The 43680-nt window shown below is 38.4% G+C and carries 42 protein-coding genes and 1 pseudogene; 18 read left to right on the forward strand and 25 right to left on the reverse strand.

Translation table 11 applies throughout. The features are described from left to right. Positions 1–174: 174 nt before the first annotated feature. The 11 genes and pseudogenes from CBF27_RS12660 to CBF27_RS12710 all read right to left on the reverse strand — a co-directional run. Positions 175–366, reverse strand: a pseudogene (locus tag CBF27_RS12660) (phage portal protein); the annotation flags it as partial. Positions 367–518: 152 nt separating this feature from the next. Beyond that, positions 519–2213: a terminase large subunit gene (locus CBF27_RS12665; protein ID WP_126814874.1), complete on the reverse strand. Its 1695-nt coding sequence runs from the start codon at positions 2211–2213 to the stop codon at positions 519–521. Next, positions 2210–2689, reverse strand: a complete 480-nt coding sequence (locus tag CBF27_RS12670; RefSeq protein WP_126814876.1) for a phage terminase small subunit P27 family — start codon at positions 2687–2689, stop codon at positions 2210–2212. Before CBF27_RS12670 ends, CBF27_RS12665 begins: the two co-directional genes overlap by 4 nt. Before the next feature lie 91 nt (positions 2690–2780). Beyond that, positions 2781–2921, reverse strand: coding sequence for a DUF2292 domain-containing protein (locus CBF27_RS12675; protein ID WP_126814878.1), 141 nt, complete (start codon positions 2919–2921; stop codon positions 2781–2783). 200 nt (positions 2922–3121) lie between these two features. Next, positions 3122–3502: an HNH endonuclease gene (locus tag CBF27_RS12680; RefSeq protein WP_211334669.1), complete on the reverse strand. Its 381-nt coding sequence runs from the start codon at positions 3500–3502 to the stop codon at positions 3122–3124. Positions 3503–3504: 2 nt separating this feature from the next. Next, entirely contained in the window at positions 3505–3735 is a 231-nt protein-coding gene (locus CBF27_RS12685; RefSeq protein WP_126814882.1) for a hypothetical protein, read from the reverse strand. Between the two features lie 258 nt (positions 3736–3993). Next, on the reverse strand, positions 3994–5406 hold the full coding sequence (locus CBF27_RS12690) for a DNA primase family protein (protein WP_126814884.1): 1413 nt from the start codon (positions 5404–5406) through the stop codon (positions 3994–3996). Then, positions 5403–6311, reverse strand: a complete 909-nt coding sequence (locus tag CBF27_RS12695; protein WP_126814886.1) for a primase alpha helix C-terminal domain-containing protein — start codon at positions 6309–6311, stop codon at positions 5403–5405. Before CBF27_RS12695 ends, CBF27_RS12690 begins: the two co-directional genes overlap by 4 nt. Then, the gene (locus tag CBF27_RS12700) at positions 6308–6514 is read right to left on the reverse strand and encodes a hypothetical protein (protein ID WP_126814888.1); all 207 of its coding nucleotides are present in this window, start codon (positions 6512–6514) and stop codon (positions 6308–6310) included. The genes CBF27_RS12695 and CBF27_RS12700 overlap by 4 nt, the downstream gene beginning before the upstream one ends. After that, complete coding sequence (locus CBF27_RS12705) at positions 6507–6800, reverse strand: hypothetical protein (RefSeq protein ID WP_126814889.1); 294 nt, start codon at positions 6798–6800, stop codon at positions 6507–6509. Before CBF27_RS12705 ends, CBF27_RS12700 begins: the two co-directional genes overlap by 8 nt. Positions 6801–7099: 299 nt before the next feature. Next, complete coding sequence (locus CBF27_RS12710) at positions 7100–7366, reverse strand: helix-turn-helix domain-containing protein (RefSeq protein ID WP_126814891.1); 267 nt, start codon at positions 7364–7366, stop codon at positions 7100–7102. Between the two features lie 141 nt (positions 7367–7507). Between CBF27_RS12710 and CBF27_RS12715 the strand changes: the two genes are divergently transcribed. Next, the gene (locus tag CBF27_RS12715; RefSeq protein WP_170175116.1) at positions 7508–8362 is read left to right on the forward strand and encodes a helix-turn-helix domain-containing protein; all 855 of its coding nucleotides are present in this window, start codon (positions 7508–7510) and stop codon (positions 8360–8362) included. Positions 8363–8403: 41 nt separating this feature from the next. Then, the gene (locus tag CBF27_RS12720; RefSeq protein WP_126814895.1) at positions 8404–9579 is read left to right on the forward strand and encodes a tyrosine-type recombinase/integrase; all 1176 of its coding nucleotides are present in this window, start codon (positions 8404–8406) and stop codon (positions 9577–9579) included. A 78-nt stretch (positions 9580–9657) separates the two neighbouring features. On the opposite strand, the gene mnmG is transcribed toward CBF27_RS12720, so the two are convergent. The 6 genes from mnmG to rpmH form a co-directional block, all read right to left on the reverse strand. Continuing rightward, positions 9658–11550 carry a tRNA uridine-5-carboxymethylaminomethyl(34) synthesis enzyme MnmG gene (mnmG, locus tag CBF27_RS12725; RefSeq protein ID WP_126814896.1) on the reverse strand — a complete coding sequence of 631 codons (1893 nt, stop codon included), beginning with the start codon at positions 11548–11550 and terminating at the stop codon, positions 9658–9660. Positions 11551–11566: 16 nt separating this feature from the next. Further along, the gene (mnmE, locus tag CBF27_RS12730; protein ID WP_126814898.1) at positions 11567–12961 is read right to left on the reverse strand and encodes a tRNA uridine-5-carboxymethylaminomethyl(34) synthesis GTPase MnmE; all 1395 of its coding nucleotides are present in this window, start codon (positions 12959–12961) and stop codon (positions 11567–11569) included. A gap of 167 nt (positions 12962–13128) precedes the next feature. Then, on the reverse strand, positions 13129–13860 hold the full coding sequence (gene jag, locus CBF27_RS12735) for an RNA-binding cell elongation regulator Jag/EloR (protein WP_126814900.1): 732 nt from the start codon (positions 13858–13860) through the stop codon (positions 13129–13131). Between the two features lie 23 nt (positions 13861–13883). After that, a complete protein-coding gene (locus CBF27_RS12740) occupies positions 13884–14702 on the reverse strand; it encodes a YidC/Oxa1 family membrane protein insertase (protein ID WP_126814902.1) in 819 nt (272 codons plus the stop codon). A gap of 17 nt (positions 14703–14719) precedes the next feature. Further along, on the reverse strand, positions 14720–15058 hold the full coding sequence (rnpA, locus tag CBF27_RS12745; protein ID WP_126814904.1) for a ribonuclease P protein component: 339 nt from the start codon (positions 15056–15058) through the stop codon (positions 14720–14722). 119 nt (positions 15059–15177) lie between these two features. Continuing rightward, positions 15178–15312, reverse strand: a complete 135-nt coding sequence (gene rpmH, locus CBF27_RS12750; protein WP_071457793.1) for a 50S ribosomal protein L34 — start codon at positions 15310–15312, stop codon at positions 15178–15180. A 468-nt stretch (positions 15313–15780) separates the two neighbouring features. Here rpmH and dnaA point away from each other — a divergent pair, with 468 nt between their 5' ends. From dnaA to CBF27_RS12815, 13 genes are all read left to right on the forward strand, one after another. Then, entirely contained in the window at positions 15781–17118 is a 1338-nt protein-coding gene (dnaA, locus tag CBF27_RS12755; RefSeq protein ID WP_126814906.1) for a chromosomal replication initiator protein DnaA, read from the forward strand. A gap of 159 nt (positions 17119–17277) precedes the next feature. Continuing rightward, positions 17278–18408, forward strand: a complete 1131-nt coding sequence (dnaN, locus tag CBF27_RS12760; RefSeq protein WP_126814908.1) for a DNA polymerase III subunit beta — start codon at positions 17278–17280, stop codon at positions 18406–18408. Between the two features lie 211 nt (positions 18409–18619). Next, positions 18620–18868: a S4 domain-containing protein YaaA gene (yaaA, locus tag CBF27_RS12765; RefSeq protein ID WP_126814910.1), complete on the forward strand. Its 249-nt coding sequence runs from the start codon at positions 18620–18622 to the stop codon at positions 18866–18868. Next, positions 18865–19986, forward strand: a complete 1122-nt coding sequence (gene recF / locus CBF27_RS12770) for a DNA replication/repair protein RecF (RefSeq protein ID WP_126814912.1) — start codon at positions 18865–18867, stop codon at positions 19984–19986. Before yaaA ends, recF begins: the two co-directional genes overlap by 4 nt. A 1-nt stretch (position 19987) precedes the next feature. Continuing rightward, positions 19988–21934 carry a DNA topoisomerase (ATP-hydrolyzing) subunit B gene (gene gyrB / locus CBF27_RS12775; RefSeq protein WP_126814952.1) on the forward strand — a complete coding sequence of 649 codons (1947 nt, stop codon included), beginning with the start codon at positions 19988–19990 and terminating at the stop codon, positions 21932–21934. Positions 21935–21957: 23 nt separating this feature from the next. Beyond that, positions 21958–24414, forward strand: a complete 2457-nt coding sequence (gene gyrA / locus CBF27_RS12780) for a DNA gyrase subunit A (protein ID WP_126814914.1) — start codon at positions 21958–21960, stop codon at positions 24412–24414. 144 nt (positions 24415–24558) lie between these two features. Beyond that, positions 24559–24858, forward strand: coding sequence for a 30S ribosomal protein S6 (rpsF, locus tag CBF27_RS12785; RefSeq protein WP_126814916.1), 300 nt, complete (start codon positions 24559–24561; stop codon positions 24856–24858). Positions 24859–24897: 39 nt separating this feature from the next. Continuing rightward, on the forward strand, positions 24898–25416 hold the full coding sequence (ssb, locus tag CBF27_RS12790; RefSeq protein WP_126814918.1) for a single-stranded DNA-binding protein: 519 nt from the start codon (positions 24898–24900) through the stop codon (positions 25414–25416). A 20-nt stretch (positions 25417–25436) separates the two neighbouring features. Beyond that, positions 25437–25673, forward strand: coding sequence for a 30S ribosomal protein S18 (gene rpsR, locus CBF27_RS12795; RefSeq protein WP_126814920.1), 237 nt, complete (start codon positions 25437–25439; stop codon positions 25671–25673). 138 nt (positions 25674–25811) lie between these two features. Then, positions 25812–26261: a 50S ribosomal protein L9 gene (rplI, locus tag CBF27_RS12800; RefSeq protein ID WP_126814922.1), complete on the forward strand. Its 450-nt coding sequence runs from the start codon at positions 25812–25814 to the stop codon at positions 26259–26261. A 24-nt stretch (positions 26262–26285) separates the two neighbouring features. Next, entirely contained in the window at positions 26286–27653 is a 1368-nt protein-coding gene (dnaB, locus tag CBF27_RS12805) for a replicative DNA helicase (protein ID WP_126814924.1), read from the forward strand. 116 nt (positions 27654–27769) lie between these two features. Continuing rightward, positions 27770–29059, forward strand: a complete 1290-nt coding sequence (locus CBF27_RS12810; RefSeq protein WP_126814926.1) for an adenylosuccinate synthase — start codon at positions 27770–27772, stop codon at positions 29057–29059. Positions 29060–29142: 83 nt separating this feature from the next. Continuing rightward, positions 29143–30015, forward strand: coding sequence for a DegV family protein (locus tag CBF27_RS12815; protein ID WP_126814928.1), 873 nt, complete (start codon positions 29143–29145; stop codon positions 30013–30015). Positions 30016–30076: 61 nt separating this feature from the next. Here the strand turns inward: CBF27_RS12815 and CBF27_RS12820 are convergent, their stop codons facing one another. The 5 genes from CBF27_RS12820 to CBF27_RS12840 all read right to left on the reverse strand — a co-directional run bounded on the left by CBF27_RS12820 (position 30077) and on the right by CBF27_RS12840 (position 36864). Next, positions 30077–31699: an ABC-F family ATP-binding cassette domain-containing protein gene (locus tag CBF27_RS12820; protein ID WP_126814930.1), complete on the reverse strand. Its 1623-nt coding sequence runs from the start codon at positions 31697–31699 to the stop codon at positions 30077–30079. Positions 31700–31813: 114 nt separating this feature from the next. After that, positions 31814–33178 (reverse strand): citrate/2-methylcitrate synthase, encoded by a 1365-nt coding sequence (locus CBF27_RS12825; protein ID WP_126814932.1) that lies wholly within the window; start codon positions 33176–33178, stop codon positions 31814–31816. Positions 33179–33312: 134 nt separating this feature from the next. Next, positions 33313–34299 carry a polyprenyl synthetase family protein gene (locus CBF27_RS12830; RefSeq protein WP_126814934.1) on the reverse strand — a complete coding sequence of 329 codons (987 nt, stop codon included), beginning with the start codon at positions 34297–34299 and terminating at the stop codon, positions 33313–33315. An 11-nt stretch (positions 34300–34310) separates the two neighbouring features. Continuing rightward, complete coding sequence (locus CBF27_RS12835; protein WP_126814936.1) at positions 34311–34841, reverse strand: Gx transporter family protein; 531 nt, start codon at positions 34839–34841, stop codon at positions 34311–34313. Positions 34842–34935: 94 nt separating this feature from the next. Beyond that, a complete protein-coding gene (locus tag CBF27_RS12840) occupies positions 34936–36864 on the reverse strand; it encodes an NAD(P)/FAD-dependent oxidoreductase (protein WP_126814938.1) in 1929 nt (642 codons plus the stop codon). Between the two features lie 231 nt (positions 36865–37095). Between CBF27_RS12840 and pplA the strand changes: the two genes are divergently transcribed. The 3 genes from pplA (at position 37096) to menA (ending at position 40155) form a co-directional block, all read left to right on the forward strand. Continuing rightward, positions 37096–38007, forward strand: coding sequence for an extracellular electron transfer flavoprotein PplA (gene pplA, locus CBF27_RS12845; RefSeq protein WP_126814940.1), 912 nt, complete (start codon positions 37096–37098; stop codon positions 38005–38007). A 134-nt stretch (positions 38008–38141) separates the two neighbouring features. After that, positions 38142–39209: an FAD:protein FMN transferase gene (locus CBF27_RS12850; RefSeq protein ID WP_126814942.1), complete on the forward strand. Its 1068-nt coding sequence runs from the start codon at positions 38142–38144 to the stop codon at positions 39207–39209. A 7-nt stretch (positions 39210–39216) separates the two neighbouring features. Continuing rightward, positions 39217–40155, forward strand: coding sequence for a 1,4-dihydroxy-2-naphthoate polyprenyltransferase (gene menA / locus CBF27_RS12855; protein WP_126814944.1), 939 nt, complete (start codon positions 39217–39219; stop codon positions 40153–40155). A gap of 47 nt (positions 40156–40202) precedes the next feature. Here menA and CBF27_RS12860 read toward each other — a convergent pair whose 3' ends face one another. The 3 genes from CBF27_RS12860 to croR are packed head-to-tail and all read right to left on the reverse strand — an operon-like array spanning position 40203 to position 43352. Beyond that, on the reverse strand, positions 40203–41462 hold the full coding sequence (locus CBF27_RS12860) for a serine hydrolase (protein WP_126814946.1): 1260 nt from the start codon (positions 41460–41462) through the stop codon (positions 40203–40205). A 50-nt stretch (positions 41463–41512) separates the two neighbouring features. Then, positions 41513–42676: a sensor histidine kinase gene (locus CBF27_RS12865; protein WP_126814948.1), complete on the reverse strand. Its 1164-nt coding sequence runs from the start codon at positions 42674–42676 to the stop codon at positions 41513–41515. Further along, positions 42666–43352, reverse strand: coding sequence for a response regulator transcription factor CroR (gene croR, locus CBF27_RS12870; protein WP_126814950.1), 687 nt, complete (start codon positions 43350–43352; stop codon positions 42666–42668). The genes CBF27_RS12865 and croR overlap by 11 nt, the downstream gene beginning before the upstream one ends. Positions 43353–43680: the final 328 nt, after the last annotated feature.

A 43680-nucleotide genomic window follows, 5' to 3' on the forward strand; every position in this document is an offset into this window, starting at 1 on the left:
TTGATAGTGAGCCCGTCTGTGATACCGTCACGGAAACGATCCTGACTTTTTAAAGCTGGGAAGCTGATCGTGAAAACTCACAGACGGGGAGGCTCGCTGTCAAGGGCAATCGGATAACATGATAAAAGGAACGACACCTTATAAATTTTGTCAAAAAAGGGGTTGCCATACCACTTTCATCACTTGAATGGGGCTTGAAGCTATATCACTGGCAATGATTTTTACTGCAGTAAACACATCACTATTGCGTAATGCCCTAGCACTTGTAAAACTAGCCGTATAATCATCCGTTGTTAAACTCACAATATGATCGAGAAAAGGATCACCAGCCGTTTTTGTCACGTTTCTTGACTTGAATAATGCCATGTCTTACCTCCTTTCATTCTTTATTTATTAAATAAGCTATCAAGATAAGCACCACGCCCAGCGCTAACAATCCATAATAAAATGAAGTTAGACACCCGATAGCCACTACCACACAAACACAACCCAAAAGGAAAAGAATCGTATGAACGTGATTAAAAATCAAAGTCATCACTCGAATAAAAGTCATTGTCTGCTTTCTTCCCTTCTGTTTCTAAGTAATAATCCATTGCGAATACATAGGCATTGATTAAAGCTGCAATAGGATCAATCTTATTGCTATTTTTTGCCTTGTTTATCTGAATACCGCCGTTATCTTCTTTTGTGATTGCATTGTTCACTGCATGAGTGAGAATCTGATTTTTTTTATGAAGGATATTACCTTCAAATAATTGTTCCCGGAACGTCCTTGTAGGTACATTTAAGGTCAACGTCCCTTGCCTTACTTCCAACATGGGATAATTGGACTTTTCCGCTCTTGCAATCAGACTATTGGCGTTATATGGGTCATAACAAATGCCTAAACATTCTAGATCGTTAGTCTCAATCAGTTCTTGAATAAACTCAAACACTTGGTCATAGTCCACAATGCCACTTTCCAATTGCGTGATAGAACACTCACCAATTTTTTCTAATTCTCGATAAGGTAAACCGTCACGCTTTTCTTTATCTTGTAAACCGTACTTGGTGGCAACAAAGGAATGAGAATCACAATATAATTTTCCGTTGCCGATGGGAACAATCCATGACACGCTGGTCAAATCATCCGTTTTAGATAAATCTATCCCGATATAAACAGGCTTTCCCTTTATATCTTGCGGTTCAACTTCCCTTGCCAACCAATCTTCACTACTTAGAAAACTGTCTTCACTAGCTTGTCGCCATAGATTGAAATTTTTAACCAAAACTGAATTAAGATTGTTTTGCTTTAAAGCAAGGTTCACATCATCTTGAATCGTTGGCAGCATGACTTTTTTTATTTCTTCACTTTCAAAAATCGGGTTCGCTTTGATCCACATATCGGTATCGTTTACTTCTTCGGGATCATCCAACTCCCATATAGCAATGAAATACCTGTCTGCTTCTTCTTTCCCCTCTAGGACTCTGCTTAGCAATAAATATTCTTCATACATGGGAACATTTAATTCAAGACCAGCGGTGCTAATGACACAAAGCAATCCGTTTTTTTGTTGAGTTTGTCCCGAACGGATTACATCATAGGTTTTTCGCGTCTTGGCTTCGTGCCATTCATCGAGAATAGCAGTTGTTGGGCCGAAACCATCTAAGGTACTCGTTTCACTGGCCAAGGCCATCGCAAAGGAATTACTCGGCTTGTGAATGATTTTTGAGTTCATTATTTTAAGTTGTTGACGTAGAAATTTACTACTTTTAACAACCTTTTTTAAAGAATTGGCAAGCATATCATAGCCAAGTTTTGCTTGTTTCAAAGCATTAGATACAAATAACACTTGTCTACCTTCTGCCGGTTCTTTTTCCATGATTAAAGCATTAGCAGCCATTCCCGAAGCTAGGTAGGTCTTACCGTTCTTACGTGACTTCGAGACAAATGCCCGATTAAACCGCCTATAATTCCCTTCCTTAGTCCGCCAACCGTACAAGCTCCCAACAACAAACTTTTGAAACCCCAGCATTTTAATTGGTTTGCCATCTGTACCCGGTAGCAACTCAATAAATTTAATTGCTTTTTCTGCATGAGTATCATCAAATCTATAAGGAAAATCATCATTCTTGGCTCGGCTTAGATCATCAACGTGTCTCTGACACGCTAAAATCATTTTTTTAGACGTTATCAATTCACCCGAAAGTACCTGCTCAATATACTTATTCACCCATCCATCAACTCTTTGAACGGGTCTACCTTTTCACTTTGCTTAGCTTTATTTAACGCTAAACGCGAACGGGCTTCTAAGGTCATGCCTAGACCAGTTGCACTTGATTTCAAGTCTTTCATTGCTTGTGATTGAACTGTTATCGCTGGATTAGCACGTTTGACACCCGTTTTTTCATTGGTGATAAATGTCCCGTATTTTCTGATTTCGCCCTCCGCTGTCTTAATTCTAGAAAACGCCAAACAATAAGAGAGAAATAACCCATAATCTGTTTCCGATAAAGGAAAATCTTTTTTCATGACTGGTAACAATCTTTGCCACTCGCTTTTGGCACTGTCCGGAATCCAATCGGGGGGTGTAACTGTTGTAAGTTCTTGGTAGGTAAACAGTTCTTTTTTAGCGTCCTCACGCTGGGCCTTCTGCTCATTTGACAGGTGCATTTTCACATCTTCTAATAACTTTACTGGTGTTGCCACTTTGCAACCTCCTTTCTAACAAAAAAGAGGACATAACTAATAGTCAAAAATGACTAACAGTTACATCCTCGGCTTTACCGTTTAGGTGTAATTAACAAATTTTCTCTTTTAATTTTGTCTCGATATCGGCAACTTTTCCATTGCGAACAATCAAAGTAACTTCACCATACTTAGGCAATTTCACTTCTTTTTTTCGTCCATCCGGAAAGCTGATAATTACTTTATCACTCAAATATCTCCTACCTCCTTATTATACTATCTTTGTTTACGAATGTAAACGATGGGTTCTTTTCCTTCCGATAGCCTAGAATCTCCACAAAGGCCTTTCATAATACTTGGATGGGCGTACGTTTTACGAGTCCCCACTTTAGTAGCCCCTATAACTCAAAAGGGGTGTTTGTTCCCCACTTTTATGTTTTTTACCCCTAGTTATTACCACTTTTCTTTTTTGTCGTTAGCTGTTTTCGTATTGTGACAAGAGTGGCAAAGACTTTGCAAGTTATTCTCATCATATCTTTTTTTCCATCCTTCTTGACTTTTAATTGGAATTTTATGATCAACAACATCAACTTTTCTAATAATATTTCTTCTTTCACAATGAACACAAATTGGATTGTTTAACCTATATAGTTTAGATAACTTTTTCCATTTTCTGCCATGATAAAACTTAAAATATTTTCCACCAATCTTCTTCCGGTTCTCATACAAATCATTTTCAGTCTTAGCGTTTATAAAATGTTTCTCACAAAAACGTTCATTGTAAGGAACTAAGTTTCGACATCCAGCTTTGTTACACTGTTTTAGTGGCTTCATAATTAAAACCTAACTCTTTGAAATTGTTCTTCTTCATTATCATAATTGCTCAATAAATTATAATGAACTTCTATCACGCCATAGACTTCCAGGGATAGCTGTCCCTCTTCATTGAATACTTTAAACGAATGGCTTTTATTATCTTGAATGATTTGAGAAACACGGGCTTCTTTCACCGTTACTGCTTTTCTATCCCCACCAATTTGATAAACTATTTTTTTGATTTCACCCATTGTTTTTCCTCCTATTATGTTGACCCCTATAATAACTTGTAAATACCTGGACACTTTGGACGCCCACTGGATAATGTTGTCATATCAATGTTTTTGCGTGCGTACTGACTGTTATTTGCTTTTTATCGCTGGACACCTACTTGGACAGTTTCGAGAGGTGTCCAGCATGGTGTCCAAGCGTTTTATTCATTTATGTAAAAAACACTCTCACAAACACTATCGTATCAACGTTTTTCCTAACCTGTCCAACGTGTCCTATTAATCTTTACTTTCAACAGGGGTATACTTATTTTTTAATCGTAAATGCGTGTAGCGCCATAATCTATTACCTCTAATCATTAATTTCTTCTTAAATATCCCCATCTTTTCTAATTGCTTGGTAAATTTAGGTTGAGATAATCCATGCAAACTTTCACGGAAACAAAACTTCTCGTATTCTTCAAAAATTACTTTTGATGAGTCACCATCTTCAGATTCCATATCCACAACACACAACTCTTCAACAAATCGTAATACGTGATTGCACTCTTTAAACCATTTCTCTTTGGCTGCCTTCATCTTATCCGATACGGTCAATTCTCCACGTTCCAGCGCTTCCTTAAACATCGCTATACAATAAAAGGCAAACAATGGTATTTCATCTTCGATGCCCTTCAAGTCATGCCTATCTTTAAAGCTATCATCAATCACACAATCAAAAGGAACAACGTACAACCTACGTTCAAATCCTCGTGTGAAATCGCTGAACGCCGGTAATTCATTGGCTGAAAATATCAGCTTGGCAAAGTTTACAAACATGAAGTGATCCTTACCTTTAAACTCGGCTGATAGTCTATCACCACCAGTCAATGCCTTTAATAAACTTGTAGACTTCAAAAAATCAGAATCAATATCCGCAAATAAATTAGCTTCTTTCTGAAATAAATTTGCACTGGCAAACCGATTGTTTTTATTTCCTAAATCTTGAAGAGTCATATTACTTACATTTTCTACACCTAGTATTTTATTGAGTATATTCAAGAAAGTAGATTTCCCGTTAGCTCCCGTTCCTTGTAGAATCGTGATTGTTTGAAATGGTTCATAGCTTCTATAAAAACAATAGCCGATGATTTCCATTAAATGCTTAGAACTACCACTATCACCCGTCAACTCATGTAACCATTGAAGTGTTTTTATAGGAACTTTTCTTGTTGTGGGGTCGATGACATAATCATGGCTTTGCATAATATAGTCCTTGGTGTTATGTGCTTTCAATTCACCCGTTTTGATATTGTAAGTACCATTTTTAAAGTTGGTTAGGTATGGTTTGCTATGATTAAACGGATTATCCTTCATAGTACTATCAAAAATTTTAATAAATATAAATTTCTTGGTCTCATTTAATTTTTGTTGCGACCACTTCCCAACACTTTCTAGCTTAGTCGTTATATACCCGTCCAAGAAGTCGCTTAAACTATCCATGCGCCAAGCTCCTGTATTTTTATCAAATCTTGCTCCTTGTGATAATTCATTAGACCGAATCATTGGTATTTCCTTCATAATTTCATAGCCTAGTTTTGAAGCACTTACCTTCATATTACCGTTATCATCATAGAACACCCAAACCGGAAGGCTGTCATTTGATTTTTGTAATTGCTTTTGTCGCTTTTGTAAATCGATTAATTCGCTCAATTAGCCCCCAACTCCTTTTTTGCTATCGAATAAAAGGTGTCCTCCACTTCTTTATCTGATAACGGTTCATTAAAATATTGATTAGCCACCTTTACTAATTCTAAGACTGCCGTTACGTCCACTGCCCGGGCAAGTAGTCCACCTGTAAGCTGTGCAATACGGTTGTTACGATTCCCAACATCACAACCATTCACTAAATTTTCAAATAGTAGTGTCGTGGTGTTGCGGTAACGACTCCCGCCTTTTTTGAATTTCCCCTCATTTTTATAAAGACGATAAGACTTCACCACTCCCCCATCATCAATAGGATTGTCTATAAACCACCGTCTAGCACCTTCGAGAGTCACTTCAACAGGTAATTTTCTTTCAGCTTTATGTATGATGATCTGCTCTTTGTTTACGTGTTGGGTCAAAACTGGAAGCAGCATAATTTGTGACCAAGTTAGATTAGATTGGTCGGCTTTACGAATCACGCCTTCCAATACCTTATGAGAAAAAAAGTAAACTAATAACTTATAGTCCTGTTCCCTTACTACCTTATCCAAAGGAATTACTAAACGATAACGTACACCTTCAATAACATGACGTATGCTTGGATAAAGTACATATTCATATTTACTTAGCTTTTCGGCAATAGCCTTGACAAGACCATCTTCGGATTGAATGACATCATCCAAATCTAAAATCAAGCAATCCCGATTGATTAAATTTTCATTGTTTCGGACGAGGAAACTCATTTCACCTGCTATAAAACCATCGACCTTGGTCGTTTTAATAGTTACTTGTTCTTCCTCATTATCGGGAATCTCAAACTTAGGCGGCTGATACCGCTCAAAGAATGTAAGTAATTCTTCATCAAGCGGTTCCTCCATGATGGATGGTTTGACTTTTCCTATATAAATCATGCTTGCACCTCCTTCTTTGCTATCTGTAAATCTATTATTTTGACTATTTCATTAAAATAATTTTTGACTGGTTCTGAACTTTTCTCATGGATAAACTCTTGAAGCTCTGCTTTTAATTCTCGAAGTTCTTTAACAGTGGCTTTAACAATGTAATCCAACATTTTTCTTTGAATTTTTTTTAATCTTCTATCAATTTTAGTCATTGATAATCCCCTCCACATCACAAAGATAATTGGAGGTTTCAATAATACTTTCGCAAAGAGAATCGATCACTTCTATCATATTGTCTAAACCCTTTTCATTAAACAAAGAGTAAAGAATATAAACATGATTCTCTCTATCATTAGTATTTTGGGCATATTGCAAAGCCAAACATGATAAATAATTGTTTACCAAGCCCAATTCTCGTGAACAATCTGTTAATTTTGAACACCGTTCTTGTAAATCATCCGCACTAATTATTTTTCCATCTAATTTTATTGATTTCATAGATATTTCCTCCAATTTTTGGTATAATTAGAGAAAAGAAATATAGGTAAAAACCTATTGTCTAGCCATTTGCTGAACTCGCCAAAGTTTATTACAGCAAAGGCTTTTTTTCTTTTCTCTATTCATTTAACTACACTCCTACTTCAATGATCCTTATACTATCTCATTCCAAAATGCTACTTATACTTTACTTAATCTAGCCAATTTCGCAATTTCTACAGATGTGTTAACCTTTGTCTCTGTGGAGACAGAGGCCCTTTTTTTCTTGTAGAAATAATTTCTCTATGCGCCCCACGCACTTATTTTTGAAACTGTAAAATCCATTTTGAAACTTCTTCTTTTGAAAAAAACTTAACTCCGTCAATTACAATAGATGGTAATCCTTGTGCTTCCCATGACTTTAAAGTGTTAACGCTTATCCCAAGCCATTCAGCCATATATTTTTGTTTCAAAAAAGGTTTGCTTATATCAATCGTTTGACTTGCAGCGTATATCGAATCTTTAGTTATTTCAAAAATATACTTCTTTAAATGCTTACTTTGTTCACTAGACAGTAATACCTCCATGCTAATCCTCCTCTCATCTTTAAGTTTGTGTGATACATTTTAGTATCATACTATTTTGTATTACATACCAATCATATCACCTTTATGTATTGCATGTCAAACATAAATGTAGTACCATCTAAAAGTAGGAAGGTGATTATTTTGATAAAAATAAAATTGAGAGAAATTCTAGATAACAAAAGAATTACAATTACGCAATTACATGACTTAACTGGCATTTCCCGCAGTACCTTAACACTATTAGCAAACAATGAAAGCAAAGGTATTCAATTTGAAACCCTTGATAGTTTATGTATAGCCTTAGAAGTAACACCTGCTGAGTTGTTCTATTTCACGTTAGAACCTAATGAAGATGTCTTAGACTTCGTTGCACATAGTAGTTTTGGAGAGGAAAGTCATCAATTCTTAGTTGTAAACAAAGTAAAAGTAGGAAAAAAAGAATTTTGGTATGGTGTTGAAATTAAAATAACTTTCCCCAGAAAAAAAAGTAAAGAAAAAACCATTTATCTACACTATCGTTTAGAAAGTTATCGTGAAGTTTTCGACTTAGTCAGAGAAAAATACCCTAACAAAGAGATAACTGAAGATAATTTTCTTTCATACAGACGATTCAATAAACAAAATGCCTTGGAAAATTATATAAATTCAACTACTAACGCAGATGAAGAACAAGAATTCAAGTTAAATGAAAAATATCTTAGCTTAATCATTGAGCAAATAAATAATAAGAAAGTTGAGTTACTAAATTTATTTGAAGAAAAAAACTTGGTGGCTATTAGGAGACGATACAGCAACTTTTCAGAACTGTCGGACGATTCAAAAAAAAGTATACTGGAAGAAAATCCCGACATAGATGAAAAAGACAGCTTCTCTGTTCTTAATCTTTATGAAGTTGAAAAAGAAAAGAATAACTTGATAATACCTCCAAAATTTATTGGAAAAAGAGCTACGCTTTCTGGGCGATTGATTGAAAAATCAAAATATACCATTATCTAATCTCCATACTTGCGCCCCACGCAGATAAGGGGAGAAACACAATGGCAACATTTAAACAATATATAAAAAAAAATGGTTCTAAAGCATGGCAATTTCAGTCTTATCTTGGAATTAATCCAATGACTGGGAATCCTGTCAAGACTACTAGACGAGGATTTAAGACAAAAAAAGAAGCCCAACTAGAGCTTAATCGGCTGCTAGTGGACTTTGAAAAAGAAGACTTCAAAAGGAAAAACGAGAAACAAATCAAGACTTTTAAAGACTTGTACCAACTATGGTTTGAACAACACTCAAGAGATGTTAAACAAACAACTATTCAACGGATACAAAGTCACTTTGATAATCACATATTACCAAAACTTGGCAATAAAAATATAACTTCTATTACACCACTTTATTGTCAAAAATGTCTTAACGAATGGTCAGAAACTCTTATTAGTTACAAACAACTAAGAGTATATAGTTCCAAGGTGTTCAAATATGGCATTCTAATAGGTTTGATTGATGTTAACCCGATGGATAGAACTATTACACCTAAACAGAAGAAAAACTCTACTAAACAAGAATCTGATTCCTTTTATACTAGGGAAGAACTTAAACAATTCTTTGAATGTTTAGAACAGTTAGAAGATAAACGTGCCTATGCTTTTTTTAGAGTGTTAGCATTTCTCGGTCTTCGAAAAGGTGAAGCAATGGCGCTTACCTGGAAAGATATCGACTTCAAGAATAACAAAGTAACTATCAATAAAACACTGGTTGAACTCCATAGCGGGAAGATGATTGTCCAATCTACGAAAACAGAATCTTCCAGTAGAACAATTACCATGGATCAGCAAACAGCCAATATCTTACGAGAATGGAAAAACCACGTCATACAAGAAAAGTTTGCTCTTGGTATAAGAGACGAAAACACTCTTGATAACGTGGTATTCTGCAGCAATTGGTATTCTCATGATAATCAATATCTTTATAAAGCTTATGCCAACAATGTCATGAAGAAAGTACAAAGAAACTTTCCGGATATGAAAATTATAAGAGTTCATGATTTTAGAAAGACTAATGCATCACTTTTATTTGAAGCAGGCGCAAGTATTAAAGACGTAGCGCAAAGACTAGGACATAAGTCCACGAAAACGACCACAGATATATATGTTAAAGTGACACCGGCCAAGCAAAACGAAACCGCCGAGATGTTTGCAAAATATATGGCTTTTTAGTCAAATGGCATTCAATATGGCATTCAATCGAAAGAGAGGTCATCTCTGACCTCTCCTAAACGTTGATAAATCAACACTTTATTCACTTATCGTCTGATACTTCCCCTGTTCCAGATAAACCATCAAAATACTGATATCCGATGGATTCACACCACTGATACGGCTCGCTTGCGCAATTGTCTCCGGCCGGATTTTTTCAAGTTTTTGAACAGCTTCTGTCGCCAGACTGTTGATTGCTCGATAATCAATATTAGCTGGTATTTTCTTTGCTTCCATTCGCTTCAGCTTTTCAACTTTTTCTTCCGCTTTTTTGATATAGCCCTCATATTTGATTTGAATTTCCACTTGTTCCACGACGACGTGAGGAAGTTCCTTTTCTGGTTTTTCAATAAACGTTAATAGGTCCTGATAAGTTATCTCTGGCCGTTTCAGAAAATCACTGGCCAAAATACCGTCTTTTAACGGTGCAGCCTGTTTTGATGCTAAAAAGTCTTGTATTTCTTGGGTTGGTTTTAAACGGATTTTTCTGAGTCGGTTCAATTCCTCATCAACCAGCTGTTTTTTCTCCAAGTAAGCACTGTAAGCAACATCAGATACCAGCCCAATGCGGTGACCAATTTCCGTTAAACGCAAATCGGCATTATCATGCCTTAACAATAAACGGTATTCTGCTCGTGATGTTAGCAAACGATAAGGTTCGTTTGTGCCTTTCGTAACCAAATCATCAATTAACACTCCGATATAGCCGTCGCTTCTTTTTAAGATTAGCGGTTCTTTGTTTTGAATTTTTAATGCGGCATTAATCCCAGCCATTAAACCTTGGCAAGCCGCTTCTTCATAACCGGATGCCCCATTAGTTTGCCCGGCTGTATATAAATTTTCTATCACCATTGTTTCTAAAGTCGGCCGCAGCTGATGCGGCACCACCACATCATACTCAATGGCGTAACCGCTTCTCATGATTTCTGCTTGTTCCAATCCCGAAACTGTCCGCAACATGTCATGCTGAACATCTTCCGGCAATGAGGTCGACAGTCCTTGAACATAGACTTCTTCTGTATTTTCTCCTTCTGGTTCCAGAAAAATCTGATGACGGGGCTTGTCGCTGAAACGCACAATTTTATCTTCAATGGACGGACAATAACGCGCACCGACGCCTTCAACAATGCCGGTAAACATTGGTGCCCGATGTAGATTATTTTGAATGATATCATGTGTCTGCTGATTAGTGTACGTCAACCAGCATGACAGCTGATCTTGTTTGTAATTACTGTCGGGCGTCGCAAAACTGAAGTGATTCGGCTGCTTGTCGCCGGGCTGTTCCTCTGTTACGTCATAGTTAATTGTAGCGGCTTTGACCCTAGGCGGTGTTCCCGTTTTGAAGCGGGCAATTTCCAGACCCAGTTCTTTCAGATTATCTGCTAAGCCAATAGACGGCAAAGAATTATTCGGACCGGAAGAATATTTTAATTCGCCGATGATGATTTCTCCCCGCAACGCAGTACCTGCAGTGATGATGACAGATTTGCTGTAATATATTGTGCCTGTATTTGTCACAACACCTTTGCAAACATTGTCTTCTACGACCAGTTTTTCCACAATCGCTTGACGCAGCGTCAAGCGCTCTGTTTTTTCTAGAGTGTGTTTTAATTCATCTTGGTACTTATGTTTATCCGCTTGAGCCCTTAATGCTCTGACAGCCGGCCCCTTCCCGGTATTAAGCATTCGCATTTGAATGTATGTTTTATCAATATTGCGTCCCATTTCTCCGCCTAAAGCATCGATTTCTCTCACAACGACCCCTTTTGCAGGTCCGCCAATGGACGGATTACACGGCATGAAACCGACAATATCGAGATTTAATGTAAGTAGTAATGTCTCCATGCCCATTCTTGCTGCTGCCAGCGCAGCCTCGCTGCCTGCATGTCCGGCACCGACAACAATGACATCATAGTGGTTTACTTGATTCATCTAGTTATGTCCTTTCCTATTTTCCTAAACAAAACTGACTGAACAATTGCGTAATCAGTTCATCTTGTACACTTTCACCGATAATTTCACCTAACAAATCCCAGCAGCGTGTCATATCAATCTGCACTAAATCAACAGGAACGCCTGCCTCAATGCCGTCGATTACATCTTTCAATGCTTTTTCTGCTTGTTCCAAAAGAGCAATGTGACGCGAGTTGGAAATATAAGTGGCATCCCGTTCTTCTGCTTTACCGGCAAAAAACATTTGATTGATTGTTTCTTCCAACGTGTCGATTCCTTCGCTGGAATGGACTGAAATTTCCAAAATAGTAGCATTTTCCACATACTCGGTAAGCTCTTCTCGTGATAAATGCGGTTGAAGATCCATTTTATTTAATAAGATGATCCGGTTCATTTCCTTCGTTAATTGCAGCAGTTCCCGGTCAGATTGTGTTAAAGGCTCATTTTGATTTAACACAAGCAAAACCAAATCTGCTTCCTGCAATGCTTTCCGACTTCTTTCCACACCAATTTTTTCGACGATGTCTTCCGTTTCGCGTATACCGGCTGTGTCGATTAATTTTAACGGAACACCACGAACATTCACAAATTCTTCGATGACATCACGCGTAGTGCCGGCAATATCAGTTACAATCGCCTTGTCTTCCCTAATCAGATAATTCAGCAGACTGGATTTTCCGACGTTTGGTTTTCCGATAATCGCTGTAGATAATCCGTCGCGTAAAATTTTCCCCTGTTTAGCTGTCAGTAACAAATTCTGAATCGCTTCTTTTATTTCGACAGCCCTTTCTTTGAGTAATGCAGAGGTTAATTCTTCTACATCATCGTATTCCGGATAATCAATGTTTACTTCGACTTGCGCCAATGTTTCTAAAATAGTTTGTCTTAAGTGCTTAATCATACCGGACAGTTTGCCGTCCAGTTGATTCAGAGCCAATTTTTTTGATTTTTCAGTTTTTGCCTGGATTAAATCCATCACCGCTTCTGCTTGAGACAAATCCATTCTGCCATTTAAAAATGCCCGCTTAGTGAATTCTCCAGGTTCAGCCAGTCTTGCACCTTGCCGAAGCAACAACTGCAAAATTTGATTGACAACAACCATTCCCCCGTGACAATTGATTTCGACAATATTTTCTCGGGTAAATGTCCGCGGCTCTTTCATGACCGCAACCATCACTTCATCCAACACTTCATTGCTTTCCGGATCATAAATATGCCCGTAATTAAGTGTGTGGCTGGCTACTTCTGTTAGTTTTTTAGTTTCCGACTGATAAATAGCCTCAGCAATAACAATAGCCTGATCGCCGCTCATTCTGACAATGCTGATGGCGCCCTCGCCAGGCGGAGTAGAAATAGCTGCAATCGTATCAAATTCACTGGTAATGTTCACTTCTCACAAGCCCCTTTCTTGTTTTTCATATAAAAAAGTGCCTACTCCACCCTGTTGCTCTTGAAAAGAGGGCGGATAAGCACTTTGACTGCTTGCAATATTCATTTTTCAAAAGAAATGATAGCATATTAACAGCTGGATGACAATCATCTTGTTTAAATTTCTGATTAATCAGCCAGCTCTACAACAAGATACCGGTGCGGTTCATTTCCTTCTGAGTATGTTCTTAAATCTTTTTCTGAAGATAAAATTGAATGAATCTGTTTCCGTTCAAATGCCGGCATCGGCTCCAAAAATACCGGCTGACCAGTATCTCTCACTTTTCTCGCAGTATTTTTTGCCAGACGATGAATGATAGCTTCACGTCTTTCACGATAATCCCCCACATTCACAACAACGGACAATCGGCTTTTAATTAAACGGTGAATGTAAACTTGCGACAAATACTGCAATGCGTTGATGACTTTTCCGTGTTTGCCGATCAATAGTCCCTTTTTATCAGTTTCCAAATGATACACAATTTGTCCGCCGCTGCGCTCGATACGAATCATCGCAGGGGCATTAAGCGATTTAGTTATTTCTGTTAAATAGACTGCCAGTTCAGTCATCGCTTCTTCTTCCGTCAGCTCAACTGCTGCTGCAGATTTGACCGGTTGTTGGACTTCTGCAGTCTGTTCAAGCGTATCTTCTTTTTCTTCTTCGATTTCTTCACTCTCAACAGCCGGTTGAACTGGTTCCTTAACTTCAATGGAAACAACAGCTGATTTTTTGCCGATTCCCAAAAATCCTTTTTTACCTTCATCAATTACGTCAATCAACACTGCATCTTTTGAAACATTAAGTGATGAGAGCCCTGCTGCAATGGCTTCTTCCACCGTATCTCCTGTAAACTTAGGCATGTTGGTAACCTCCTTGACAATTTTTATTTTCTTTTTTTCTTAGGACGGTTGGCCTTTCTTAAGGCTTTTTGAAGTTCCCGTTTCCGCTGTTCTTCTTCTTCACGTTCTTTGCGTATTTTAAATGGATTATTAATCAACAATGTTTGCAACACTTGAAAAGCATTTGATACGACCCAGTATAAAGATAAACCGCTCGCGAGGTTGATCGCCATCACAAAAATCATGATCGGCATCCCATAGTTCATCACTTTCATGCTTCCTTGCACTTCAAGTTGTGCCATGCTAGTCAATTTACTACTTAAAAAGGTAAAAATAGCTGCCAAAACAGGTAAAACAAACAAGCGGTCAGGCTCGCTCAAATGCAGCCACAGAAACGTTCCTTCCTGCAAGGACGGTATACGGGAAATAGACTGATAAAGAGCCATCATAATCGGCAGCTGAACAAGCAGCGGCAGACATCCGCTGAACGGATTAACACCATGCTCACTATACAATTTTTGCTGTTCTTCTTGAAGCAGACGAACCGATTCAGAATCCTTTGAAGGATATTTTTCCTGTAGTTCTTTGAGTTTTGGCTGAAGTTCCTGAGTTTTCCGCATGCTCTTATTTTGAAAATGCATAAGAGGTAATAAAATGATTCTTACAACAATAGTAAACAGGATAATACCGATACCCGCATTGCCAAAAGAAAGAAATTTTATCGCCCTTCCAAAATTATAGACGATATATCTATCCCATATTCCCGTACTGCTTTGATCCACTTGTCCCGTACCGCATCCTGTCAGAACAATGATTAAAGCAGCCATTCCTAAAAATAATAATAGCTTTTTCTTTTTATTCACACTTTCAACCTCTTTCACTAGATTAATATATTCGCTAACCGGAGAACATGTATCAAATTTTTCTTCACTTCATCATAAGATAACGATACAATATTCGGTCTCGCGATTACGATAAAATAATAGTTTGGTGGAATATCTTTTTGGATGGACAGTAGTGCCTGGCGGATTAATCGTTTGTATCTGTTTCTGGTCACTGCATTGCCGATTTTTTTCCCAACAGACAAACCGACTTTAAAGTGCCGGCTATTGTCCTGTTTGCTGACATAAACAACAAAATTCCGATTAGCAAAGGAATTTTTTTCATTAATGATATTTTGAAAATCAGATTCTTTTTTTATACGATAGGATTTTTTCATGTAACATCCCTTTTTAATCTACAAAATTATCTATTGCGACATCTATTATAATAGCATAGTTTTGACAAATAAAAACTCATTCTTTAATAAAAAAAATCACTGAAACTTACATCAGTGATTTACGCTGCTAAAACTTTTCTGCCTTTACGGCGTCTGCTTGCCAGTACGCGACGACCATTTTTGGTACTCATACGTTTGCGGAATCCATGAACTTTTTGGCGTTTGCGCTTTTTAGGTTGATATGTTCTTTTCATGTCAATCCACCTCCTAAACTTTCCTACTTATTATCTACTTAGACAGACTACGATATTATACATAATAAAAATGTTATTTGTCAATGTTTTTGCTGAATGTTTCTTTAAAAAGATATGCACACAAGAGAGAAACTTATCCACAAAGATGTGTAAATGATTATTGCCATTTCTAGTTATTTTCAAGTTTCTTATAAGTTATTCACAAATAGACATCCTGTTTACAACTAATCCACTTTTCAAAAACAAATTGTTGAAAACTGTCCTGAATGCCTATACATAGCTTATCCGTTTATGTGGATAACTTGTGGATATTTTTATTTTAGCTTGAATTACCCACAATTTCAATCTGGATGTGGATAAGTATATGTCAATCGTGTTAATTTTTTTTCCACAGGTTGATAATCAGTGGAAAACTTTTTTTTTTAATGCTAGAATAGACAGGAAACAGTTTATTAAGGAGGATAGAAAATGCCCAATATTGATTTCATTTGGAAAGAGTTGGAAAATAGCTATCGTGCTATACTTACGGGGCCGAGCTTTAATGCCTGGATCGAACAGGCCAAGCCGCTCAGTTTGGAAAATAATATTCTGACGATCGAAGTTCCTTCCACACTTCATAAAGACTATTGGGAAAAAAATTTAGCAGGAAAAATCGTTGAAACCGGCTTTAAATTGACAGGAGAAGAAATTACCCCTGTTTTTATTATTCATAGTGACGACAATACTACTGAAAAAAAAGTTGAAAAAAATCATGTCACGCATATTTTACCGAAAAACAGCAAAAAAGCGCTCCTGAATGCTAAATACACATTTGATACCTTTGTCATCGGAAAAGGTAATCAGATGGCACATGCAGCTGCTTTAGTCGTTGCTGAAGACCCGGGAGCAACGTACAATCCACTGTTTTTCTACGGCGGTGTGGGATTAGGCAAAACACACTTGATGCACGCAATCGGTCATCAAATGTTGGCAAATCAACCGGATGCCAAAATAAAATATGTCACCAGCGAAACATTTGCAAATGATTTTATCAACTCAATTCAAAACAGGACATCTGAAGCATTCAGACAAGAATACCGCAATGTTGATCTGCTGCTCGTGGATGATATTCAATTTTTTGCTGACAAAGAAGGGACGCAAGAAGAATTTTTTCATACATTCAACACACTGTACAATGACGGCCGACAAATTGTGCTGACAAGCGACCGGCTGCCTAATGAAATTCCCAAACTTCAGGAACGGCTGATTTCCAGATTTGCATGGGGGTTATCTGTAGACATTACCCCGCCTGATTTGGAAACGAGAATTGCTATTTTGCGTAAAAAAGCAAATTCAGAAGGACTGGAGATACCTGACGACACACTCAGCTACATCGCGGGACAAATCGACTCCAACATCAGAGAATTAGAAGGGGCCTTAGTCAGGGTACAAGCCTATGCTACCATGAACAGTCATGATATCACGACAAGTTTGGCGGCGGATGCGTTAAAAAGTTTGAAGCCGGCTTCTCAAAAAAATCAAATGACCATTTTGCTTATCCAAGAAGAAGTATGCAAATTCTATCATCTGAATTTAAAAGATCTGAAAGGTAAAAAACGAGTTAAATCAATCGTCGTTCCCAGACAAATTGCGATGTATCTTTCTCGTGAACTGACTGACAATTCTTTGCCTAAAATTGGTGCTGAATTTGGCGGGAAAGATCACACGACGGTTATCCATGCCCATGAAAAAATCCAACAATTAATTGAAACAGATCCGATTATCCAAAAAGAAGTCAGTGACATCAAAAATACCTTATTATCTTGACCTGTGGATAACCAAAAGAAAAAAACTCTGGATTATCCACAAGCTATCCACAACCTTATTTTCATAAATTAGTGTGCTTGACAGAGGTTATCCACAGTATCAACACAGCCTACTACTATTACTATTATTTATTACTATAATTAAAAAGGAGACGCACGCATGAAAGTTACCTTAAACAGAGATGTTCTCATTGATGAACTAAGTACAGTACAACGGGCTATTTCAGGAAAAACGACCATTCCTATTTTGACTGGTGTTAAAATCGTCTTAACGGAAGCAGGTTTAACTTTAACAGGAAGTAATGCCAATATTTCTATTGAAGTATTTTTATCAGCAGCTGACGAAAAGGCAGGGTTATTAATTGAACAAACAGGAGCCATCGTCTTACAAGCAAGATTTTTAAGTGATATCATCAGAAAGTTGCCAGAAAAGATTTTGACTTTAGAATTGCAGGAAAACAATCAAGTAACGATTACTTCTGGTAAAGCAGTCTTTAATGTTAATGGACTCAGTGCAGATAATTACCCGCATTTACCAGTCATTGAACAGCAAAATCAATTTAAAATACCTGCTAGGCTGCTAAATAAACTAATTAATGAAACCAGTTTTGCCGTGTCCTTACATGAAAGCCGACCGATACTGACAGGTGTTCATTTTGTATTAGAACAGAATAAATTACTCGCAGTTGCGACGGACAGCCACCGCTTAAGTCAAAGAATTATTGACGTCGAGCCGACGGACCAACAATTTGATATTGTCATTCCTGGAAAAAGCTTGACTGAGCTTTCCCGTTCTTTTAAAGATGAAGAACAGATGGTTGAAATTAGTATTATGGAAAATCAAGTACTGTTTAAAACAGAGAACATGCAGTTTTATTCCAGATTACTGGAAGGCAACTATCCAGATACCAACCGTTTAATTCCTAATAATTTTAATACAGAAATTGAATTCAATGTGCCTAGTCTTCTGGCCGCCATCGACAGAGCCTCTTTACTGTCTCATGAAGGTCGCAGCAACATTATTAAATTAGCCATTGACTCCGAGCAAGTTGTTATTTACGGCAATTCTCCGGAAGTCGGTAATGTGGAAGAAGTTTTATCCTATAATTCTGTTAAAGGAGATCCTTTGGAAATCGCCTTTAATCCAGATTACATGAAAGATGCGTTGAAAGCTTTCGGCAATATTGATATTGTCATCAAATTTATTTCTCCGATCAGAGCCTTTACACTTCAACCAACTGATGACGCCTATCAATTTATTCAACTGATTACGCCTGTAAGAACAAGTTAATTTTCAGAAATCCATTATCATCGCGATAATGGATTTCTTTTTGCTAAAATCGTAATATAATCGTTTTTAAGCGATGAAACTATAAAAATGATAAAACTATCTATTTATCTTAAAATGCCTCAGAAGACAAATTAATAAAGAAAATTTGTTTTTCCCGCTAAAAAAAGGTATAATTATGTATACCAAGTGATAAAGAAGCGGGTGAAAATCATTGAAACAAAAATTCTTTTTAAAAAGTGACTATATAACATTGGGACAGTTCCTAAAGGAAGTAAACGTTATTTCCAGTGGGGGAATGGCTAAGTGGTATTTACAGGAAAATACCGTGCTGGTTGACGGAGAAATAGAACAGCGACGCGGCCGGAAACTCTACACTGGAATGATGATTGACATACCTGAATTAGGTACTTTTTTTATGGAAAAAATGCCCGAACCGTCAGAAGAGGATTTTCATAAATGAACTTAACAAGCATTACGCTGGAAAATTACCGAAATTACGAAAAACTTGCGCTCACGTTTTCCCCCAATCTGAATATTTTTTTAGGAGAAAACGCGCAGGGCAAAACCAATCTGCTTGAAAGTATCTATGTGCTTGCCATGGCCCGCAGCCACCGGACCGCTAATGAAAAAGAGCTGATTCGTTGGCACGAACCTTATGCCAAAATAAAAGGCGAAGTATCAAAAAAAAATGGCACACAATTACTAGAGATGGTCATTTCAAACAAAGGGAAAAAAACCAAACTCAATGATTTGGAACAATCAAAATTAAGTCATTACATAGGCGCTGTTAATGTTATCTTGTTTTCTCCTGAAGATCTTTCTTTGGTAAAAGGGGCTCCTCAAAACAGACGCAAGTTTTTGGACATGGAGATAGGTCAGATTAGCCCGCTTTATTTACACCATTTAAGTTCCTATCAAACAGTGCTCAAACAAAGAAATCATTATTTAAAAAAGATGCCATTAAAGCAAAAAAAAGATCAGACTTATTTGGACATTTTATCAGAACAGCTGTCCGAGTATGGCAGTCATGTGTTGTTTCACAGGCTGTCTTTTTTGAGAAAATTAGAAAGATGGGCAAATGAAATCCATCAGCGGATTTCTTACCGCAAAGAAATACTTACTATATCTTATAAATGTTCAGCCGATATAGAACAGAGCGCCTCTCTTGAAAAAATTCAAGAGAGTTTGTTGAAAAGTTTAAAAGAAAATGAGCAGCGCGACCTTATGAGGCAAACGACCTCTGTCGGTCCTCATAGGGACGACCTTATTTTTAATGTGAATGATTTGAATATCCAAACATACGGGTCTCAAGGACAACAACGGACAACCGCCTTAAGTATCAAGTTAGCCGAAATAGAGCTGATTAATGAAGAAATAGGCGAATATCCGATTTTATTGCTCGATGATGTCTTAAGCGAACTTGACGATGAACGCCAAGTTCATTTGTTGGAATTTATTGAGAGTAAACTGCAAACATTTTTGACCACAACTAATATTTTTCATTTGAAAGAAAAACTGACAATCGAACCTGAAGTTTTTTGGATAAATGACGGAAAAGTAGAAAGGAAACGTGACTAATTTGACGGATGAAAAATTAAATGAAGAAAATGTACATGAATATGATGCCAGTCAGATTCAGGTACTTGAAGGCCTTGAAGCAGTGCGCAAGCGGCCGGGGATGTATATCGGTTCTACTGGTCCGCAGGGACTGCATCATTTGGTCTGGGAAATAGTAGATAATTCAATTGATGAAGCGTTAGCTGGTTATTGCAATGAAATAAACGTCATCATTGAAAAAGATAACAGCATCACTGTGATTGACGACGGCCGGGGGATTCCGGTAGACATTCAAGAGAAAACCGGCAGACCGGCTGTTGAAACAGTACTGACAGTGCTCCATGCAGGCGGTAAATTCGGCGGCGGCGGCTACAAAGTTTCTGGTGGTCTTCATGGTGTCGGTTCATCAGTTGTTAATGCCCTTTCGGAGGAACTCGATGTTAAAATTTATAAAAACGGGTCAATTTATTATCAGGAATACACCCGCGGACAAATCGTCGATGATTTAAAAATCATCGGTGAGAGCGACCTTCACGGTACAACGATTCATTTTAAGCCGGATCGCGAAATATTTACTGAAACTATTGAATTTGATTACAATACGCTGGCGACACGTATTCGAGAATTGGCCTTTTTGAACAGAGGATTAAAAATCACTATTGAAGATAAGCGGGACGGAAAAGAGACTCGTGAGGAATTTTACTACGAAGGTGGAATAAAAAGCTACGTTGAATACTTAAACAGCAATAAAACCGTCCTTTTCGATTCGCCTATTTATACTGAAGGTGAACAAGATGACATTATGGTGGAGGTAGCTATTCAGTATACAGATGGGTTTCATTCCAACTTGTTGAGTTTTGCGAATAACATTCATACTTACGAAGGCGGAACGCATGAATTTGGATTTCGGACGTCATTGACACGGACAATTAACGATTATGCTAAGAGGCAGAAACTTCTTAAAGAAACGGACGATAATTTAAGTGGTGATGATGTGCGTGAAGGTATGACAGCAATCATCTCCATCAAACATCCTGAACCGCAATTTGAGGGCCAGACGAAAACCAAGCTAGGAAATTCAGAAGTTAGAACGGTTACTGACCGCTTGTTTTCTGAAGCATTTAATAAATTTTTATTGGAAAATCCAGATATTGCTAAAAAAATAGTCGACAAAGGTATTTTGGCATCGAAAGCAAGGTTAGCCGCCAAACGCGCAAGGGAAGTCACGCGCCGCAAGGGAGCTCTGGAAATCAGCAGTTTGCCTGGTAAATTAGCAGATTGTTCCAGTCGCATACCGGAAAAATGTGAACTTTTCATCGTTGAGGGAGACTCTGCCGGCGGTTCAGCTAAACAGGGACGAAACCGGGAATTTCAGGCGATTTTACCAATCCGGGGGAAAATTTTAAATGTTGAAAAAGCAAGTATGGAAAAAATTCTTGCTAATGAAGAAATCCGCTCACTATTTACCGCCATGGGCACAGGTTTTGGCGATGATTTTGATGTTTCAAAAGCCCGTTATCATAAATTGGTCATTATGACAGATGCCGATGTGGATGGCGCGCATATCAGAACATTGTTGTTAACATTATTCTACCGTTATATGAGACCAATTGTAGAAGCAGGTTATGTTTATATCGCCCAGCCGCCTCTCTATGGTGTAAAACAAGGGAAGAAAATCACTTACGTGCAGCCGGGGAAAGATGCGGATGCCAGATTGGCAGAAACACTTGCTTCTTTACCAGCTAATCCTAAACCGAGTGTTCAGCGATACAAAGGGCTGGGGGAAATGGATTTCCACCAATTATGGGAGACGACAATGGATCCTGAAAGACGGACGATGTTGCGAGTCAGCATTGATGATGCCATTAAAGCAGATCAAATATTTGAAATGCTTATGGGGGATAGAGTGGAGCCAAGGCGTGAATTTATTGAGGCAAATGCGCATTATGTTAAGAACTTAGATGTTTAATTAGATGTGAAGGAGACACTTTCATGACTGAAGAATATAGTAATAGAATTAAAGACGTAAACTTAACAAGTGAAATGGAAGAATCGTTTATCGATTATGCCATGAGCGTCATTGTTTCTCGTGCATTGCCGGATGTAAGAGACGGCTTGAAACCTGTTCATCGGCGGATCTTGTATGGGATGAATGAAATGGGTGTCACACCAGATAAACCGCACAAAAAATCAGCCCGTATAGTCGGTGATGTCATGGGGAAATACCACCCGCATGGTGACAGTGCGATTTACGAATCAATGGTAAGGATGGCACAACCCTTCAGTTACCGCAACATGTTGGTTGATGGACATGGGAACTTTGGTTCTGTGGACGGTGACGGAGCGGCGGCAATGCGTTATACAGAAGCAAGAATGAGTAAAATAGCTGTTGAAATGCTCCGCGACATTAATAAGAATACGGTCAATTTTCAAAATAACTATGATGAAACAGAGAAAGAGCCGGAAGTTTTGCCGTCAAGATTTCCCAATCTGTTGGTAAACGGCACAACAGGGATTGCAGTGGGGATGGCAACTAATATTCCGCCCCACAACTTAGGCGAAGTAATTGATGCCGTTCAATTGTTGATGACGAATAAAGATGTCACAACAACAGAATTAATGGAAGTTTTACCTGGTCCCGATTTTCCGACCGGCGGCCTGGTGATGGGAAAATCTGGGATTCGCAAAGCATATGAGACCGGCAAAGGCTCTATTATCGTTCGGGCAAAAGCGGATATAACAGAAATGCCTAATGGGAAAGAACGGATTATCGTTACTGAAATTCCATATATGGTGAATAAGGCTAAATTGATTGAACGGATTGCCAATCTTCACAGAGAGAAAAGAGTTGAAGGTATAACAGATTTGCGCGATGAATCATCGCGGGAAGGTATGCGGATTGTTATTGATGTACGGCGGGATGTCAGTGCATCAGTTGTACTAAATAATTTATACAAATTGACTTCACTTCAAACTTCTTTTGGGTTTAATATGCTGGCGATTGTCAATGGCGTACCTAAAATTTTGGGATTGAAGAGTATTCTTGAGTATTATCTTGCCCATCAAGAAGAAGTGATTACTCGAAGAACACAATTCGATAAAGATAAAGCGGAAGCACGTGCCCATATTTTAGAAGGCTTGCGTATCGCTTTAGACCATATTGATGAAATTATTAAAATCATTCGTTCTTCTCAATCCGATGACATTGCAAAAACTACTTTAATGACAGAGTTTGCATTGTCTGACCGCCAAGCCCAAGCTATATTGGACATGAGATTACGTCGTTTGACAGGTTTGGAAAGAGAAAAAATTGAAAAAGAATATCAAGAATTGCTGGTATTGATTGCCGATTTAGCGGATATTCTATCCAATCCTCAGCGGGTGCTGGACATCATCTCAACCGAATTGGACGAAATAAAACTCAAATTCAGCGATGAACGTCGAACCGAACTTTTAGTGGGAGAAGTATTAAGTTTGGAAGATGAAGACTTGATCGAAGAAGAAGACATAGTGATTACTTTGACTCATAACGGGTATATCAAACGTCTGCCAAGTACTGAATTCCGTGCACAAAGGCGGGGCGGACGCGGCGTTCAAGGAATGAGCATTCATGATGATGATTTCATAGAAAATATTATTTCCTGCTCGACCCATGATACGCTCCTGATTTTCACGAACACTGGGAAAGTTTATCGAGCCAAGGGCTATGAAATTCCTGAATACGGACGTACAGCTAAGGGAATTCCAATTATCAATCTGCTGGGCATTGATTCGTCTGAAAGAGTACAAGCAATCATTGGCGTTGAGGGAAAAGCAGAAGCCGGCAAGTATCTCTTTTTTACAACAAAAATGGGAACTGTCAAACGAACCTCAGTGATGGCATTTTCCAATATTAGAAGTAATGGTCTAAAAGCTATTACACTGAAAGATGACGATGAACTGATTAATGTCATACCAACTGACGGGCAGCAACATATTATTATCGGTACCCATCAGGGATACTCGATTACTTTTTCTGAAACAGCTGTGAGAGATATGGGAAGAAACGCGACAGGAGTCAGAGGCATTCGTTTAAGGGAAAATGATTATGTCATTGGCATGGATGTCATCACGCAAGAAAAAGAAGTTCTTGTTATCACAGAAAAAGGTTATGGCAAGCGCACGTTGGGATCTGAATATCCAGTGAAAGGCCGTGGCGGCAAAGGTGTAAAAACAGCAAACATTACCAGCAAAAACGGCGGACTCGCAGGACTGACAACAGTCAGTGGTGAAGAAGATATTTTAGTCATCACAGACAAAGGAGTTATCATCCGCTTTAATGTAGAGTCTGTTTCGCAAACTGGCCGTGCAACTCAGGGAGTGCGACTGATTAAACTTGAAAAAGATGCGACAGTTGCTACAATGGCAAAATTAGACGCAGATGAAGAGGAAATTGAAGAAGAAGAGTAATCTTCTTCTTTTTCTTGCCGCCGGACTTGATTTTATGTCAGGAAAAATGTATAATTAACAGCTGTTAGTAGACTGAAACAGTCTTACTTTCCTTGCTCTCAATTTCAATTGAGAGCCTTATAGTCCAGGAGGAGGTGAATATCAATGAGTCAGGCAGTTAATTACGAAATTCTGTATATTATCCGTCCTAACATTGATGAAGAAGCAAAAACAGCTCTAGTAGATCGTTTTGATGCAATTTTGAAAGACAATGGCGCTGAAGTTTTGGAATCTAAACTTTGGGAAAAACGTCGTTTAGCTTACGAAATTCAAGATTTCAAAGAAGGCATCTATCACATTGTTAAAGTTTCTTCAGAAAATGCTCAAGCGATTGACGAGTTTGATCGTTTAGCTAAGATCAACGATGACATCTTGCGTCATATGATCATCAAAGAAGAAAAATAATGTTTCACGTGAAACATTAATACGAAGGGAGATGAACAAATGATTAATAATGTTGTTTTGGTAGGAAGACTAACTCGCGATCCGGATTTGCGTTATACGCCAAGTGGTGCAGCAGTTGCAACATTTAACCTAGCTGTTAATCGGAATTTCACAAACCAAAGCGGTGAAAGAGAAGCTGATTTTATTAATTGTGTCATCTGGAGAAAATCAGCTGAAACACTGGCTAATTATGCGCGCAAAGGAACTCTGCTTGGAGTGACCGGACGTATTCAGACTCGTAACTATGAAAATCAACAAGGTCAAAGAGTTTACGTTACTGAAGTAGTTTGCGATAATTTCCAATTGTTAGAATCAAAGAGTGCCTCTGAACAACGTCAACAGCAGTTTTCTGGTGGTAACTTTGGACAATCAAACCAGAGTAACTTTAATCAAAATGACCAATCGTTTGGGCAAACTTCGTCAAACACAAAAAATGAGATGCCGAATTTTGATAGAGATGTCAATCCGTTTGGCAGTGCATCCAATATTGATATTTCGGACGACGATTTACCATTCTAAAACGAACAGGAGGAGCTACATTGGCACAACCAAGAAGAGGTGGCAGAAAGCGCCGTAAGGTCTGTTATTTTTCTGCAAATCACATAGATTATATCGATTATAAAGATGTTGAATTATTGCAAAGATTTGTTTCTGAAAGAGGTAAAATCTTACCAAGACGTGTTACAGGAACATGTGCAAAACATCAGCGGAAATTAACAACAGCAATTAAAAGAGCCCGTATCATGGGTTTGCTACCATTTGTTAGTGAAGATTAATAGATAAAAAGTATTTACGGTATCGTAAATACTTTTTTTGTTTCACGTGAAACATTTTTCTGAGTTTATGTTACATAAATTGTGTGGTAGAATTAGTTGGAATGACTAACTTATTTGGATAAGAAAGGTTGACAAAATATGAAGGTTATTTTTTTGAAAGATGTAAAAGGAAAAGGGAAAAAAGGCGAAGTTAAAGAAGTGGCGCTGGGCTATGCACAAAACTTTTTGATTAAAAAAGGCTACGCTGTTGAAGCGACACCGCAAGCTTTAAGCGAATTGAAAGGCCAAAAACAGGCTCAGGCAAAAAAAGAGGCTGAGGAATTGGAAGAGGCGACTCAGCTGAAACAAAAGATTGAGGCAGATGATTTTGTTGTTACGCTTACGTCGAAAGCAGGAGAGGATGGTAGATTGTTTGGTTCGATTCCATCCAAGCAAATTGCCGAAGCTTTGGAAAAGCAGCATGGTATTAAACTTGATAAACGAAAAATGGATTTGCCTCAACCGATTAAGTCATTGGGATTTACCAATGTCCCAGTAAAACTATATAAAAATGTGACGGCAACATTGAGAGTACATGTCGTTGAGTAAGAGATATGTTTAGGAGTCGTTAGAATGGAAAGTATACAGCAAAATAGAATTCCTCCTCAAAATATTGAAGCTGAGCAAGCGGTATTAGGTTCAGTTTTTTTGGATACAGATGCGATTATTGAAGCGATGGAGTATATTGAAGCAAAAGATTTTTACCGACACTCCCATCAGCTGATTTTCCAGACAATGGTTGACCTTAACAATAAGAATGAAGCAGTTGATGCAATTACAGTTAAGGATGCTCTGGAACAACAAAATTTGCTTGAAGATATTGGTGGTCTAGCTTATTTATCAGAGCTGACACTAATTGTTCCAACAGCGGCTAACATTGCTTACTATGCTAAAATTGTTGAACAAAAATCATTATTGCGAAATCTTATTCAAACAGCCACTGATATTGTTACAAGTGGATTTGAACAAGATGAAGATGTGGAAGCTATTTTAGATACAGCTGAGCAAAAAATACTGGAAGTTTCCGAAAAAAGAAATAGAAGCGGCTTTTTAGCCATTGCAGATGTTTTGAATACATCTATCGGGCAGATTGAAAAGTTATCCCAGCAAGGAGAAGCAATAACAGGTTTGCCGACTGGTTATCATGCTTTGGATAAAATGACTGCTGGTTTGCAACCAGAAGAATTAATCATATTAGCAGCAAGACCGGCTGTAGGGAAGACAGCATTTGCGTTGAATATTGCGCAAAATATTGGTACAAAGACTGATAAAGCTGTGGCGATTTTTAGTTTGGAAATGAGTGCAGAATCATTGGTCAATCGTATGCTTTGTGCAGAAGGACTGATTGAAGCGTCTCATTTGAAAACAGGGCAATTAACAGATGAAGAATGGGACAACATTATTGTTGCAATGGGCAGTTTGTCAAAGGCAAGCATTTTTATTGATGACACACCGGGGATTAAAATTTCAGAAATACGTGCAAAGTGTCGTAAACTTTCTCAAGAACAAGGCAACTTAGGCCTGATTTTAATTGATTATTTGCAGTTGATAGAAGGTAATGGCAAAGAAAACCGTCAACAAGAAGTTTCAGATATTTCAAGACAATTGAAAAAGTTATCCAAAGAGCTAAAAGTTCCCGTCATTGCTCTTTCCCAGCTGTCCCGTGGTGTTGAACAACGGCAAGATAAGCGCCCGGTATTAAGTGACATTCGTGAATCCGGATCCATTGAACAGGATGCTGATATCGTTGCATTCCTGTATCGGGATGATTATTATCAAAGGGAAGGTGATGACGACAACGGCGAAGCTGTACAGGAATCTAACAACATCATTGAAGTTATCATAGAGAAAAACCGAAGCGGTGCCAGAGGGACTGTTGAATTGCTGTTTATTAAAGAATACAATAAGTTTTCGTCACTATCTTCCCGTGATGATTATTAATGTTCGTGTTTAGAATAATTGTATTTGAAATAAAACTATAAATGTTCGAAAATAATTGATTTATATCTGTTTTGTTGTTACAATAGTTAAGTATTAATAATGAATGGAGTGTTCTTATGTCTTCAGTAGTAGTTGTCGGGACGCAGTGGGGCGACGAAGGAAAAGGTAAAATTACTGATTTCCTGAGTGAAAATGCCGAAGTTATTGCACGCTATCAGGGTGGTGACAATGCCGGTCACACCATTAAATTTGATGGAGTAACGTATAAGCTGCATTTAATTCCTTCAGGCATTTTTTATAAAGAAAAGATTAGCGTCATAGGAAACGGTGTTGTCATTAATCCGAAGTCTTTAGTCAAAGAAATAAAATATCTGCATGATCAACATGTCTCCACAGATAATCTACGTATTTCTGACAGAGCACACGTTATATTGCCATATCATATTAAACTTGATCAATTGCAAGAAGATGCTAAAGGTGACAACAAAATAGGGACGACAATCAAAGGAATTGGTCCGGCTTATATGGATAAAGCTGCACGTGTAGGAATTAGAATTGCAGATTTATTGGATAAAGAAATTTTCGCTGAACGATTAAAAATCAATTTGGACGAAAAAAATCAGCAATTTACAAAAGTATATGGCTGTGACCCAATGCTTTTTGAGGATATCTTTGAAGAGTATTATGAATACGGACAGCAAATCAAACAATATGTGACCGATACGTCTGTGATATTGAATGATGCGCTTGATAACGGTAAGCGGGTTTTATTTGAGGGTGCACAAGGAGTCATGCTTGACATTGACCAAGGCACATATCCATTTGTCACATCATCAAATCCGGTTGCTGGCGGGGTCACTATCGGTAGTGGTGTAGGACCATCAAAAATCAATAAAGTAGTGGGAGTTTGTAAAGCATATACGTCACGTGTGGGTGACGGGCCATTTCCAACAGAGCTGTTTGATGAAACAGGTGAACAAATTCGTGAGGTTGGCCGCGAGTACGGGACAACCACAGGAAGACCGCGACGCGTCGGCTGGTTTGACAGTGTCGTCATGCGCCATTCAAAACGCGTGTCGGGAATTACTAACCTTTCATTGAACTCTATCGATGTATTAAGCGGATTGCCGACAGTAAAAATTTGTGTAGCCTATGATTTGGATGGCGAAAAAATTTATCATTATCCTGCAAGCTTAAAAGACTTATCCCGTTGCAAACCAATTTATGAAGAACTTCCTGGTTGGGATGAAGATATCACCGGCTGCAAATCATTATCAGATTTGCCGGAAAATGCACGGCAGTATGTTCATAGAATAGCAGAACTGGTTGGAGTGAGAATTTCAACATTCTCTGTTGGACCAGACCGCTCACAAACGAACGTACTTGAAAGTGTTTGGGCACAATAGTTAAAAAAGAAGAAGTCTCAGACTTCTTCTTTTTTACTAGTGAATGATATAATGTATGTAAAACAAGATTGGAGGTAAGAAACATGAAAAGCAGCTTTGATGTGATGACCGATTCTTGCTGTGACTTGCCTTATACATTGTTAAAGAAAAATAATGTTCGCTATGTCAGCATGACTATCAATCTAAATGATCAAGAATATACAGATGATTTAGGGGAGAATTTTGATTATGAGTGGTTTATGGCACAACTTATAGATGGCCAGATGCCAAGTACTTCTCAAATCAATATCGGCACTTATTTAACGGCTTTTGAACCGTATAAGAACAGCACGACACCATTGCTGTATATTTGTTTTTCATCCGCTTTGAGCGGTTCATACAACAATGCGCAGGCAGCTTTGAATTTATTAAAAGAAACGCATCCCGATATTCCCGTCACGATAGTTGATTCCAAAGCCGCTTGTTTAGGCGAGGGATTTCTTGTCTATGAAATTATTAAATTGAGAAATCAAGGGAAAAGTTTAGCGGACGCGCTGGAATGGTTAGACACTCATCTAATGTTTTTACATTCATGGGTGACGGTGAATGATTTAGCCCATTTGGAGCGAGGGGGCAGAATTTCTAAAACGACAGCGGCTATTGGCGGGTTAATGAAAATTAAACCTATTATTATTGTTAACCGAAAAGGACAGCTGATTAATGTTGGTAAAGTACGGGGCAGAAAAAAAGCTCTTGAGAAGGTTGTTGATGAAACTCTGAAGGGAATCAACAAAGCTTATGGTATTTTTATAGCTCATGCAGGTGACTTGGCTGCGGCCGAGTATGTGGCAGGACTGCTGAAAGAAAAATCTCCAACGCAGGAAATCACTGTGATGAAAATGGGACCAACAATCGCCAGCCATACAGGACAAGGTGCCATTGCAATTTTTTCATTCGGAAAAGAGCGGCAATCATAAATTTCATAAAAACTAAAAGCTTGCACTATCTGAATAACAGATAGTGCAAGCTTTTATTCATTTAAAATATTTTTGCTATTTGTTGCTGCACCGTCGGATTTTCCAAAAAGTCATCATAAGTCGTTTCTGCCCGGTCGACTACACCATTGTTAGATACTGCAATGATGCGGTTAGCTGTTGTCTGAATGAACTGATGGTCATGGGAAGCAAATAGAATAGCTCCTTTAAATGCGATTAAACCATCATTAAGAGCTGTGATAGATTCCAGATCCAAATGATTGGTCGGATCATCTAAAACCAGTACGTTGGCTTTCGACAACATCATTTTCGACAGCATGCAGCGTACTTTTTCACCGCCGGATAGGACATTAACCGGTTTAAGAACTTCATCTCCGGAAAAGAGCATGCGCCCTAAAAATCCTCGCAGGAAGGTGTTGTCATCTTCTTCTTTTGCTGCATATTGGCGAAGCCAATCTAAAATCGTTTGTGTATTATTATCAAATTCACTAGAACTGTCTTTTGGCAAATAAGCACGGCTTGTGGTCACTCCCCACTTGACAGAACCGCTGTCGGGAGTCATTTCTCCCATGATTATTTTAAACAGAACCGTTGTGGTGATGTCATCTTTGGCAATAAAAGCAACTTTGTCTTGTTTATTTAATGTGAACGAGACATTATCAAGGATTTTCTTTCCATCAATTGTTTTTGAAATGTTGTCAACAATCAGTAAGTCGTTGCCGATCTCCCGTTCAGGACTGAAAGCCACGTAAGGATACCGTCGGGAAGAAGGCTGAATATCTTCTAAAGTAATTTTTTCCAACATCTTTTTACGAGATGTCGCTTGTTTTGATTTTGAAGCATTCGCACTGAAGCGAGCGATAAACTCTTGAAGTTCCTTTATTTTTTCTTCTTTTTTCGCATTTTGATCAGCCAAGAGTTTGGCTGCTAATTGACTGGATTCCAGCCAAAAATCATAGTTGCCGACAAAAAGCTTGATTTTTCCAAAATCTAAATCAGCCATGTGTGTGCATACTTTATTTAAAAAGTGACGGTCATGAGAAACGGTAATAACAGTATTATCAAAATTAATCAAAAATTCTTCCAACCAGGCAATGGATTGTACATCCAGTCCATTGGTAGGCTCGTCCAGCAGGAGAACATCAGGTTTCCCAAATAATGCTTGAGCAAGCAGCACTTTAATTTTCTGTCCGGCTGAAAGCTCAGACATTTTTAAATGATGCAAGTCTTCGGGAATATTTAAACCTTGTAACAGTGAAGCAGCTTCAGGCTCAGCTTCCCAGCCATTCAGTTCAGCAAACTCACCTTCCAGTTCAGCTGCTTTGATGCCGTCTTCGTCGGAAAAATCTTCTTTCATATAAATGGCATTTTTTTCTTGCATAATGTCGTATAAACGTTTGTGTCCCATGATAACTGTTTCCAAAACAGAATAATCTTCATAATCAAAGTGATTTTGCTTTAATGTAGCAAGTCGTTCATCAGGTCCGAGAGTGACTGTACCGGTAGTTGGTTCAATTTCACCTGCCAAAATTTTCAAAAATGTTGATTTTCCTGCACCGTTTGCACCAATTAGACCGTAGCAATTTCCAGGAGTGAATTTAATATTGACTTCATCAAATAATTTTCTATCTGAAAATTGTAAACTAACATCAGTTACTGTGATCATTTACATACCTCAATTCTTTCTTTTCCACTATCTATCCATACTTCAAGAATTATAACGGGCTTTGACTTCTTTTTCAAGGCAAAGAAAAAGAAGCTAATGTTTCTTTCTAAAACATTAGCTTCTCTTATCAAGTGGCGTATACTCTTGATATTCAAAAACACTGTCGTAAGCAGGGCGGATGATTTTATTGACGTTGATCAACTCTTCGATTCGATGGGCACTCCAGCCAACAATTCGGGCAATTGCAAACATAGGTGTGTACAATTCCTTCGGTAAATCGAGCATGCTGTAAACAAAACCGCTGTAAAAATCAACGTTGGCACTGACACCTTTGTAAATTTTTCGTTCTTTTGCGATGACTTCAGGCGCCAGCTTTTCCACCAGCGAGTATAGATGAAACTCTTCCATCCGGCCTTTGTCTTCGGCTAATTGTTCAACAAAACGTTTCAACAAATCAGCTCTCGGATCTGACACAGAATAAATGGCGTGGCCCATTCCATAAATTAACCCTTGTTTGTCAAAGGTTTGTCGATTGAGTAACTCACTCAAATAGTTGCGCACTTCGTCTTCATCACGGTAGTCTTTAATCACATGTTTCATATGGTTGAACATCTCTGTGACTTTGATATTGGCACCGCCGTGTTTTGGTCCTTTTAGCGAACTGAGGGCAGCCGATATGGTCGAATAGGTGTCAGACCCTGATGAAGTAATGACATGTGTCGTAAAGGACGAGTTGTTTCCTCCGCCGTGTTCCATGTGAAGTATCAAGACTAAATCTAGGACTTTTGCTTCAATGTCGGAATAAATTTTGTTGGGCCTCAGCAGCCGTAAAATATTTTCAGCAGTGGATAAGTCTTTTTCAGGGTAATGAATATAAAGACTCTTTTCATTGATTGAGTAATTATAGCTATGATATGCGTAAACCGCCAACAACGGGAAGGTACTGATCAGCATCAGCGATTGGCACAGGACATTTTCAATTGACAGGTCATCAGCATTTGAATCATAAGAAGCAAGTGTCAAGACGCTGCGTGATAAAGCATTCATGATGTCTTTCGTTGGAGTCTTCATGATAACGTCCCGTACAAAATTTTTGGGAAGGGTGCGCTTACTTGCCAGTAGTCGTTGAAAATCGGCTAATTGCTTTTCTGTCGGTAATTCTCCAAACAACAGCAAATAGGCAGTTTCTTCAAAACCAAAGCGATTATCCATAATAAAACCGTCAACCAATGTTTTAATATTGATGCCGCGGTATAATAATCGCCCATCGCAAGGGACTAACTTTCCGTTAACTTCTTTTTTTGCTTCTACCAAGGAGATATTAGTTAATCCCGCTAGTACTCCTTTTCCATCCAAATCTCTTAACCCTTTTTTTACATCAAACTTAGTATACAGCTCTGGATCAATCCGATTATTCTTTGAACAAAAGTACGCGAGATGTTTTATTTCATCTGTGATTTGCAAATGATTGTTAGTCATAGGGAGTCCTCCTTAATAAAAGATTAGAATTACATTATAACACAATGAGGCAAAATAAGGGATAGATGGGGTACTATTTTGTTCTGTTGAGAACGAAAATTGCTGGTTTCTCCTCTAAGAAACCAGCAATTTTTTTAAAATGTTCGATTAAGGATTGATTCTGTTACGTCATAAATTGTCTCTTTTGTGTTGTTGGCAGTATTAGGCAAACGGGCAATTTTTTTGAGAGCTTTTTGAGTATAGTCTGCCGCAACACTGCGTGCAGCTTCAATACCGTTGTGTTCAATAATTAGGTGATGAATCTGCTGAATATCACTGTTAGTGATTGTCTCTTTTTTCATCAGCAAAGGCAGAAAAGCATCTTGATTTTTTTGAACCGCTAGAATAAGCGGCAAGCTATACACTCCTTGACGAATATCTTCCAATACAGGTTTTCCGATCATCTCCGATTTTTGCGAATAATCCAAAATATCATCAACAATTTGGAAGGAGATTCCGATGAGTTTTCCTATTTCTCGACAGTCGTTTGCAAATTGCTGGGTAGTTCCATTTTCGTAAGCACCGATAAAACAGCTGACAGCAAAAAGTTCGGCCGTTTTTCCAGAAATATTTTGAATATACCTGTCTAAACTGAGATCCAAATTATATCGGTCACTCATTTGCCCTATCTCTCCAAGAAGAACAGATTCCATACTGTTAGTATTCAGCTGTATACTCCTTAACGAGGATGAATATTTTGCAAGCAATTTAAAACAAACAACGAAGAGATAGTCGCCTGCATAGACAGCTACGTCTTTGGAAAATTTATGTTGTAATGTTCGGACACCTCGCCGCGTATCTGCTTCATCAATGATATCATCATGAATCAGTGTTGCTGTATGCAACGTTTCAACGGCTGATGCTAATGCGATGGTTTTGTTCATTTCCTGTTGTTTGCCGAATTCTGAAAACAGCAGTAAATAAGCAGGTCTTAACAGTTTTCCGCCTGAACGGATCAAATCCAAAATGGCGGTCTCGATTTGTTTATCTGGAAGGCGAATGGATTGTTCCATTAAGGCCTGTGTTTTTTCCAAATTGTGTTTTAAGTCAGGATATTTATCCCACATGGCATGAATTTTCATAAAATACCTCTTTATTTAAATTCTGATTCAGCTTTGAATCCTTGAATCGTTTTTACATGCAGCATCAGATAGTTTGCGGCAATACCAATTGCGATGCCAGCTAAAATACCAATTAAGGAAAGTACCGGCAGGTAGAGCATAACAAACCATGATCGTGCAATCAAACTGGCGACTAACAATTGTCCTACATTATGAAGAAAGCCGCCTAAAGCACTGATACCGATGGTGCTGATTTTATTCGGTCCCAGCTGTTTGATAAACAACATACCGAAAAAACTTAAGAAGGCACCAGCAGCGCTATAAATAAAAGTAGAAACGGTTCCTCCAAGCAGAGTAGTAAGGATTAGCCGCAATGAGACTAACAAGATACTGTTTTTTATAGGAAGGGTAAACAGTGCAATAATGGTAATTAGATTGGCTAGACCTAATTTTGCTCCCGGTGCTACAGCAAAGGGAAAGGGAATCATGTTTTCAAGTAATCCGATGATAACACCTTGTGCCACCAGTAATGCAATATAGATTAATTTTTTATTTTTTTTCATGTAACAATCCCCATTGATAGTCTGTTAAATCTGATTATTTATCAAATAAAGTTCTAGAAGCCGATTCTTCTAGAACTTCACTATAGCATTTTTATTAAGAATTTGCTTCATATCTCGACTTTGGTTTGCCATACCACCAGTTGCCGAGGGTGCGCTGAATCCAAGGTATAACCCATTTATCCAAACCGAAGGCTCTGCCGGAACCATTCATCAGGGCAAGAGCAACGAAGACGAACCAAATGTTTACCCAATAGAACATACCTGAGAGGCAAAACATGCCTACAAGTACAATTGTCACACCATTTGCTAACCATGTAAACAGTCCGACTATAATTGCTAATGCAATCAGCAGCTCAAAAATTGTCATGAATTTTTGCAGGAACAAAGCAACTTCCTTGTTGGGCATCATGAATTGCATAATTGATTCGAACCATTTTGGCATAGACTCAAACACTGTCATCGGTGTTTCGCCGTATGCATAGCTCAATCCAAATCTGGCAGCCTCTGCCACAGTTTCAGTTGTTTCGGCGGCGCCTGTTGCACCAGCCGTTGCTTCAGCAGCACCAGTGGCACCTGTCACTGCATCTTGCAGCCAAGGAAACGGGAAAGCGACAGTATCGGTAAACCATGAGCCGTCGCCGAACCATGTATTCGGTTTGAGCACATTGCCATTGCCGATAATTTTTTTCATGGATTCAACTAACCAAACAGCACCATAGAACACTCTCAAAGGAACAGACCACAGAACATTGCCGTATCTTGAAGTGTGTCCCCGCATAATATTCCGTTCATCTTTTATGTGGAAAAACTCATGCATGATATATTGGAACATATAATATCCTGAACGGATATCAAAAAAGTATTTCAAGTTGACAATGTGTTTCATCAGCATGGCGAAAAATCCGCTAAGATGAATCTTGTCAAATAGTGCTGCCACACCATACTTTGCGCCAATGGATACCATGAATCCTTGGTATTTGCCTTTATAGGTGTGTTTTTCAGTCTGGTTAATATCAGCAATAATGTTGGCAGCTGCGCAGTGAGCTGTTCCTTCTGCTGCCTGAACGATTTGAGGTGTTGGCGTGTTTTCAAACTCTTCATAATAAACGAGGTCGCCGACAACATAAATCTGTTGTGCTTCATAGCCTTTAGCTTGCATGTATTCATTTGCAACAAGACGATGTGCGCGAGCTGATTCCATACCAAACTCTGCTGTATCGCTGTTTGCTTTAACACCAGCCGTCCAAATTAACGTTTGTGTCGGGATGATTTCCCCTGATTTAAGAACAATTGCCTCTGCTTGGACTTCGACAATAGGAGTTTCTTTAAGCAGTTTGACACCTTTTCTTAATAAATAAGCCTCTGCTTTGCCTGCGTCTTTTCTGTTGAGCATATTTAAAATAGTCGGCATAGCTTCCACGACCATCAACGTTATCTCATTAGGTGAAATTTTATTATCGCGAGCAAGACGCGCTTTCCAGTCTATCAATTCGCCAATCATTTCTATTCCGGTAAATCCGGATCCGCATACAACAAAGGTGAGCATTTTTTTTCTTACTTCCGGGTCAGGTTCCAGAGCAGCCAATGCTACAGTCCGAGTGATATGCTCTCTAATTTCAAGCGCATCTTCCATTGACCACAATGTGAAACCGTGTTCTTTCACTCCTGGTGTGCCAAAATCATTTGGTTCGCCGCCCATACCAAGTATTAGATAATCGAAAGGATAATTTCCGTTTTTGGTGTGCACAATTTTGTTCTCTTTATCGACATTAGTTACGGTGTCTGTGATTAATTGTACATTTTTACGCCGGCAAAACAGTCTTTGCAAATCATACTGGACAGCTTCTGGTTCTACACGACCGCCAGCCACTTCATGAAGCTCGGTCATCATTGTATGATAAGAATGCCGATCAATTAATGTAATCCGGACATCTGAGTTTTTTTTCAATTTTTTTGACAACATTTTTGTTGCCGCTACCCCAGCATATCCGGCTCCGACTACGACAATATCTGTTTTAGTCATTTTTTTCTCTCCCTTTGTTAACAAATAAACTAAGTATAATAATTGCTAATAGATAATCGTTATCATTATATGATTTATAATCGAAATTGTCTACGGAATTAGAAAAAAAATAATAATATACTGCATTATGTGAAATAATTAAATTTTAATCAAAAAAAAGATTGCTTTTTCACTTTGTTTAGATTAGAATTATTTTTGAAAAGAATTTCACAAAAAAGGATGGAACATTTTATGAAAACGAAGAAATTAGTTTCCGGCATAGCATTATTGTCTCTCTCGGTATTATTGCTAACTGCTTGCGGCGGCGGCAACGACAGCGATACAAAAGACACATCAACAAAAGAATCAAGCGCTAAAGTCGACTCTTCCGAAAAGGCACCTGAGAGAGTGGCAGGTGGAGAATTAAAAGACGGTACTTATCAATTAGAAGAAAAAAATGCGGATGAACATGGCTGGAAAGCAAAATTTTCTATGACTGTCGAAAGCGGAAAAATCACAAAGTCTGAGTTTGATTATATTAATGATAAAGAAGAAAAAAAATCTGAAGATAAAGAATATGACAAGAGCATGAGTGAGAAAGTTAAAACAGGTCCGGCAACATTCATCCCTGAATTAAATGAGTCGTTGGTATCGGCACAGTCTGCTGATGGCGTAGACGTTGTTACAGGAGCGACACACTCATCCCTGACATTTAAAAATTACGCACAACAATTGATTCAAGCTGCTCAAGCGGGCAATACAGAAACGATTGAAATTAACAATGGTGCAGATTTACAAGACGGTACTTACACACTAGAAGAAAAAAATGAATCCAATGGTTACCGCACAGTCTTCAGTATTGTTGTCAAGGATGGCAAACTTGCTGAATCCAAATATGATAATATCAATGCTGACGGCGAGTCCAAAGTGGATAATGCCGAATACAATGAGAAAATGAAGGAACAAACAGGTACAGGTCCTTCCGATTTTATTCCTGCATTGAATGAATCATTGGTCGCAGCTGGAAATGCCGGTGACGTAGAGGTTGTTACAGGAGCGACACACTCATCACATACATTCCAGATGTATGCTGCACAATTGATCAATGCTGCAGAAAATGGCAACACTGAAACTATTTTAGTGGATAACATCGTAACTAAATAGCGATTCTTGATTAACAAAATAAAACAACAAGCCGACAACTTGGCTTGTTGTTTTTATTACTGCGGAACGAAGTTCTTTTCATTATGTTGAAAAACAGATAAAATGAAAGCGAACTTTTAGGAGAGTGAAGACAATTGAAAAAAATACATATATTGTTAGCCGTTGGACTCTTTATTTTAGCTGGCTGCGGCAACAAAGAGAACCAGGCGGAGCCGACGATTAATAAAGAACCTTATGCTGAACAGCAATTTCTTATGGGGACATATGTCAAAATTCAGATTTACGACGACGGCAAGGAGGAAGTGCTGGACCAGGCCTTTGCTAAAATTAAAGATTTAGCTGATCGCATCACTGTCAATCAAGCCGGTTCGGAAATCGATGAGGTCAATGATCAGGCCGGTATTAAGCCGGTTGAAGTATCAGAGGATATCTTCGAGTTGGTTGAGCAGGCCTACGCTTATAGCAAACAGTCTAAGGGCGGGTTTGATTTAACCATTGGGCCGATTACGGAATTATGGCATATTGGGTTTGATGATGCAAGAAAACCGGAACAGTATGAGATAGATGACGCTTTGAAATTAGTTGATTATCAAGACGTTGAACTGGATAAATCGCAACATACAATCTTTTTACCGAAAAAGAAGATGCGGCTCGACTTAGGTGCGATTGCCAAAGGATTTATAACAGACCGAGTGATTGATGTGTTGCACGACAACGATGTGACAACCGCGATTGTGGATCTAGGCGGGAATGTCTTTGTGTTGGGCAATAGTCCTAAAAGTGACGACGGAAATTGGACAGTGGGTATTCAAGATCCGAATAAATCGCGCAATACAGTTGTTGGTACCGTTAAAGTAACAGACAAATCATTGGTAACTTCTGGTATCTATGAGCGAAATTTAACAGTGGATGGCAAAACGTATCATCATTTGTTTAACGGCAAAACAGGCTACCCGTTTGAAAACGAGATAGCCGGCGTCACGATTATTTCTGATAAATCTGTAGACGGAGATGGTCTGTCCACCGCTGTTTTCTCAATGGGTGTAGCTGATGGTATGGCTTACGTTGAATCTTTATCGGATATAGATGCGGTGTTTGTCACGAAAAATGACGAAATATACATTAGTTCAGGTATTCAAGATAATTTTAAATTGAGTCAGGACAGTAATTATAAAGTGAAAGAGCTTAAAGGAGCAAACTAAAGTGGGGATGACTAGAGAGATTTTTTTTGAATTAGTAGAGATTCGCACAAAACTTGCCAGCTTGTTTCCTTTTTTAATTGGTCTTCTTTTTTCAAAATTTTATTTTCAACAACTAAATATTCATCACATGATTGTTTTCTTTGTCGGTATGCTTGTGTTTGATATGGCAACAACTGCGATTAATAATTTTATGGATTTTAGAAAAGCGCAAGATGCTGATTATCGAAAAAATCATAATATTATCGGCAAAGCTGGTTTAAATGAGAAAAAAGTGGGATTGCTGATTTTAGGCATGATTACTCTGGCCAGTCTTATCGGTATTTATTTGACAGTTCAAACAAGCATGTTGCTCCTTCTCATCGGCGGCGTGTGTTTTTTCATTGGCATCTTCTATACGTTCGGACCGATACCGCTGTCACGCATGCCTTTGGGTGAATTGTTCAGCGGCGGAACGATGGGGTTTGGTATTTTTTTTATCACAATTTATTTAAATACGTATGACTTGGGGATAATAGATTTTTCATTAACTGATTGGCAGTTTGTACTAAAAGGGGATATTCAAAGTTTATTGGTTATCATTTTAGCGTCCTTACCAATGGTATTTACAATCGCCAATATTATGTTAGCTAACAACATATGTGATTTGGAACAGGACATTCGCAATCACCGCTACACATTGCCTTTTTATATAGGGAAGGAAACAGGTATCCAATTATTCGGTTTGTTAATGTACAGCTGTTACGTAGCGGTCACCTTAGGAGTTGTCATCGGCGTTTATCGTTGGCCTATGCTTCTGACATGGGGGACATTTCCTTTGATTTATAAAAACATTCGGAAATTTAAGCAGGAGCAATCGAAAAGTCTGACGTTTCCGCTGGCTATTCAAAATTTAGTTGTGTTTAATACGGCTCAAATTATCGGTTTGTTAATTAGTCTGATATTTTAAAAGTTCCCCGTTCTATTTTTATGAACGGGGAACTTTTTAGTTGAACGTTAAAAAAGATTTGTCAATGCGCGCCAGAATAAAACGAATATATTGGCTTTATCGACAGCTGTTTCAGTTAGGACATTAGTTTGATTGTTTTCTTTGGTGCCATCAATATATCCCAGCTCATCAGAAGGCACATAAGCTTTTTGAGTACCGACGACAGTTTCTTTGGCTAACGGTGCTGACAGTTTTTCTTCCGTTAACTCAAGTGAGGTGTGAACGTCCGCATTGTTGGGTACCCAGATGGAGACGTCGTTTTCTAAAATAAGTTGGACAGACGTTTCTTTTCCATTTTCCACGGCAGAGGAAGCAGGTGTAGCAGGATCATGTTTTTTCAGCACTGTTTCCAAAGACCAGTTATGTTCCACAAAGTCTATCAGTTTATTTGTTTCAATAAAGCGGGCGTTGTTGTTGACCTCATGTTGGTGTGCATTTAATACAACAGTAATCAAGCGGTAGTTCTCAGACTGGATTGTTCCGACAAAACAAGCGCCTGCCTTATCAGTAGTGCCTGTTTTGAGTCCATCAACACCTTCCCGGTATACAGAGTAGTCATATAACATGTGATTAGAATTTGTCATAGGAAAAGGATGAGCAGATTGTTCACCAAATACCTTTTCACTGACTTGAGAAATTTCTAAATACTCTGGGAAGTCTTGTATTAAATGTCGAGCAACAATAGCAATGCTTTTAGCAGACATCCGGTTGACATCGTTTATGCTGCTGCCGGGATAAATATGGCCTTCCATACTGTCGTTATCAAGTCCTGTCGAGGTAACAAGGTAAGCATCTGAAATTCCCCATGATTTTAGTTTGGCCATCATCAAATCGACGAATTCAGGTTCGCTGCCGGCCACAGTTTTAGCCAAAGCAATGGTAGCTGCATTGGCTGATGAAATAGCAGCCGCTTCAAAGGCATCTCTGACAGTGTAAGTAGTATCTTGGTAAAGCGGGACATTCGACAGTTCCGGGGACAAACTAATATTGTGCAGGTAATCACTAATTTCTATCGGGTCCGACCAGCTGATGTCACCTGCTTGTACTGCTTCAAACACGAGATAAAGCGACAATATTTTTGTGATGGAAGCAATTGGCAAAGGCTGCTCACCATTCTGGTCGAATAATATTTTTCCTGTATCGGCATCAATAGCATACGCAGCCTTGGCATCAATGACCGGTTCGGTGTTCATACTTTTGGCAAAAACGGGAGTACTGTATAAGTTCATGTTAAAAATAAGAATGATAAGTAGTGCAACTTTTTTCATAGTGTCTTTAAATCTCCTAATACGATAGTATATAAATCGCGGATCAGGACTCAATTTTTTTCATCGTCATTATCCAAAGGCAGTTTGATAATAAATGACGTCCAGCCTTTTTCTGAAGTTGCCGTAATTGAGCCTCCGTGTCGTTCGATAATATTTTGCGAGATGGCTAACCCCAGTCCTGTTCCGCCTGTGTGCTGGGAACGTGATTCTTCCACACGATAAAAGCGGTCAAAAATATGTGTGAGTGATTTTTTGGGAATAGGTGTACCATCGTTTTTAACGATAATTATTGCATTCTCTTTTACCTTTTTGGCATCAATTAAAATTTTGCTGCCGCCTTGGCCGTATTTTAGGGCGTTTGAGATGAGATTATCAAACACGCGAACCAGCTTGTCGGTATCGCCGGACATAACAAACGGCTTTGGCGTGGTTGTATACTCAATTGTTTTGCCAGACTTTTCGGTTTCAAGTTCATAATCAACAACTAGCTGTGCTAAAAGCTGGTCCATGTCAAAATGAATAATATTTAGTGGAGTATTGGTTTGTCTTACACGAGTATATTCAAATAAATCATCCACTAAAAGCTTCATCTGTTTCGCTTTTGAGTATGCTGTATGGGTATACTTTAATAACTCTTCAGTTGTACGGTAATTTCCTTCTTCAATCAGCCCCAAAAATCCGATGATTGATGTCAAAGGTGTTCGGATATCATGACTTACATTGGTAATCAGTTCGTCCTTTGACTGCTCAATACGGCGTTCTTCCTCAATCGCTTCAACCGTGCTATCAACTAATGCATTGATACTTTGAATCAATTTACCTAAATCACCGCCAAGTTTAAAAGGAATCCGGTGATCGTAGTGACCATTGGAAATATAATGCAGTTCGCTGATAATATGCCGTTGCTGCATTTGCCGGTATCTGCGTATCAAACGCCAGTATAACACAATCAGGTCCGCAATTCCCATAAACATCAGACTAGGAATACGCCAAGAGAGCGAAAGATTGCTGTCGTACATATTATGGATCGCATGCTTGATGTTGTAAATCATTTCTTCCAAAGACTGATTTGCTTCAACGACTTGAACAAGAATCATATACATGGCCAAGTTTAACAGAATCAGCAGTATAACTGTGACTACACCTTCAATAACAAGTTCGCTTTTTTCCTTAGAAGTCAGTATAATACGGGTGGATTTTTTTTCATCCTTCAATTTTGTAACCTACTCCCCAGACTGTTTGAATCACTTTTTCACCGCCAGTCGCTTCTTCAATTTTATCTCTTAAATGGCTGACATGGACCATGACAGTTTTTGCTGACACGACACTTTCCTGCTGCCAAACACGTTCAAAAATATCATCTGCGCTAAACACTCGATTCGGCTGACTGGCTAATAAATATAAGATACCAAATTCTAAAGCAGTTAATTGGATATTGACACCAGTATCAGTTTTTACTTCATGAGAATCTTTTTTAATAATTAGTGGTCCGATTTCAAGAATGTCCGGCTCGGTATTTGTTACTTGCATGCTGGATCGACGTAATAAAGATTTTACACGTGCCATCACTTCCAAAGGGTTGAATGGTTTGGTCACATAATCATCCGCTCCTGCTATTAATCCCTGGATTTTGTCCATGTCAGTAGTTTTAGCAGTCAGCATAATGATGGGGATTTGCGATTCTTTACGCAATTCTTTGACCACCTGCATCCCGTTCATTACCGGCATCATAATATCTAAAATCAACAACCCAATCTCCGGATCGGTAATTACTTTGCTCAAAGCTTCCTTGCCATCATACACTTTGATTACTTCATAACCTTCATTTTGTATGTAGATACTTAATAGTTCAACGATTTCTTTATCATCGTCCGCGACTAAAATCTTCATTTAAAATTCTCCTGTCTCACATATAGATTACAATGTTACTTATATTGTAACAAATAATAGGATAATTTCCTTTTAAACAATTTAAGTTTAATTATTTTTAAACTTTATTCAAAAAAAATTCAAAAAGCAGTTGACAAGTGAAAAGATGTTATGCTAAGATATGAAAGTTCGCGTCGGAGCATGACAATCAGTCGCGCGTCGGCAGAAAAAACTTTTCAAAAAAAGTCATCAAAACAGTTGACAAAACAAACGCCAGCTGTTATGATATAAAAGTTGCTACAAACGCACACGTAGACCTTTGAAAACTGAATAAAGTAAGACGAACCAA

Origin of the sequence: Vagococcus acidifermentans (genome assembly GCF_003987655.1) — a bacterium.
Taxonomy (GTDB): domain Bacteria; phylum Bacillota; class Bacilli; order Lactobacillales; family Vagococcaceae; genus Vagococcus_B; species Vagococcus_B acidifermentans.

Excerpts from the sequence above, each read along its gene's own strand:
- CBF27_RS12700 (WP_126814888.1), bottom strand. The coding sequence starts at position 6,514 with ATGACTAAAATTGATAGAAGATTAAAAAAAATTCAAAGAAAAATGTTG.
- CBF27_RS12810 (WP_126814926.1), top strand. The coding sequence starts at position 27,770 with ATGTCTTCAGTAGTAGTTGTCGGGACGCAGTGGGGCGACGAAGGAAAA.
- rpsF (WP_126814916.1), top strand. The coding sequence starts at position 24,559 with ATGAGTCAGGCAGTTAATTACGAAATTCTGTATATTATCCGTCCTAAC.
- CBF27_RS12705 (WP_126814889.1), bottom strand. The coding sequence starts at position 6,800 with ATGAAATCAATAAAATTAGATGGAAAAATAATTAGTGCGGATGATTTA.
- mnmG (WP_126814896.1), bottom strand. The coding sequence starts at position 11,550 with ATGAATCAAGTAAACCACTATGATGTCATTGTTGTCGGTGCCGGACAT.
- CBF27_RS12830 (WP_126814934.1), bottom strand. The coding sequence starts at position 34,299 with ATGAAAATTCATGCCATGTGGGATAAATATCCTGACTTAAAACACAAT.
- CBF27_RS12680 (WP_211334669.1), bottom strand. The coding sequence starts at position 3,502 with ATGAAGCCACTAAAACAGTGTAACAAAGCTGGATGTCGAAACTTAGTT.
- CBF27_RS12840 (WP_126814938.1), bottom strand. The coding sequence starts at position 36,864 with ATGACTAAAACAGATATTGTCGTAGTCGGAGCCGGATATGCTGGGGTA.
- dnaA (WP_126814906.1), top strand. The coding sequence starts at position 15,781 with ATGCCCAATATTGATTTCATTTGGAAAGAGTTGGAAAATAGCTATCGT.
- gyrA (WP_126814914.1), top strand. The coding sequence starts at position 21,958 with ATGACTGAAGAATATAGTAATAGAATTAAAGACGTAAACTTAACAAGT.
- dnaN (WP_126814908.1), top strand. The coding sequence starts at position 17,278 with ATGAAAGTTACCTTAAACAGAGATGTTCTCATTGATGAACTAAGTACA.
- CBF27_RS12710 (WP_126814891.1), bottom strand. The coding sequence starts at position 7,366 with ATGGAGGTATTACTGTCTAGTGAACAAAGTAAGCATTTAAAGAAGTAT.
- CBF27_RS12860 (WP_126814946.1), bottom strand. The coding sequence starts at position 41,462 with ATGAAAAAAGTTGCACTACTTATCATTCTTATTTTTAACATGAACTTA.
- CBF27_RS12720 (WP_126814895.1), top strand. The coding sequence starts at position 8,404 with ATGGCAACATTTAAACAATATATAAAAAAAAATGGTTCTAAAGCATGG.
- CBF27_RS12685 (WP_126814882.1), bottom strand. The coding sequence starts at position 3,735 with ATGGGTGAAATCAAAAAAATAGTTTATCAAATTGGTGGGGATAGAAAA.
- rplI (WP_126814922.1), top strand. The coding sequence starts at position 25,812 with ATGAAGGTTATTTTTTTGAAAGATGTAAAAGGAAAAGGGAAAAAAGGC.
- jag (WP_126814900.1), bottom strand. The coding sequence starts at position 13,860 with ATGCCTAAGTTTACAGGAGATACGGTGGAAGAAGCCATTGCAGCAGGG.
- recF (WP_126814912.1), top strand. The coding sequence starts at position 18,865 with ATGAACTTAACAAGCATTACGCTGGAAAATTACCGAAATTACGAAAAA.
- dnaB (WP_126814924.1), top strand. The coding sequence starts at position 26,286 with ATGGAAAGTATACAGCAAAATAGAATTCCTCCTCAAAATATTGAAGCT.
- rnpA (WP_126814904.1), bottom strand. The coding sequence starts at position 15,058 with ATGAAAAAATCCTATCGTATAAAAAAAGAATCTGATTTTCAAAATATC.
- ssb (WP_126814918.1), top strand. The coding sequence starts at position 24,898 with ATGATTAATAATGTTGTTTTGGTAGGAAGACTAACTCGCGATCCGGAT.
- CBF27_RS12815 (WP_126814928.1), top strand. The coding sequence starts at position 29,143 with ATGAAAAGCAGCTTTGATGTGATGACCGATTCTTGCTGTGACTTGCCT.
- pplA (WP_126814940.1), top strand. The coding sequence starts at position 37,096 with ATGAAAACGAAGAAATTAGTTTCCGGCATAGCATTATTGTCTCTCTCG.
- croR (WP_126814950.1), bottom strand. The coding sequence starts at position 43,352 with ATGAAGATTTTAGTCGCGGACGATGATAAAGAAATCGTTGAACTATTA.
- CBF27_RS12835 (WP_126814936.1), bottom strand. The coding sequence starts at position 34,841 with ATGAAAAAAAATAAAAAATTAATCTATATTGCATTACTGGTGGCACAA.
- menA (WP_126814944.1), top strand. The coding sequence starts at position 39,217 with ATGACTAGAGAGATTTTTTTTGAATTAGTAGAGATTCGCACAAAACTT.
- CBF27_RS12825 (WP_126814932.1), bottom strand. The coding sequence starts at position 33,178 with ATGACTAACAATCATTTGCAAATCACAGATGAAATAAAACATCTCGCG.
- CBF27_RS12820 (WP_126814930.1), bottom strand. The coding sequence starts at position 31,699 with ATGATCACAGTAACTGATGTTAGTTTACAATTTTCAGATAGAAAATTA.
- rpmH (WP_071457793.1), bottom strand. The coding sequence starts at position 15,312 with ATGAAAAGAACATATCAACCTAAAAAGCGCAAACGCCAAAAAGTTCAT.
- CBF27_RS12695 (WP_126814886.1), bottom strand. The coding sequence starts at position 6,311 with ATGATTTATATAGGAAAAGTCAAACCATCCATCATGGAGGAACCGCTT.